The 57671-nt window shown below is 69.4% G+C and carries 36 protein-coding genes, 1 tRNA gene and 3 rRNA genes (1 of these 40 cut by a window edge); 32 read left to right on the top strand and 8 right to left on the bottom strand.

Translation table 11 applies throughout. From position 1 onward, the window contains the following. The first annotated feature begins 503 nt into the window (after nucleotides 1-503). The 7 genes from RCR19_RS10675 to RCR19_RS10645 all read left to right on the top strand — a co-directional run bounded on the left by RCR19_RS10675 (nucleotide 504) and on the right by RCR19_RS10645 (nucleotide 10688). A complete protein-coding gene (locus RCR19_RS10675; protein WP_331264926.1) occupies nucleotides 504-2444 on the top strand; it encodes an acyl-CoA dehydrogenase family protein in 1941 nt (646 codons plus the stop codon). 323 nt (nucleotides 2445-2767) lie between these two features. Next, nucleotides 2768-4024, top strand: a complete 1257-nt coding sequence (gene dxr, locus RCR19_RS10670) for a 1-deoxy-D-xylulose-5-phosphate reductoisomerase (protein WP_059129090.1) — start codon at nucleotides 2768-2770, stop codon at nucleotides 4022-4024. Continuing rightward, nucleotides 4021-5325 carry a site-2 protease family protein gene (locus RCR19_RS10665; RefSeq protein ID WP_331264925.1) on the top strand — a complete coding sequence of 435 codons (1305 nt, stop codon included), beginning with the start codon at nucleotides 4021-4023 and terminating at the stop codon, nucleotides 5323-5325. Before dxr ends, RCR19_RS10665 begins: the two co-directional genes overlap by 4 nt. A 167-nt stretch (nucleotides 5326-5492) precedes the next feature. Beyond that, complete coding sequence (gene ispG, locus RCR19_RS10660) at nucleotides 5493-6650, top strand: flavodoxin-dependent (E)-4-hydroxy-3-methylbut-2-enyl-diphosphate synthase (protein WP_331264924.1); 1158 nt, start codon at nucleotides 5493-5495, stop codon at nucleotides 6648-6650. Between the two features lie 712 nt (nucleotides 6651-7362). Continuing rightward, the gene (locus RCR19_RS10655) at nucleotides 7363-8211 is read left to right on the top strand and encodes a GNAT family N-acetyltransferase (protein ID WP_220292098.1); all 849 of its coding nucleotides are present in this window, start codon (nucleotides 7363-7365) and stop codon (nucleotides 8209-8211) included. Between the two features lie 133 nt (nucleotides 8212-8344). Beyond that, entirely contained in the window at nucleotides 8345-8917 is a 573-nt protein-coding gene (locus tag RCR19_RS10650; protein WP_059133434.1) for a GNAT family N-acetyltransferase, read from the top strand. Between the two features lie 70 nt (nucleotides 8918-8987). Beyond that, complete coding sequence (locus RCR19_RS10645; RefSeq protein WP_220292096.1) at nucleotides 8988-10688, top strand: proline--tRNA ligase; 1701 nt, start codon at nucleotides 8988-8990, stop codon at nucleotides 10686-10688. Between the two features lie 144 nt (nucleotides 10689-10832). Here the strand turns inward: RCR19_RS10645 and RCR19_RS10640 are convergent, their stop codons facing one another. From RCR19_RS10640 to RCR19_RS10630, 3 genes are all read right to left on the bottom strand, one after another. Next, on the bottom strand, nucleotides 10833-11735 hold the full coding sequence (locus RCR19_RS10640) for an aminoglycoside phosphotransferase family protein (protein WP_331264923.1): 903 nt from the start codon (nucleotides 11733-11735) through the stop codon (nucleotides 10833-10835). Between the two features lie 56 nt (nucleotides 11736-11791). Next, the gene (locus RCR19_RS10635) at nucleotides 11792-12229 is read right to left on the bottom strand and encodes a ferritin-like domain-containing protein (protein WP_331269403.1); all 438 of its coding nucleotides are present in this window, start codon (nucleotides 12227-12229) and stop codon (nucleotides 11792-11794) included. Nucleotides 12230-12339: 110 nt separating this feature from the next. After that, nucleotides 12340-12882 carry a hypothetical protein gene (locus RCR19_RS10630; protein WP_331264922.1) on the bottom strand — a complete coding sequence of 181 codons (543 nt, stop codon included), beginning with the start codon at nucleotides 12880-12882 and terminating at the stop codon, nucleotides 12340-12342. A 214-nt stretch (nucleotides 12883-13096) separates the two neighbouring features. Between RCR19_RS10630 and rimP the strand changes: the two genes are divergently transcribed. From rimP to RCR19_RS10585, 9 genes are all read left to right on the top strand, one after another. Continuing rightward, complete coding sequence (rimP, locus tag RCR19_RS10625; protein WP_059133437.1) at nucleotides 13097-13606, top strand: ribosome maturation factor RimP; 510 nt, start codon at nucleotides 13097-13099, stop codon at nucleotides 13604-13606. Nucleotides 13607-13608: 2 nt separating this feature from the next. After that, nucleotides 13609-14604 carry a transcription termination factor NusA gene (nusA, locus tag RCR19_RS10620; protein WP_059133438.1) on the top strand — a complete coding sequence of 332 codons (996 nt, stop codon included), beginning with the start codon at nucleotides 13609-13611 and terminating at the stop codon, nucleotides 14602-14604. A gap of 127 nt (nucleotides 14605-14731) precedes the next feature. Next, the gene (locus tag RCR19_RS10615) at nucleotides 14732-15013 is read left to right on the top strand and encodes a YlxR family protein (RefSeq protein WP_079051001.1); all 282 of its coding nucleotides are present in this window, start codon (nucleotides 14732-14734) and stop codon (nucleotides 15011-15013) included. Between the two features lie 167 nt (nucleotides 15014-15180). After that, nucleotides 15181-18291, top strand: coding sequence for a translation initiation factor IF-2 (gene infB, locus RCR19_RS10610; protein ID WP_331264921.1), 3111 nt, complete (start codon nucleotides 15181-15183; stop codon nucleotides 18289-18291). Nucleotides 18292-18556: 265 nt separating this feature from the next. Continuing rightward, a complete protein-coding gene (locus RCR19_RS10605) occupies nucleotides 18557-18850 on the top strand; it encodes a DUF503 domain-containing protein (protein ID WP_059133441.1) in 294 nt (97 codons plus the stop codon). Between the two features lie 38 nt (nucleotides 18851-18888). Beyond that, on the top strand, nucleotides 18889-19341 hold the full coding sequence (gene rbfA, locus RCR19_RS10600; RefSeq protein WP_331264920.1) for a 30S ribosome-binding factor RbfA: 453 nt from the start codon (nucleotides 18889-18891) through the stop codon (nucleotides 19339-19341). Beyond that, a complete protein-coding gene (gene truB, locus RCR19_RS10595) occupies nucleotides 19338-20243 on the top strand; it encodes a tRNA pseudouridine(55) synthase TruB (RefSeq protein ID WP_059133443.1) in 906 nt (301 codons plus the stop codon). Before rbfA ends, truB begins: the two co-directional genes overlap by 4 nt. Before the next feature lie 291 nt (nucleotides 20244-20534). Then, a complete protein-coding gene (locus RCR19_RS10590; protein WP_331264919.1) occupies nucleotides 20535-24224 on the top strand; it encodes a trypsin-like peptidase domain-containing protein in 3690 nt (1229 codons plus the stop codon). Between the two features lie 136 nt (nucleotides 24225-24360). Continuing rightward, on the top strand, nucleotides 24361-25314 hold the full coding sequence (locus tag RCR19_RS10585; RefSeq protein WP_331264918.1) for a bifunctional riboflavin kinase/FAD synthetase: 954 nt from the start codon (nucleotides 24361-24363) through the stop codon (nucleotides 25312-25314). A gap of 138 nt (nucleotides 25315-25452) precedes the next feature. Here the strand turns inward: RCR19_RS10585 and RCR19_RS10580 are convergent, their stop codons facing one another. Together RCR19_RS10580 and RCR19_RS10575 are read right to left on the bottom strand one after the other, a co-directional pair. Beyond that, nucleotides 25453-28362 carry an SCO5717 family growth-regulating ATPase gene (locus RCR19_RS10580; RefSeq protein ID WP_331264917.1) on the bottom strand — a complete coding sequence of 970 codons (2910 nt, stop codon included), beginning with the start codon at nucleotides 28360-28362 and terminating at the stop codon, nucleotides 25453-25455. 1031 nt (nucleotides 28363-29393) lie between these two features. After that, nucleotides 29394-29690: a DUF397 domain-containing protein gene (locus RCR19_RS10575; protein ID WP_331264916.1), complete on the bottom strand. Its 297-nt coding sequence runs from the start codon at nucleotides 29688-29690 to the stop codon at nucleotides 29394-29396. A 289-nt stretch (nucleotides 29691-29979) separates the two neighbouring features. Between RCR19_RS10575 and rpsO the strand changes: the two genes are divergently transcribed. The 5 genes from rpsO to RCR19_RS10550 all read left to right on the top strand — a co-directional run bounded on the left by rpsO (nucleotide 29980) and on the right by RCR19_RS10550 (nucleotide 35463). Further along, on the top strand, nucleotides 29980-30267 hold the full coding sequence (gene rpsO, locus RCR19_RS10570) for a 30S ribosomal protein S15 (RefSeq protein ID WP_059126890.1): 288 nt from the start codon (nucleotides 29980-29982) through the stop codon (nucleotides 30265-30267). A gap of 324 nt (nucleotides 30268-30591) precedes the next feature. Then, a complete protein-coding gene (locus RCR19_RS10565; RefSeq protein ID WP_331264915.1) occupies nucleotides 30592-32817 on the top strand; it encodes a polyribonucleotide nucleotidyltransferase in 2226 nt (741 codons plus the stop codon). Continuing rightward, entirely contained in the window at nucleotides 32814-34193 is a 1380-nt protein-coding gene (locus tag RCR19_RS10560; RefSeq protein ID WP_331264914.1) for a pitrilysin family protein, read from the top strand. Before RCR19_RS10565 ends, RCR19_RS10560 begins: the two co-directional genes overlap by 4 nt. A 52-nt stretch (nucleotides 34194-34245) precedes the next feature. Then, on the top strand, nucleotides 34246-34998 hold the full coding sequence (dapB, locus tag RCR19_RS10555) for a 4-hydroxy-tetrahydrodipicolinate reductase (RefSeq protein ID WP_331264913.1): 753 nt from the start codon (nucleotides 34246-34248) through the stop codon (nucleotides 34996-34998). 12 nt (nucleotides 34999-35010) lie between these two features. Then, nucleotides 35011-35463, top strand: coding sequence for a hypothetical protein (locus RCR19_RS10550; protein WP_331264912.1), 453 nt, complete (start codon nucleotides 35011-35013; stop codon nucleotides 35461-35463). A gap of 113 nt (nucleotides 35464-35576) precedes the next feature. Here the strand turns inward: RCR19_RS10550 and RCR19_RS10545 are convergent, their stop codons facing one another. Then, on the bottom strand, nucleotides 35577-36131 hold the full coding sequence (locus RCR19_RS10545) for a hypothetical protein (RefSeq protein WP_331264911.1): 555 nt from the start codon (nucleotides 36129-36131) through the stop codon (nucleotides 35577-35579). Between the two features lie 115 nt (nucleotides 36132-36246). Next, on the bottom strand, nucleotides 36247-36483 hold the full coding sequence (locus RCR19_RS10540; protein ID WP_331264910.1) for a hypothetical protein: 237 nt from the start codon (nucleotides 36481-36483) through the stop codon (nucleotides 36247-36249). A 243-nt stretch (nucleotides 36484-36726) separates the two neighbouring features. Here RCR19_RS10540 and thyX point away from each other — a divergent pair, with 243 nt between their 5' ends. From thyX to RCR19_RS10500, 8 genes are all read left to right on the top strand, one after another. Next, nucleotides 36727-37467 (top strand): FAD-dependent thymidylate synthase, encoded by a 741-nt coding sequence (gene thyX / locus RCR19_RS10535; RefSeq protein ID WP_331264909.1) that lies wholly within the window; start codon nucleotides 36727-36729, stop codon nucleotides 37465-37467. A 210-nt stretch (nucleotides 37468-37677) separates the two neighbouring features. Beyond that, nucleotides 37678-38577, top strand: coding sequence for a 4-hydroxy-tetrahydrodipicolinate synthase (dapA, locus tag RCR19_RS10530; protein WP_059126158.1), 900 nt, complete (start codon nucleotides 37678-37680; stop codon nucleotides 38575-38577). Nucleotides 38578-38704: 127 nt separating this feature from the next. After that, on the top strand, nucleotides 38705-40390 hold the full coding sequence (locus RCR19_RS10525; protein WP_331264908.1) for a ribonuclease J: 1686 nt from the start codon (nucleotides 38705-38707) through the stop codon (nucleotides 40388-40390). Between the two features lie 498 nt (nucleotides 40391-40888). Continuing rightward, a 16S ribosomal RNA gene (locus RCR19_RS10520) occupies nucleotides 40889-42412 on the top strand. Nucleotides 42413-42718: 306 nt separating this feature from the next. After that, nucleotides 42719-45821, top strand: a 23S ribosomal RNA gene (locus tag RCR19_RS10515). A gap of 87 nt (nucleotides 45822-45908) precedes the next feature. After that, nucleotides 45909-46025 (top strand): 5S ribosomal RNA (gene rrf, locus RCR19_RS10510). The 16S, 23S and 5S rRNA genes sit together here, the layout of an rRNA operon. Before the next feature lie 112 nt (nucleotides 46026-46137). Continuing rightward, a complete protein-coding gene (locus RCR19_RS10505) occupies nucleotides 46138-46800 on the top strand; it encodes a DegT/DnrJ/EryC1/StrS family aminotransferase (protein WP_331269402.1) in 663 nt (220 codons plus the stop codon). 85 nt (nucleotides 46801-46885) lie between these two features. Then, a tRNA-Thr gene (locus tag RCR19_RS10500) sits at nucleotides 46886-46961 on the top strand. Between the two features lie 52 nt (nucleotides 46962-47013). Here the strand turns inward: RCR19_RS10500 and RCR19_RS10495 are convergent. After that, nucleotides 47014-49761: a SpoIIE family protein phosphatase gene (locus tag RCR19_RS10495; protein ID WP_331264907.1), complete on the bottom strand. Its 2748-nt coding sequence runs from the start codon at nucleotides 49759-49761 to the stop codon at nucleotides 47014-47016. A gap of 375 nt (nucleotides 49762-50136) precedes the next feature. On the opposite strand from RCR19_RS10495, the gene RCR19_RS10490 reads away from it, so the two are divergent. From RCR19_RS10490 to RCR19_RS10480, 3 genes are all read left to right on the top strand, one after another. Beyond that, nucleotides 50137-55608 carry a HAMP domain-containing protein gene (locus RCR19_RS10490; protein ID WP_331264906.1) on the top strand — a complete coding sequence of 1824 codons (5472 nt, stop codon included), beginning with the start codon at nucleotides 50137-50139 and terminating at the stop codon, nucleotides 55606-55608. Nucleotides 55609-55885: 277 nt separating this feature from the next. Then, nucleotides 55886-56569 carry a response regulator gene (locus tag RCR19_RS10485; protein ID WP_331264905.1) on the top strand — a complete coding sequence of 228 codons (684 nt, stop codon included), beginning with the start codon at nucleotides 55886-55888 and terminating at the stop codon, nucleotides 56567-56569. Between the two features lie 170 nt (nucleotides 56570-56739). Next, nucleotides 56740-57671 carry the start of a DNA translocase FtsK gene (locus RCR19_RS10480; protein WP_331264904.1) on the top strand. The gene runs 1762 nt beyond the window's last position, so 932 of the gene's 2694 nt are visible here — the first part of the coding sequence; the start codon lies at nucleotides 56740-56742; its stop codon lies beyond the right edge, outside the window.

The raw sequence follows: 57671 nt of genomic DNA, 5'->3' as shown, positions 1-57671 counted from the left end.
CGCAGATACGGAACGGAGATGTGGGGGTTGCCTGACAGTAGCTCCACAGGGGGGTGGTGTCCATAGGTTGTCGAAGCGCTTCGACTAGGAACTTCCGGAGGCGGCGAGCGTCGCCCGGGCGCCCGGTGACCACCGAACGGACGTATGCGAGCGGCTTCTTGGCGGCCGTCGGCAGGTTGCCGTCGAGATGCTCGGAAAGCACTGCCTGGACCCCGGCCCGCGGGCGGCCGGCCACGCCAGGGTCAGGGCCGAAGCGGAGGCCGTCGTGGCGGAGGGGCCGACTTGACATCAAGGTGCGGTCGACGGAGATCGGTTGACGCGCGATCCCGGGTAGGCGGTTGCACGAAGACTGGTGACCTCGCCCCGAATCGGGTACGAACGATCCAGTAGCACCGATCAGTAACGTACGCCCGCAGGGTCGCCGTACGGCACTCTTGGCCGCTGTACGGCAGCTTGATCGGCGTATGTCCACAATGATCCCTATTCGCGGCGAGGTGAGCCTCATGTCCGCACCAACAGCCCCCACTCCCAAGCCCACTGTCACCGAGCGTGAGGCGCGTCAGGTCGCCGAGGCCGCGCGCGAGCAGGACTGGCGCAAGCCCAGCTTCGCCAAGGAGCTGTTTCTCGGCCGTTTCCGGCTCGACCTCATCCACCCCCATCCGCTGCCCGCCGACGAGCACGTACAGCGCGGCGAGGAGTTCCTCGCCAAGCTGCGCGACTTCTGCGAGACGCAGATCGACTCCGCGCGCATCGAGCGCGAGGCCCGGATCCCGGACGAGACGATCAACGGGCTGAAGGAACTCGGCGCCTTCGGCATGAAGATCGACACCAAGTACGGCGGCCTCGGCCTCACCCAGGTGTACTACAACAAGGCGCTCTCTCTGGCCGGCTCCGCGAATCCCGCGGTCGGCGCGCTGCTGTCCGCGCATCAGTCGATCGGCGTACCGCAGCCCCTGAAAATCTTCGGCACGCAGGAGCAGAAGGACACGTTCCTGCCCCGCTGCGCCCGCACCGACATCTCCGCGTTCCTCCTCACCGAGCCGGACGTGGGCTCCGACCCCGCCCGCCTCGCCACCACGGCCGTCCCGGACGGGGACGACTACGTGATCGACGGCGTGAAACTGTGGACCACCAACGGCGTGGTGGCCGACCTGCTCGTCGTCATGGCACGCGTCCCCAAGTCCGACGGTCACGGCGGCGGCATCACGGCGTTCGTAGTCGAGGCCGCGTCGGAGGGCATCACGGTCGAGAACCGCAACGCCTTCATGGGTCTGCGAGGCCTCGAGAACGGTGTCACCCGCTTCCACCGGGTCCGTGTCCCGGCGGCCAACCGCATCGGCCCCGAGGGTGCGGGTCTGAAGATCGCGCTGACCACGCTGAACACCGGCCGGCTCTCACTGCCCGCGATGTGCGTGGGCGCGGGCAAGTGGTGTCTGAAGATCGCCCGAGAGTGGGCGGGAGCCCGCGAGCAGTGGGGCAAGCCGGTCGCACTGCACGAGGCGGTCGGTTCGAAGATCTCCTTCATCGCGGCGACGACCTTCGCCATCGAGGCGGTCGTGGACCTCTCCTCGCAGATGGCCGACGAGGACCGCAACGACATCCGCATCGAGGCCGCTCTCGCCAAGCTCTACGGTTCGGAGATGGCCTGGCTGATGGCCGACGAACTGGTCCAGATCCGCGGTGGCCGCGGCTTCGAGACCGCCGAGTCCCTCAAGGCCCGGGGCGAGCGGGCGGTGCCCGCCGAACAACTGCTGCGGGACCTGCGCATCAACCGCATCTTCGAGGGCTCCACGGAAATCATGCACCTGCTGATCGCCCGCGAGGCCGTGGACGCCCATCTGTCGGTGGCGGGAGACCTGATCGACCCCGACAAGTCCCTGGCCGACAAGGCGAAGGCGGGCGCGAACGCCGGCGTCTTCTACGCCAGGTGGCTGCCCAAACTGGTCGCCGGACAGGGGCAGGTCCCGGGCGCGTACGGGGAGTTCCGGCAGGAGGTCGACCTCTCCCCGCATCTGCGCTACGTCGAACGCAGCGCCCGCAAGCTCGCCCGCTCCACCTTCTACGCGATGTCCCGCTGGCAGGGACGCATGGAGACCAAGCAGGGCTTCCTGGGCCGGATCGTGGACATCGGCGCCGAACTGTTCGCGATGAGCGCGGCCTGTGTGCGCGCCGAGCATCTGCGCAGGTCCGGGCAGCACGGGCGGGAGGCGTACCAGCTCGCCGACGCCTTCTGCCGGCAGTCCCGGATCCGCGTCGAAGAGTTGTTCGGCCGGCTGTGGAGCAACACGGACGACCTCGACCGCAAGGTGGTCAAGGGAGTCCTGACCGGTACCTACGAATGGCTTGAGGACGGGATCGTCGACCCGTCCGGGGACGGCCCGTGGATCGCGGACACGGCTCCGGGCGCCAGCAGCCGGGAGAACGTGCACCGCCCGATCCGCTGACGGCCGGCCACCGCGTGCCCGGCGGTCACCGACGCGAGGGCCCCGGCGCCGGAGTACGGCGCGGCGAGGTCCCGGAGTCCGGCGGGCGCGGCGGCCGGCAGGCCGACCGCGCCCGCCGGACGGGGCCGATCCGCGCCGGCGGCGCCCTCTCGGCGTCCGCGGAGCCGTCCCCCGCCCAGGCGGATCGGATCCCCGGGCATGACGGCATCTCCGTGATGACCGGGGGCGGCATCGGCACGTCAGGACCGGTCTGCCGGGGGACCTTCGGTGAGGAGTGGGGCACCCTGTCCCCCCGGGCACCGTGCTACGGCCACAATGGAGGAATGAGCGACAGTCCAGCCCCTCTTGCCGACCCCCATCTCGTCTTCGATCCCGTGGACGGAGTGCGGGACGTCGTGATCCTCGGCTCCACCGGCTCGATCGGCACCCAGGCCGTCGACCTCGTGCTGCGCAACCCCGACCGGTTCAAGGTCACCGGGCTCTCCGCCAACGGCGGCCGGGTCGGACTGCTCGCCGAGCAGGCCCGCCGCCTGCGGGTGCGTACGGTCGCGGTGGCGCGCGAGGACGTCGTGCCGGCGCTGCGCGAGGCGCTCTCGGCGCAGTACGGGTCAGGAGAGCCCCTCCCCGAGATCCTCGCCGGACCCGACGCGGCCACCGCGCTCGCCGCCTCGGACTGCCACACCGTGCTGAACGGCATCACCGGTTCCATCGGCCTCGCGCCCACCCTCGCCGCCCTGGAGGCGGGCCGCACACTCGCGCTCGCCAACAAGGAGTCGCTCATCGTCGGCGGCCCGCTGGTGAAGGCCCTGGCCAAGCCCGGCCAGATCATCCCGGTGGACTCCGAGCACGCCGCCCTCTTCCAGGCCCTCGCCTCCGGAACCCGCGCCGACGTGCGCAGACTCGTCGTCACCGCCTCCGGGGGTCCCTTCCGCGGCCGGACGAGGGACCAGCTGGCCGACGTCACGCCCGAGGACGCGCTCGCCCACCCCACCTGGGCGATGGGCCCGGTCATCACGATCAATTCCGCGACCCTGGTGAACAAGGGCCTCGAGGTGATCGAGGCCCATCTGCTGTACGACATTCCCTTCGATCGCATTGAGGTCGTCGTGCACCCGCAGTCGTATGTCCACTCGATGGTGGAGTTCACGGATGGGTCGACTGTGGCGCAGGCGACGCCCCCGGACATGAGGGGGCCGATCGCCATCGGTATCGGCTGGCCCGAACGGGTGCCCGATGCGGCGCCCGCTTTCGACTGGAGCAAGGCCTCGACCTGGGAGTTCTTCCCGCTGGACAACGAGGCGTTCCCCTCGGTGGGACTCGCCCGGCATGTGGGACAGCTCGCGGGCACGGCCCCGGCGGTGTTCAATGCCGCCAATGAGGAGTGTGTCGACGCGTTCCTGAACGGCGCCCTGCCGTATCTCGGGATCATGGAGACGGTCATCCGGGTGGTGGAGGAGCATGGCACCCCTCGCTCGGGAACTTCCCTGACCGTCGCGGACGTCCTCGAAGCGGAGGCCTGGGCGCGTGCCCGGGCCAGGGAACTGACGGCCCAGACGGCAAGCGCGGAGGCTCGTGCATGACGACCTTGATGATGATCCTCGGCATAGTCGTCTTCGCAGTCGGACTTCTGGTCTCGATCGCCTGGCACGAGCTGGGGCATCTGTCGACGGCCAAGCTCTTCGGCATCCGGGTGCCGCAGTACATGGTCGGGTTCGGCCCGACCGTCTGGTCGCGCAAGAAGGGCGAGACCGAGTACGGCATCAAGGCGGTCCCGCTCGGCGGCTACATCCGCATGATCGGGATGTTCCCGCCGGGGCCGGACGGCCGGATCGAGGCCCGTTCCACCTCGCCGTGGCGGGGGATGATCGAGGACGCACGGGCGCAGTCCTTCGAGGAGCTGCAGCCCGGTGACGAGGACCGCCTCTTCTACACGCGCAAGCCGTGGAAGCGCGTCATCGTCATGTTCGCGGGCCCCTTCATGAACCTGATCCTCGCCGTGGCGGTCTTCCTCGGCGTGATGATGACGTTCGGCGTCCAGACCCAGACCACCACGGTCTCCAAGGTCTCCGACTGCGTCATCCAGCAGAGCGAGAACCGCACCAAGTGCGCGAAGGGCGACCCGGCCGCGCCCGCACAGGCCGCGGGGCTCCGGGCGGGCGACAAGATCGTCTCGTTCGGCGGCAAGCCGGTGAAGGACTGGTCCGTCCTCCAGTCCGACATCCGTGCCAACCCGGGCAAGGACGTCACGATCACCGTCGAGCGCAACGGACGGACCGTCGACCTCCAGGCTCACCTGATCAAGAACCAGGTCAGCAAGACGGACGGCAACGGCGGCTATGTCGAGGGCAAGTACGTGTACGCCGGCTTCCTCGGCTTCACCCCCGCCAGCGGCATCGTCCAGCAGTCCTTCGGCCAGTCCGTGCAGCGCATGGGCGACATGATGGAGAACGGCGTCGAGTCGCTGCTGTCGCTGCCGGGCAAGATTCCCGCCCTGTGGGACGCGGCCTTCGGCAACGCCCCGCGTGAGCCGGACTCCCCGATGGGCGTGGTCGGCGCGGCCCGTGTCGGCGGCGAGGTGTTCACCCTGGACATCCCGCCGTCCCAGCAGATCGCCATGATGCTGCTGCTGGTTGCGGGCTTCAATCTGTCCCTGTTCCTGTTCAACATGCTGCCGCTGCTCCCGCTCGACGGCGGGCACATCGCGGGCGCCCTGTGGGAGTCGCTGCGGCGTGCCATGGCCAAGGTGCTGCGCCGCCCCGACCCGGGTCCGTTCGACGTGGCGAAGCTGATGCCGGTGGCCTATGTGGTGGCCGGGATCTTCGTCTGCTTCACCCTGCTGGTGCTGATCGCGGACGTGGTTAACCCGGTGAAAATCTCCTAGTCACGCGGAGTTGGCGGCGGCCGGGGAGGCTTTTTCCCGGCCGCCGCCCATTGGGTGGGTCTACGGACCGTGATGTGCTGGGGTCCGTGCCCGTGCCGTAGGCTCAAAGTCTGGAGCCCGTCGTTCCGGGGCTGGACCTTGATCCATAACTTGGGGTTGCACAGCAGATGACTGCGATTTCACTCGGCATGCCGTCCGTTCCGCTCAAGCTCGCCGAGCGTCGGAAGAGCCGGCAGATCCAGGTCGGATCCGTGGCGGTCGGCGGAGACGCTCCGGTGTCGGTGCAGTCGATGACGACGACGCGTACGTCGGACATCGGTGCGACGTTGCAGCAGATCGCGGAGTTGACGGCGTCGGGTTGCCAGATCGTGCGGGTGGCGTGTCCGACGCAGGATGATGCGGATGCGCTGGCGACGATTGCGCGGAAGTCGCAGATCCCGGTGATCGCGGACATTCACTTCCAGCCGAAGTATGTGTTCGCCGCGATCGAGGCGGGTTGTGCGGCGGTGCGGGTGAATCCGGGCAATATCAAGCAGTTCGACGACAAGGTGCGGGAGATCGCGAAGGCGGCCAAGGATCATGGGACGCCGATTCGGATCGGGGTGAACGCGGGGTCGTTGGACCGGCGGTTGCTGCAGAAGTACGGCAGGGCGACTCCGGAGGCGCTGGTGGAGTCGGCGCTGTGGGAGGCGTCGTTGTTCGAGGAGCATGATTTCCGGGACATCAAGATCTCGGTGAAGCACAACGATCCGGTTGTGATGATCGAGGCGTATCGGCAGCTTGCGGCGCAGTGTGAGTATCCGTTGCATCTGGGTGTGACGGAGGCGGGTCCGGCGTTCCAGGGCACGGTGAAGTCGGCGGTGGCGTTCGGTGCGCTGTTGTCGCAGGGCATCGGTGACACGATTCGTGTGTCGTTGTCGGCTCCTCCGGTGGAGGAGGTGAAGGTGGGCGCGCAGATTCTGGAGTCGTTGGGTCTTCGGGAGCGTGGTCTGGAGATCGTGTCGTGTCCGTCGTGCGGTCGTGCGCAGGTGGATGTGTACAAGTTGGCCGAGGAGGTCACGGCGGGGCTGGAGGGCATGGAGGTTCCGCTGCGGGTCGCGGTGATGGGCTGTGTGGTCAATGGTCCGGGTGAGGCGCGTGAGGCGGATCTGGGTGTCGCGTCCGGCAATGGCAAGGGGCAGATCTTTGTGAAGGGTGAGGTCATCAAGACGGTGCCCGAGTCGAAGATCGTGGAGACCCTGATCGAGGAGGCCATGAAGCTCGCCGAGCAGATGGAGAAGGACGGCGTCGCATCCGGCGAGCCGTCGGTCGCCGTGGCCGGCTGACCCCCTCCTGCGTCCACATCTCGTCCACGCCCCGTCACAGAGGTCTGTGACGGGGCGTACGTGTTCCCTTCGGGACCTTCGTCGTCGAGGGACCGGCGAGGGGGATCCCCACGGCTCCGCCTTCAGGGTGCGGACCGATCCGCGGCGCCCGGACGCCCCTCCCCGCGGGCACCGGCAGGGCGAGCGAACACGTCGTCACGGACGGCGACTTCACCACCTGCAGCGACAACAAGGGTGTCCTGCCCACGTGTTGCGCCTCGACCCGGGCCGGGTGCCCGGGCCTCCTTCCTCGGCGTCGGCCGGCGCGAGCGGTCACCCGCGTACAACCGGGAGGCGTTCGGGCGGAAGGAGGGCTCTGCGCGGGTCAAAGGCCGCACGGTCCCCGTCGGTGACGATGTGGTCACTTGGCGTGAGATGAAGGCCGGTTGTGCCGGAAAACGCCGGAGGGATCCGCTTCATCGACCTCGGGGACCGGCCGCTCATCCGGTACCCGAGGCTCGAGGCGGCGACGGCCCGGTCCGCGGCCTCGGTTCCTGCCTTCCGCCGGCGACCGGGAATCGACGAGATCCGCGTCGGATGCGGCCACCCCGCGGGCCGCTGTCGTCCCGGTGGTCCTTGCGTGCCGCCCACGGGCCGGGACACCGGGCGGCGCGTGGTCAGCGCGCCAGGTACAGTGCGGAGATCAGCAGACCCCAGGGTGAGGCTCCCGCACGTGTTGACGCAGACCACCACCAGGGTGCTCGAACCGAGTGACCTGGACGCCGCGCTCGCCGTTCTCGACCGCGAGCCGGTCACGAACGCCTTCGTGTCGTCCCGCGTCCAGGTCGCGGGCCTCGACCCCTGGCGCCTCGGCGGCGAGATGTGGGGCTGGTACGAGGACGGCATGCTGACGTCGCTGTGCTACGCGGGCGCCAACCTCGTACCGATCTGCGCCGGCCCCCGCGCGGTACGGGCCTTCGCCGACCGCGCCCGGCGAGCCGGCCGCCGCTGCTCGTCCATCGTCGGCCCCGCGGAACCCACCGCACAGTTGTGGCGGCTGCTCGAGCCGGGCTGGGGCCCGGCCCGCGAGATCCGCGCCCACCAACCCCTCATGGTCACCGACCGCATGCCCGCCGACATCGCTCCGGACCCCTACGTCCGCCGCATCCGCAAGGACGAGATGGAGACGATCATGCCGGCCTGTGTGGCGATGTTCACCGAGGAGGTCGGCGTCTCACCGCTGGCCGGCGACGGCGGACTGCTCTACCAGGCCCGGGTCGCCGAACTCGTCGGATCGGGCCGCTCGTTCGCCCGACTCGACGACAGCGGCAACGTCGTCTTCAAGGCGGAGATCGGTGCGGCCACCCCGCAGGCCTGCCAGATCCAGGGCGTCTGGGTGGCGCCCGAGTACCGTGGCCAGGGTCTCGCGGCCCCCGGCATGGCGGCGGTCCTGCGGTACGCGCTGGCGGATGTGGCGCCGATGGTGAGCCTGTACGTCAACGACTTCAACACCGCGGCGCGGCGGACCTACCTCAGAGTGGGCTTCCAGGAGGTCGGCGCGTTCATGAGCGTGCTGTTCTGAGGAACCGCGGCGCGGGCCCGGGAGGGCGGGGCGCCGCGGCCCGGTGGCACGGGTTGCCACGGCCGGTCCCCGGGGCGACGGCGACCCTCGTCCCCGGCACCGTCCCGTGAAGCGCCCCGGTAGGCTCCCCGACATGCTGCGCTTTCCCGGTCGCGGTCACCGCGAGCCCGACGAGGTCGTGATCGGCCCCCTGGACCTGTCCGCCCGCGTCGACGAGGCGCTCGCCGTGCAGGCCCTCGCATTCGGGCTCGGGGCCGACGAGATCGCCGTGCGCCGCCAGATCGTGCTGCGGCACATGGTCTATCCGGGAGCCCGAGCGTTCGGAGCCACCCTCACCGACGGGCGCCTCGTCGGATTCGTCTACGGCATGCCCAACGACCGTACGCACTGGTGGTCCACGGTCGTCGAACCGTATCTGCGGGCCCAGGGCCACGACGCATGGCTCGACGACTCCTTCGTGATCACCGAACTGCACGTCCATCCGCGCTACCAGAACCGCGGCATCGGACGAGCCTTGATCACCACCATCACCGCGGGCGCGACGCAGCCGCGCTCCATCCTCTCCGCGATCGACATCGACAGCCCGGCCCGCGGCCTGTACCGCTCCCTGGGCTACGAGGACCTCGCGCGGCGGGTGGCCTTCCCCAGCGCCCCCAAGCCGTACGCCGTGATGGGCGCACCGCTGCCGCTGCGTGCGCGCCGATGAATTTCCGCCCGCACCGGCTGCCCGGCTAACCTCCTAGCCATCACCCTTACGCAGCAGGAGTCGAGAGATCATGGCGAACGCACCGGTCCAGCGCATGTCCCAGTTGTTGGCGAAGACGCTGCGCGACGACCCGGCGGACGCCGAGGTCCTCAGCCACAAGCTGCTCGTCCGCGCGGGCTACGTCCGCCGTACCGCTGCCGGGATCTGGAGCTGGCTGCCGCTCGGCAAGAAGGTCCTCGCCAACGTGGAACGGATCGTCCGCGAGGAGATGGACGCGATCGGCGCCCAGGAGGTGCTGCTCCCCGCCCTGCTGCCCCGGGAGCCCTACGACGCGACCGGCCGCTGGGACGAGTACGGCGCGGAGCTGTTCCGGCTCAATGACCGCAAGGGCGGTGACTACCTCCTCGGCCCGACCCACGAGGAGATCTTCACGCTGCTCGTGAAGGACCAGGCGTCCTCGTACAAGGACCTGCCGGTGATCCTCTACCAGATCCAGAGCAAGTTCCGGGACGAGGCCCGGCCCCGAGCGGGCATCCTGCGCGGCCGGGAGTTCCTGATGAAGGACTCCTACTCCTTCGACCTCGAGGACGAGGGCCTCGCCCAGTCGTACGCCCTGCACCGCCAGGCCTACCAGCGGATCTTCGAGCGGCTCGGTCTGGACTACCGGATCTGCGCCGCAACCGCCGGCGCGATGGGCGGTTCCAAGTCCGAGGAGTTCCTGGCCCCGGCCGAGGCGGGCGAGGACACCTTCGCCGACTGCCCCAACTGCGACTTCGCCGCGAACACCGAGGCGATCTCCTACCCGCTGACGCCGGAGGACCCCTCCGGGACGCCTGCGCTCGAGGAGATCCCCACCCCGGACACCCCGACCATCGAGACGCTCGCCGCCTCCCTCGGGGTCCCGGCCTCCGCCACCCTGAAGAACCTCCTCGTCAAGGTCGACGGCGAGATCGTCGCCGTCGGCGTGCCCGGCGACCGCGAGGTCGACATGGACAAGGTCGAGGCGCATTTCGCCCCGGCCGTGGTCGAGCTGGTCACCGCCGAGGACTTCGTGGGGCGTCCCGACCTGGTGCGCGGCTATGTCGGCCCGCAGGGCCTGGAGAAGGTCACGTACATCGCCGACCCGCGGGTGGCCCCCGGCACCTCCTGGATCACCGGTGCCAACAAGGACGGCATGCACGCCAAGAACGTGGTCGCGGGCCGCGACTTCGAGGTCGAGGCGTACGTCGACGTCGTGGTGGTGCAGGAGGGCGACCCCTGCCCGCGCTGCGGCACCGGCCTCAAGCTGGACCGCGCCATCGAGATCGGCCACATCTTCCAGCTGGGCCGCAAGTACGCCGACGCCCTCAAGCTCGACGTCCTCGGCCAGAACGGCAAGCCGGTCCGGGTGACCATGGGCTCCTACGGCGTCGGTGTCTCCCGCGCGGTGGCCGCGCTCGCCGAGCAGACCGCCGACGAGCAGGGCCTGTGCTGGCCCAAGGAGGTCGCCCCGGCCGATGTGCACGTGGTGGCGGCCGGCAAGGCCCTGCAGACCGAGCTGGCCCTCGACGTCTCCCAGCAGCTGGCCGCGGCCGGCGTGCGCGTGCTCGTCGACGACCGGGCCGGTGTCTCCCCGGGCGTGAAGTTCACCGACGCCGAGCTGATCGGAGTGCCGCAGATCCTGGTGGCGGGCCGCCGCTCCGCCGAGGGCGTCCTGGAGCTGAAGGACCGCAGGACGGGCGAGCGCGAGGAGCTGACGGTGGACGAGGCGATCGCCCGCCTCACGGCCTGACCGGCCGAGGTCCGTCGACGGGCCGCCCGCGGGGCGGCCCGTCACAGGTCGCGCCGTCCCGTCCGCGGGGCCGGCGGCACAGCGCGGTGGAGGCCGCCGGTCATCGGCCGGCGGCCTCCGGCCGTCCGCCCCGCCCGACGCCCGTCACAGCCAGCCCGCGAACTCCAGCAGCAGTTCCGCGTCCTGCGGCCGGCCGACCCGCCGGGCCCGCACCCCGGACTCGACCGCCCTGAACAGCGTCCAGCCGCGCAGCCGCTCCTGGTCGAGGTCGAGCGACTCCGCGAGCCGCTTCACCCGGCGCCGCGTGATCGACGCGCCGGAGGGTGAGGCGATGAGGTCCTCCACCCGGTCGCGCACCAGCCGCGCCAGATCGAAGGCGCACTCACCGACCACCGGGTCCGGGCCCACGGCCAGCCACGGCATCCGCTCTCCGGCGAGCACCTTGCTCTGCCGGAAGGTGCCGTGCAGCAGCCGCTCCTCGGGCGGGTCGGCGAGCAGTTCCTCACGGGCCGCCAGCGCCGCGTCCACCAGGGGCGCCACGTCGGGGTCGGTCCCGGCGCCCGCCCGCATCGCCTCGGCCTGCCGTCCCGTCCGCCCGGCCACCGTCTCGAAGGAGTGACCGGAGGAGGGCTCCACCCACAGCCGCCGCAGCGTACCGGCGGCCTCCAGCAGGGCCTTCGCCTCGGGCAGTGAGCGCACGGACATCTCGGGGTGCAGCCGCTCCAGCAGCAGCACGCCGTGCCCGGGGTCGGCGTCCAGGAGCCGCACCGCGCCGAACCCGTCCCACCGGGCCAGCGCGGCGCACTCGCTCTCGGGACGTGCCCGCGGCGGCGCCAGCTTCAGCACCGCGGGTGTCCCATCGGCCTGCCGCACCAGTACGACCAGGCCGCTGCGGCCGCCCGGCGCCTGTACCCGCTCCACGGTCAACTCGCGTAGATCGACGGCCTGTCGGGCGAGTCCGGGAAGCTTGTCGAGCCACTCGGCGCCTCCGTCCCGCTGCGTCTCGCCGAGCGCCCGAAGAAGGCGCTGCGGCGGTTCGAAAGCCATGCGCGAGTTGTTCCCTTCCAGGTCGGCTTCGCACGCGTGCGGTGTGCGCGTACTCCTCACGTCCGCGGTGTCGTCGGCGACGGGGACGAAGTGGTCGCGGCCCGCTCGGCGAGACCAGGGAAGGCTACGCTCTCGCCGCTCCAGCGCACCGCACGCACCGCCGCCTCGCGCAGCGCTCCGGCGGCGGAGCCGCGCCTCGAGCCGGTCGCCGCCCGGACGAGGTCGGAGTACACCCCGGCCAGCCGCTCCTCCAGTTCGGCGGCGAGCCGCACGGCGGCGGCGGAGTCCGTGACCGGGAAGGGCAGCGCGTACCCGGCCGCGGCGGGGTCCGGTGTGCCGCCCAGGTCCCGTACGGCCCGGGCCAGTTCGTCGCGTCGGGCGCGATGGGCGTCGTAGGCCGTCCGCGCATCCTCGCGCCTGGCCTGCTCGATCCGCCCTCCGACGACGCCGTAGCCGTAGACCGCGGCGTGCTCGGCGCGCAGTGCGGCCTGCAGCGCCGTGAGTTCGGCGGTCCCGGGGCCCTGGGTGCCTGCGCTGGCGGCCGGGGTGCCGGGGGCGGTGCCCGGAGTGCCCGTGGTCGCGGCCGGGGTGCCGGTGGTCGTGCTCACTTCGCGCCTTCCGTCAGCAGGTACGCGTGCGCGGCGCCGGCCGCCGCCACCGAGGCCATCAGCCGTGCGAGCTCGCCGGGGACGTCCAGCAACGCCCTGGCCCGCCGGTCGGCCAGGGTGCGCTCGGCGGAGGCCAGCTCCTTGAGCGCCGACTTGGGGTCACCGGGCACGGGGGAGGCACTGGGGGCGGTGGGCGCCGAGGACGATGAGGAGGCCGATGCCGAGGACGACACCGACGGGGACGGCGAGGCGACGGCACCGTCGCGGAACGCCTGTGCGTGCCGGACGACCTCCGCCCGCAGCGGCCGCAGTCGCGCCGCGAGCGCCGGATGGGCCCCGAGCACGGCCGCGTACCGGTCGGCCAGGGCCTCACTGTCACCGGCGGCACGTGCGCGGGCCCGGTCGGCGGCCGAGAGGCTGCCGCCCGCGGTGGTGGAGTCGGGGGTGCCGGAACAGCCCGCGAGCAGCGCGGCGCCCGCTGCCGAGGCGAGCAGGCTCCGTCTGCGCAGGGCGGTGCGCGGGTGCGGGGGGAACGGCACGGCAGACGTCCTCGATGGCCGGAGACGAAGGGGTGGGCGACTCGCCCGTGATCACCGTACCGGTGCCCCGCCCCGGCGCTCGCCACCGGCTCGGCCGATCGCGCCCGGGCCGGAGGTCGGCCCAGGTGGACGGCAACACCGTCCGGGACCGGATACCCTTTGACCTGACACGCGACCATCCCACAACAGCACACGCGGCCGAGGAGTCACCCGGATGAGCACGACCCAGAGCGAGAGGCTGCGAGAACTGCTCGAACCGCTCGTCAACTCCCAGGGGCTCGATCTCGAAGAGATCGCCGTGGACTCCGTCGGGCGAAAGCGTGTACTGCGTGTCGTCGTCGACTCCGACACCGGTGCCGATCTGGACCGGGTCGCCGATGTGAGCCGTGCGCTCTCGGCGAAGCTCGACGAGACGGACGCCATGGGCGAGGGCACCTACGACCTCGAGGTCGGAACGCCGGGCGCGGAGCGCCTGCTGAAGGAACACCGGCACTACGTACGCGCCGTCGACCGGATGGTGAAGTTCCAGCTGGCCGAGGGCGGCGAGCTGATCGCCAGAATCCTGAAGGTCGACGACGAGGGCCTCGACCTCGAGGTGCCGGGTGTGAAGGGCCGCAAGGCCACGAGCCGCAGACTCGCGTTCCCGGAGATCACCAGGGCGCGCGTCCAGGTCGAGTTCGCCCGCAAGGACAAGAAGGACATGACGGAAGAGGAGGAGGCGTAGCCGTGGACATCGACATGAGTGCCCTGAGGGGCTTGGTTCGGGAGAAGGAGATCTCCTTCGACCTGCTGGTCGAGGCGATCGAGGCGGCCCTCCTCATCGCCTACCACCGCACCGAGGGAAGCCGCCGCCACGCGCGCGTGGAGCTCAACCGGGAGACCGGCCATGTGACCGTGTGGGCGAAGGAGGACCCCGAGGACCTGGAGGAGGGGCAGGAGGCGCGCGAGTTCGACGACACCCCGTCGGACTTCGGCCGCATCGCCGCCACCACCGCCAAGCAGGTCATTCTGCAGCGCCTGCGCGACGCCGAGGACGATGCGACGCTCGGCGAGTACGCGGGCCGTGAGGGCGACATCGTCACCGGGGTGGTCCAGCAGGGCCGCGACCCGAAGAACGTGCTCGTCGACATCGGCAAGCTGGAGGCCATCCTGCCGGTGCAGGAGCAGGCGCCCGGCGAGACGTACGAGCACGGCAAGCGGATCCGGTCCTACGTCGTCCGGGTGGCGAAGGGTGTGCGCGGTCCGTCCGTGACCCTCTCCAGGACCCACCCCAATCTGGTGAAAAAGCTGTTCGCGCTGGAGGTTCCGGAGATCGCCGACGGTTCCGTCGAGATCGCCGCGATCGCCCGTGAGGCCGGCCACCGTACGAAGATCGCCGTGCGGTCCACCCGATCGGGCCTGAACGCCAAGGGCGCCTGTATCGGACCGATGGGCGGCCGGGTGCGCAACGTCATGGGCGAGCTGAACGGCGAGAAGATCGACATCGTCGACTGGTCGGACGACCCGGCCGAGATGGTGGCGAACGCCCTCTCGCCGGCCCGTGTCTCCAAGGTCGAGGTGGTCGACCTCGCGGCCCGTTCGGCACGTGTGACGGTCCCCGACTACCAGCTGTCGCTGGCGATCGGCAAGGAAGGGCAGAATGCCCGGCTTGCGGCCCGGCTCACCGGCTGGCGGATCGACATCCGCCCCGACACCGAGCAGCCGGCCGAGCGGCACGACTGAGGCATCTGACCTCGGCAGGGGACACGTCCAGGCCGTGGGTCGCCGAGATCACGACAGTTTTATGCGCGGCAAGTGTTCGATTCTTGCCCCAAAGGGGTGAGGTCGCCGCGGGGAGGTAGACTTAACGGTGTCTGGCCGGACGCATGCCCGCGCATGCCCTGAGCGCACCTGTGTGGGGTGCCGGGAGCGAGCGGCCAAGATCGAACTGTTGCGGACCGTGGTGGTCGAGGGTGATTGCGTCCCCGATCCTCGCGGTACGCTGCCCGGCCGGGGTGCGTATGTGCACCCCGTGTCGGCCTGTCTCGACCTGGCGGTCCGCCGTCGGGCGTTCCCACGGGCGCTGCGCGTCCCGGGCCCGCTCGACACAAAGGCGTTGCGCCAATACGTGGAGCAGGCAGAAAGTTGCTGAGCAGGCAGACAGCACCGAAAGACATGCCGTACGGAAGCCTCCGTGCGGCCTGGTACCTCGCGAGTCGAAAGCAGGTCGAGATTGCGATGAGCACTCGATGAGTACGCGATGAGTACGCCCATGAACTAGCGACGGTCCGGCCGCAACCCGGACCTCAAAGGAGCGAAGTGGCTAAGGTCCGGGTCTACGAACTCGCCAAGGAGTTCGGTGTGGAGAGCAAGGTCGTCATGGCCAAGCTCCAGGAACTCGGTGAATTCGTCCGTTCGGCGTCTTCCACGATCGAAGCGCCCGTAGTACGCAAGCTGACCGACGCCCTGCAGCAGGGCAACGGCGGCGGTAAATCCGCCGCCCCGCGCAAGGCCGCACCGGCGAGGCCGGCCGCGCCCTCCCCGGCGCAGGCCGCACGTCCGGCTGCCCCGCGTCCGGCGGCGCCCAAGCCCCCGGCCGCCGAGCGGCCCGCGGCCCCTGCCCCGGGTCCGCGCCCGACGCCGGCTCCGAGGCCCGCGCCGCGCCCCGCCCCGGCGGCTCCGGCCGCCCCGGCTTCCCCGGCGGCTCCGGCCCCCGGTGCGCCCGAGTTCACGGCGCCTCCGGCGGCTCCGGCGGCTCCGGCCGCCTCGACCCCGCGTCAGGGTGCCCGTCCCGGCCCCGGCGGCCCGAAGCCCGGCGCCCGTCCGGCCGCGCCCGGCCAGGGCCAGGGTCAGGGAGACCGGCCTGCTCGTTCCGGTGGCCCGCGTCCGGGTGCTCCCGGCGCGCGTCCCGGTGGGCGTCAGGCCGGCCCCCGTCCCGGTAACAACCCCTTCACCTCCGGTGGCTCCACCGGCATGGCGCGCCCGCAGGCGCCCAGGCCGGGCGGTGCTCCGCGTCCCGGCGGTCCCGGCGCCCCCGGTGCTCCGCGTCCGCAGGGTGCGGGCCAGGGCGGTCCCCGTCCGCAGGGTGCGGGCGGTGGTCCTCGTCCCCAGGCTCCGGGCGGTTCCCGTCCGACGCCGGGCGGCATGCCCCGCCCGCAGGGTGGCGGTCCGCGTCCCGGCGGCGGCCCCGCCGGCCCGCGTCCGAACCCCGGCATGATGCCGCAGCGTCCCGCTGCCGGTCCGCGTCCCGGTCCCGGCGGCCGTGGCCCGGCCGGTGCCGGTCGTCCCGGTGGCGGTCGTCCCGGCGGTCCCGGTGGCGGCGGCGGCTTCGCCGGTCGTCCCGGCGGCGGTGGCGGCGGTGGCGGTCGTCCCGGTGGCGGCGGCGGTTTCGCCGGTCGTCCCGGTGGCGGCGGTCCCGGTGGTGGCGGTGGCGGCTTCGGCGGTGGCGGCGGTGGCCGTCCCGGCTTCGGTGGTCGTCCCGGTGGTCCCGGTGGCCGTGGTGGCACGCAGGGTGCGTTCGGCCGTCCCGGCGGTCCGGCGCGTCGTGGGCGCAAGTCGAAGCGGCAGCGCCGTCAGGAGTACGAGGCCATGCAGGCCCCGTCGGTCGGCGGTGTGATGCTGCCTCGCGGCAACGGCGAGTCCATTCGCCTGTCGCGCGGTGCGTCGCTCACCGACTTCGCGGAGAAGATCAACGCCAACCCGGCGTCCCTCGTCGCGGTCATGATGAACCTCGGCGAGATGGTCACGGCCACGCAGTCCGTCTCCGACGAGACGCTGCACCTCCTCGCCGGCGAGATGAACTACACGGTTCAGATCGTCAGCCCCGAGGAGGAGGACCGCGAGCTGCTCGAGTCCTTCGACCTGGAGTTCGGCGAGGACGAGGGCGACGAGGAGGACCTGGTGGTCCGCCCGCCGGTCGTCACCGTCATGGGTCACGTCGACCACGGTAAGACCCGCCTGCTCGACGCCATCCGCAAGACGAACGTCATCGCGGGCGAGGCCGGTGGCATCACCCAGCACATCGGTGCCTACCAGGTCGCGACCGAGGTCAACGGCGAGGACCGGGCCATCACCTTCATCGACACCCCGGGTCACGAGGCGTTCACCGCCATGCGTGCCCGTGGTGCGAAGTCGACCGACATCGCGATCCTCGTGGTCGCGGCCAACGACGGTGTGATGCCGCAGACGGTCGAGGCCCTGAACCACGCCAAGGCGGCCGAGGTGCCGATCGTGGTCGCGGTCAACAAGATCGACGTCGAGGGCGCGGACCCGACCAAGGTGCGCGGTCAGCTGACCGAGTACGGCCTCGTGGCCGAGGAGTACGGCGGCGACACGATGTTCGTCGACATCTCCGCCAAGCAGGGTCTGCACATCGACAGCCTCCTGGAGGCGGTCGTGCTGACCGCCGACGCGGCGCTGGACCTTCGGGCCAACCCGAACCAGGACGCGCAGGGCATCTCGATCGAGTCCCGTCTCGACCGCGGCCGCGGTGCCGTGGCGACGGTCCTCGTCCAGCGAGGCACGCTGCGGGTCGGCGACACGATGGTGGTCGGCGACGCGTACGGCCGTGTCCGGGCGATGCTCGACGACAACGGCAACAACGTGGCCGAGGCCGGCCCGTCGACGCCGGTGCAGGTCCTGGGTCTGACCAACGTCCCGGGTGCCGGCGACAACTTCATCGTGGTCGAGGAGGACCGTACGGCCCGCCAGATCGCGGAGAAGCGTGCCGCCCGCGAGCGGAACGCGGCGTTCGCCAAGCGCACGCGCCGTGTGTCGCTCGAGGACCTGGACAAGGTGCTCAAGGCCGGCGAGGTCCAGCAGCTGAACCTGATCATCAAGGGTGACGCTTCCGGTTCCGTCGAGGCACTCGAGTCCTCCCTGCTCCAGCTGGACGTCGGCGAAGAGGTCGACATCCGCGTCCTGCACCGCGGTGTCGGTGCGGTCACGGAGTCGGACATCGACCTGGCGATGGGCTCCGACGCCATCGTGATCGGCTTCAACGTCCGTGCGGCAGGCCGCGCGGCGCAGATGGCCGAGCGCGAGGGTGTGGACGTTCGGTACTACTCGGTCATCTACCAGGCGATCGAGGAGATCGAGGCGGCCCTGAAGGGCATGCTGAAGCCGGAGTTCGAGGAGGTCGAGCTCGGTACGGCGGAGATCCGCGAGGTCTTCAAGTCGTCCAAGCTGGGCAACATCGCGGGTGTTCTCATCCGCTCCGGCGAGGTCAAGCGGAACACCAAGGCCCGCCTCGTCCGCGACGGCAAGGTGGTCGCGGAGAACCTCACCATCGAGGGTCTGCGTCGCTTCAAGGACGACGTCACCGAGATCCGCGAAGGCTTCGAGGGTGGTATCAACCTCGGAAACTTCAACGACATCAAGGTCGACGACACCATCGCGACGTACGAGATGCGGGAGAAGCCGCGGGTGTAACAGCCTCCGGTTCGCGCCGGCCGACGGGACGTGTTCCCGTCGGCCGGCGCGCCGTGTGGGGGGCCTGTGGCTCCCCGCGCAACCGCCCGGACCCGGGGCGGTCCGTCATGGAGCGAGGACGGACCGCGTCGCGCCCGGGCGGGCCGGACGCCGTCCGGCGAAAACTCCGTCGAGCCGCTCCGGTGTTCGTTGTACGGTTTTCATGTCCCTGCCCATACCGATGGTGGGGCCATCGATCCCGTACCGGCGGGTCATCCGGACGCACATGTACGTGGGGACTCTGTCCTTCGACCTCCTCCTCGGCGACGTACGGTCGCTGAAGGAGAAGCGCTCCGTCGTCCGTCCGATCGTCGCCGAGCTCCAGCGGAAGTTCGTGGTGAGCGCGGCCGAGGTGGACCACATGAACCTTCATCGGCGGGCACTCATCGGGCTCGCGGTGGTCTCCGGGGATGCAGGGCATCTGACCGACGTGCTGGACCGGTGCGAGCGGCTGGTCGCCGGGCGCCCCGAGGTGGAGCTGCTGTCCGTGAGGCGGCGTATCCACGGCGACGACGACTGAACCGAGAACAAAGACAGGAAAGAACGGGAGACGGACCAGTGGCCGACAACGCGCGGGCGAAGAGGCTGGCGGACCTCATCCGAGAGGTGGTGGCCCAGAAGCTGCAGCGCGGGATCAAGGACCCGCGGCTCGGCACGCACATCACCATCACGGACACCCGGGTCACGGGCGATCTGCGGGAGGCGACCGTCTTCTACACGGTGTACGGGGACGAGGAGGAGCGGCAGGCGGCTGCCGCCGGTCTGGAGAGCGCCAAGGGCATCCTGCGTTCCGAGGTCGGACGGGCCGCGGGCGTGAAGTTCACGCCGACCCTCAGCTTCGTCGCGGACGCCCTCCCGGACACCGCGAAGAACATCGAGGACCTGCTCGACAAGGCGCGCGCCTCCGACGCCAAGGTGCGCGAGACGGCGACGGGTGCCGCGTACGCCGGTGAAGCCGACCCGTACCGGAAGCCCGGCGCCGACGACGAGACGGACGACACCGCCGAATGACCCAGCAGCACAACACGCCCGACGGCCTTGTCATCGTCGACAAGCCGTCGGGCTTCACTTCGCACGACGTCGTGGCCAAGATGCGCGGTATCGCCAGGACACGGCGTGTCGGGCACGCCGGAACCCTCGACCCGATGGCGACCGGGGTGCTCGTCCTCGGTGTGGAGAAGGCCACCAAGCTCCTCGGCCACCTCGCTCTCACCGAGAAGGAGTACCTGGGGACGGTGCGCCTCGGCCAGAACACGGTCACGGACGACGCCGAGGGGGAGATCACCTCCTCCGCCGACGCCTCCGCGATCACCCGCGACGCCGTCGACGCCGGGATCGCCAAGCTCACCGGCGACATCATGCAGGTGCCGTCCAAGGTCAGCGCCATCAAGATCGACGGAGTGCGCTCCTACAAGCGGGCGCGTGAGGGCGAGGACTTCGACATCCCGGCGCGGCCGGTCACCGTCTCCTCCTTCTCGCTGTACGACGTCCGGGAGGCGGTCGCCGAGGACGGCACCCCGGTGCTCGACCTTGTGGTCTCCGTCGTCTGCTCGTCCGGCACCTACATCCGGGCCCTCGCCCGCGATCTGGGCGCCGACCTCGGCGTCGGCGGCCATCTCACGGCACTGCGGCGCACCCGCGTCGGTCCCTACAAGCTGGACGCCGCCCGCACCCTGGAACAGCTCCAGCAGGAGCTGACCGTGATGCCGATCGCCGAGGCGGCCGCGGCCGCGTTCCCGCGCTGGGACGTGGACGCCCATCGCACCCGGCTGCTCAGGAACGGCGTGCGCCTGGAGATGCCCGACGAGTACGCGGGCGCCGGTCCCGTGGCCGTCTTCGACCCCGAGGGTGTGTTCGTCGCGCTGGTGGAGCAGTCCAAGGGCAAGGCGAAGAGCCTGGCCGTCTTCGGCTGAACTCCGCCCGTGGAGCGGCGAACACGGGGTTCGAGCCGCCGCTCCACGGTCCCCCCTCGGTTCCCCCTCACAGAGGTGTATCCATCCCTCCGCGGTCATTCACCCCATCGAGCAGGCGCTCGGAGTGAACCGAGGGTGCGGAAGGGGGCGCGTTCGCCGCTCGATCTGTTGCGCTGATCATCGTCGGCCTACCGTCGGATCCAGGTACGGCGGGGAGGTTCGGGGATGGCGGGACGTGGCTCTCGAACGGTGGACTGCGGAAGGGACGAGCCGGGCGCGGGGCCGGGGCTCGTGCGCCTGTATGACCGGGCGGGGCGTCCGCGCGGCACCGGGTTCGCCATCGACCACGACGGCACGGTGGTCACCGGTCACGAGGCCGTCGACGGCCTCGACGACGGGCTGCTGCTCCAGGGGCCGGACGAACGCGTCTGCGCGGTGGGCGCCGAGGCGGTGACCCCGTTGCCCCACGCCGGACTCGCCCTCGTCCGCACCGAGGGGCTCGGTCTCGCTCCGCTTCCCGTCACGGCGCGGGACCGCATCGAGGCCGGTACGTACGTCCGGATCGCCGCGGGCGGCTGGCGCGAGGCACGCGTCCTCGGCACGACGGCCGTCACCTACCGCGCGCAGGACCGGCCCCATCACCTCGATGCCGCGCTGGAGTTGGCGATCGGCACCGCCGGTACCGAGGCACTGCGCACGGCCGGCGGCGCCGCCGGTGGCCCGGTGCTCGACGCCAGGACCGGCGCCGTGCTGGCCGTGCTCGGCACCGCACTGCACACGGAACACCGCACGACCGGGTTCGCGGTACCCCTGCGAGGGCTCGGACAGCAGCTGGAGCGAGTGCTGTCCCGCAACACGGAGACCGTGGCCGCCTACGGGCCGGACCTGAACCTGGCGGGCGTCCTCGTCGTCACCGGAGCGGCGACCCCGGCGACGACGGGTCCGTACGATGCGCACAGCGTTCCCGAGCCCGTCCGGCGCGGCGCCGTGCTCGGGGAGTTCGCGGCCTTCGAGAAGGGCCCGGCGGCCGTCCTCGGACTGGTCGGGCCATCGGGCAGCGGTCGTACGTCGGAACTCGCCTCGCTCGCCGCACGGCGCACACGCGGGCCCGTACCGGCTCCCGTGCTGTGGCTGCGCGGGGTGGACCTCGAAGGCCCGGACACCTCCCTGGCCGACGCGGTGAGACGGGCGCTCGAGCAGGCGTGCCGGATCGTGGGGGCATCCGGGACCCACGCCCCAGCGGGCCCCCGGTGCGATGTCAGCCCCGAGAGCCTGGCCCGGGTCGCACGGAACGCCGGACGCCCGCTGCTGCTGCTCCTGGACGACCCCGAGTGGATGCCGCTCGCCCTCGCCCCTCGGCTCCCCGGGTGGACGGCGGCCACGGCCGCCTGGCTCCGCGAGACGGGATCACGCCTCGTGGTGGCCTGCCGCCAGGAGTACTGGGAGTCGGCGGGCGCGGAGTTCCCGGGAGAGATGCTGCACCGCACGCGCGCCCCGGCGCCCGAGCCGCCCGAGAACCTCCCGGCCCTCCTCCCCGCCCGCACATCGGCACGAACAGGGGAGGGCTCGATCGTCGCGCCACGGTCCCCGGCCTCTCTGCCGCCCTGCGTCCGGCTCGGCACCCTCACCCCCGAGGAGGCCCTCCAGGCCCGCGCACGCCACGGCATCCCCGACGGTCTGCTCGACGACGACGCCGCCCGGCACCCCCTCACGCTGCGCCTTTTCGCGGAGGTGCGTGCGGCCCTTCCCGCCGCCGTCGACGGCCCCACCGACGGCACCGCACGCCGAGCCCGCATCAGCCGCGACGATGTCCTCTGCGCCCATCTGGACCTGATGTGCCTGCGCATCGCACGCCGGCTCGCCGCCTGGAACGGGCTGCGCGGCACTGCCGTTCGCCGTCTCGCGACCAAGGTCTCGGGACAGGTCCACGAGGCCGCCCGGCACTGCCTCGGCCCCGCACAGGGCGCACTGGACCATGCGACCTTCCAGGCCGTCTTTCCCGGTGGGCCCGCGCCGGCGCCATGGCTCGGCCGTATCGAGGGCTGGCACTCCGCCGTCCTCGCCGAGGGGTTGTTCGTGCCCGTGCCCGGCGGATACCGCTTCGCCCACGAGGATCTCGCCGACCGGCTCCAGGGCATGCACCTCGACCTGGACACCGCCCTGCACACCCTGGTGCACGCCCGGGCGCGGGGTGCGGTGGAGCGTCCGGTGTCGTCCCTGGCGGCGTCGGCGGCCGTCCGCCGCCGCCGCGGTCGTGCCGTGCTGCGGACCGTCCCCTCCCGCACCCTGCCGGTTCCACGCCATCGCATCGGCCCGGTCGTCCAGGCACTGCTCCTGCTGCCCCGCCAAAAGGGACGTGCCGAGCTCGCCCTGCGGCTCGAGGAACTGGTGCACGCTCTGGACACCCTGCCGCCGTCCCCCCAGGACCCGCCGCACGACGCCGTCTGGTGGGCCACCCACCTGCTCACCGAAACCCTGCTGCGGCTGGCCGACGCGACGCCGTATCTGCACGCGCTGCGCCTGCTCGCGGAGCACGTGGTACACCGCCGGGCCCGGGGTCTCGGTGTGCCGGACGAGCTCGGCCCGTGGTTCTGGGAGGCGCTCCCGGTGTCCGGTGCGGAACGGCTCGACCTGCTCAGAAGGCTGGTCGCGGCGGACGAGGCGCCCCGCACGGCCGGAGGGATCGGCTCGGAACGCACCGCGGGTCCTGTCCCCGCTTCACCGGGCGTCCCCCGCTACCTGGACGCCGTGGCACGGCTCCTCGTCGCCGACGCCCCCGCCGTGCAACGCGAGCTCACCCGCTGGTTCGACGACGAGCGTCCACTGCCCGCCACTCCGCATGCGACCGTGGCCACCGCCGCACAGGCACTGCTGCACACGCACCGGCACTGGGCTCTGGACGATCTGACCGAGGCGCTCCTGGACAGCGCACACCGGCGCGGCGAAGAACTGCTCGCCGTGCTCGCCGAGGAGGAGCCGTCCGCGGTGTGCAGGGCCGTGGACCGCTGGGCGCACGACGAACGGCCCGCTCGACGGACGGCGGCCGTGGCCCACGGGCTGCGCGCCGCCCCGCACGTCCGCACCGAGCCGGATCGCGAACTGCTGCGCCATGCGGCCCTCGCCATGGTCGCCCGCCCCGCCGACTGCACCGCGCACGGCGGCGCCCTCGCCCTCCTCGTCCACGACCCGCTGACCCGTGACCGGTATCTCCCGCAGGCCCTGACACGGTTCGCCGCCGGTGATCCGCAGCTGCCCGCCGGTGCCCTGGTCCCCGCGCTCGCCACCCATCCGGAACCGGTGCTCGCCGCGTTCCGCCCGCGGCTGCGCCAGTGCGGACCCGACGTGGACGACACCCTGCGCACGCTCGTCGACTCGACGACGCCCGCCCTGGCCGGGCAGGTCGCCCGTCTCCTGCGCGACCTCATGGCACTCCTCCCGGAGCCGGACGTCACTTCCCACGACGCCGGCCCGCCGACGGGCCTCGGGGAGCACATCGCCGCCCATGCGGTCAGGCACCTGGAGCACGGCCGCGCCCACCGCCCCGTGCTGCTGCCGCTGGTCACCGGACTGCTCGACGGCGGACCGGCGCAGCTGCGCGCGGCGCTCGCCGCCGCGCTGGCCGCACCCGGCCGCGCGGAGTCCCGTCCCCTGCGGTGGGAACTGCTGGATCTGCTGCTCGCCCGGGAGCGGGACCCCATGGTCCTTGAGCGCCTGCTGCGTGCCGCGGCCGACGGTCTGCACCGGGGCGGTGAGGAGCACGCCCGTCATGTGATCCACCGGGTCGGCCTGCTTCTGGCCCGCACCGGCGACGGCGCCGCACACTTCGATCGTGAACTGTTCGACCTCGCCCGGCACGTACCCGGATTCGCCCGGCTCGTGGCCCGCTGGCTCACCGAGGCGCCGGGGGAATGGGCCGTCCTGGTCGGCCCGAGCACCCGTCGGATGATCGAGAACCTGGGCGGTCTACGGGTCCCGGCCTGACCCGGCCGACCCGCGGTGCCCGACGTGCCGCCCGTCACAGCACCCATGCCGATGCCTGCCCGGACCATCCGGCATGGCACCCTTAGACCTGCGTACGAGGCAGACACGGACATGGGTTCGACGAGGAGCGGTCACAGTGCAGCGCTGGCGTGGCTTGGAGGACATCCCCCAGGACTGGGGGCGCAGCGTCGTCACCATCGGGTCCTACGACGGAGTCCACCGCGGACACCAGCTGATCATCCGGCATGCCGTGGATCGTGCCCGTGAGCTGGGCGTTCCCTCGGTGGTCGTGACCTTCGACCCGCACCCGAGCGAGGTCGTGCGCCCCGGCAGCCACCCCCCGCTGCTCGCCCCGCACCACCGTCGCGCCGAGCTGATGGCGAAGCTGGGTGTCGACGCGGTCCTCATCCTGCCCTTCACCACCGAGTTCTCACGGCTCTCGCCCGCCGACTTCGTGGTCAAGGTCCTGGTGGACAAGTTGCATGCCAAGGCCGTCGTCGAGGGCCCGAACTTCCGCTTCGGCCACAAGGCCGCCGGAAACGTGCAGTTCCTGGCCGAGCAGGGCAAGACCTACGACTTCGACGTCGAGGTCGTCGACCTCTATGTGAGCGGAGACGCGGGCGGCGGCGAGCCCTTCTCCTCCACGCTGACCCGGCGGCTGATCGCCGACGGTGACGTCGAGGGGGCGCGCGAGATCCTCGGCCGTCCGCACCGGGTCGAGGGCGTGGTGGTGCGCGGCGCCCAGCGGGGCCGTGAGCTCGGCTTCCCGACCGCCAACGTGGAGACGCTTCCGCACACCGCGATCCCGGCCGACGGTGTCTACGCAGGCTGGCTGCACGTCCAGGGCGAGGCCATGCCGGCGGCGATCTCCGTCGGTACGAACCCCCAGTTCGACGGCACTGAGCGGACCGTCGAGGCCTACGCCATCGACCGGGTGGGCCTCGACCTGTACGGGCTGCACGTCGCCGTCGACTTCCTGGCGTTCGTCCGTGGCCAGGCCCGGTTCGAGTCGCTGGACGCGCTGCTGGAGCAGATGGCGGAGGACGTGAAGCGCTGTCGCGACCTGATCGCGGCGGACGACACCGACTGAGCCCCGCGCCCGCCGGGTCGGGTTCCCCGACCGTCCCTCGTGCGGAAGAGCACATACAAGAACGGGGCGGCCCGCGCCTGATGGCGCGGGCCGCCCCGTTCTTGTCGCCGTGGTGTCCCCGTCGGCGGGGCCGTCCGGCTACTGCTCGGGCGGCGCGGGCGGCGTCTGCCCCGGTTGCGGCGGATAGGGCTGCTGGGTCGACGGGTAGGGCTGGTGGGCGGGAGGATGCGGCTGCCCCGGCTGTGGTGCTGCCGGGTGCGATCCGCTCGGCTGCTGCGGCGGACCCTGCTGGGCGCCGGGCTGCGGGTACGGGGGCTGTGCGTATCCGTGGGGTGCCTGGGGCGGCATCGGGGCCTGGCCGGGCGCGGACTGCCCGGGGGCCTGCTGGCCCGGGATGTACGGCCGGCCCTGGATCTGCTGCCCGGGCATGGGCTGCCCCGGGACCTGCTGAGCCGGGATCTGGCCGGGGAACTGGCCGGGCATCGGCGGCGCGGCGACCGGGGGCGGGTTGCCGTCCGACGTCCACAGGCCGTGCGACTGCTGGTGGCGTGCGATGTCCTCGGCGACCATCGCGGCGAGCGTGAAGTACGCCTCCCGCACCTTCGGCCGCATCATGTCGAGGTCGACCTCGGCACCCGCCGCCAGGTGCTCGTCGAACGGCACGACGACCACGCCGCGGCACCGCGTCTCGAAGTGCGACACGATGTCCTCCACCTTGATCATCTTTCCGGTCTCGCGGACTCCGGAGATGACGGTGATGGACCGCGCGACCAGGTCCGCGTATCCGTGGGCCGACAGCCAGTCCAGCGTGGTGCTCGCGCTGCTCGCGCCGTCGACCGAGGGCGTCGAGATGATGATGAGCTGGTCGGCGAGATCGAGGACCCCGCGCATCGCGCTGTACAGCAGACCCGTTCCGGAGTCGGTGAGGATGATCGGGTACTGCCTGCCGAGCACGTCGATCGCGCGCCGGTAGTCCTCGTCGTTGAACGTCGTGGAGACGGCGGGGTCGACGTCGTTGGCGATGATCTCCAGACCGGAGGGCGCCTGCGAGGTGAACCGCCGGATGTCCATGTAGGAGTTCAGGTACGGGATCGCCTGGACCAGGTCGCGGATGGTGGCCCCCGTCTCGCGGCGCACCCGGCGCCCGAGGGTGCCCGCGTCCGGGTTGGCGTCGATCGCCAGGATCTTGTCCTGCCGCTCGGTGGCGAGTGTGGAGCCCAGGGCCGTGGTCGTGGTGGTCTTGCCGACACCGCCCTTGAGGCTGATGACGGCGATCCGGTAGCACGACAGGACCGGCGTGCGGATCAGTTCGAGCTTGCGCTGCCGCTCGGCCTCCTCTTTCTTGCCGCCGAGCTTGAACCGGCCACCGCCGCCCGCCGGACGGCTGCTCTTCGCCTTCTGCCTCTTGTTGTTGAGCAGCCGGTCGGAGGACAGCTCCACCGCGGCGGTGTAACCGAGCGGTGCCACGCCGGGGTTGGTCGGCTGCCGCTGGTCGTGCTGGACGGGCTGCGGCCAGGCGGCACCGACGCGCGGGTCCACCGGGGGCTGCGGCTGCGCGGGCGGCTGCGGGAAGCCGTAACCGTCGGGCTGCGCGCCCGAGTTCGGGGCGGGCTGCGGGGGGAAGCCATAGCCGGGCTGAGGGGCCGGCTGGTTCGGCACGGGGGCGTTCGGGTACGGGGCCGCGGCCGGGGGCTGTGCCTGGGGGACCTGGGCGTCGGGCGCCTGGGCCTGTGGGGCCCGGGGGTTCGACTGTGGGAAGCCGTAGCCGCTCTGCGGCGGCACGGGGACGCCCGGCTGCGGGAAGCCGTAGCCGGCCTGCGGGTGCGGGGCGTCGGCGGCCGGGGGAGCGGGGACGCCGGGCTGCGGGAAGCCGTAGCCGGCCGGCTGGGGAACGGGCGCGCCGGGCTGGGACTGCTGCCAGGCGGCGGGTGCGGGCTGCGGTGGCTGCGGCTGGGCCGGCTGCTGCTGAGGCGGGACGGCCGGCTGTGCCGGTGCCTGGCCCTGTGCGGCGGGGGCGGGGGGTGCCACCTGGGGCGTGGGGGGCCGCTGGGCCGCGGGGCCGGGCGCGGCCGGCTGGTAGGCGGGCGGCAGGGGCGGGAGCGCGTTCTGCGGTACCGGTGGCGGAGTCCAGCCCTGCGGCGGCTGCACGTCCCCGGAGGTGTCCGGCTGTGCGCCCTGCGCCGTCCCGTCCTCGGCGGGGGTGGCCGGTGCGGTCGCGGCCTCGTCGGGGGCGCTCTGGCCCTCGGCGTCGGCGGAGGCGGTGTCGCCGGTGGTGACCGCGGTGTCGGGGGTTCGGGAAGCGGTCTCCGGCGCAGGTTCCGTCGGCGGTGCTTCAGGGGAGGCGGAACCGCCGGACGGCTCAGCCGTGTTCCCGCCCGTCTCGTCCCGGTCGGATCCGGAGTCGCCCCCGTCCCCGGCGGCGGAAGCCTGCTGAGCGTCGGCACCGGTGTCGGCGGGGTCGGCGGTCTCCGCGTCGTCGTCCGAGGCCCGGACGCCGGTGCGCGGCGAAGGAGCCGACAGTTCGAAGTCTCCGGCGTCGCGCGCGCCTTCGCCGCCCCGTGACGTGTCCTCCGGGCCGGCCGCGGCGTTCCCGGCCGCCTGGTTCGCGGCGGCCGCCTGCTCGAACTCGTGCTGGAGCGCGGCCGCGGAGAAGCGCATCGTGGCGGCGTTCCGCGCGTCCCCGGCCGAGGGCGGGGCGGCCGGCACCTCGGCCGGTGGCGTCCACACGGGGAAACCCTCGTCAGACCCGGCGTTCGGCGGCTCGGCCGGGGTCACGGCCGGAGTCGTGGGCGCGGGCCCCGCGGGTGCGCCCCCGTCGGTTGGGGGAGCGGGTGGCGCGGGCGGAACGGGAGCGGCGGGAACCGAAGGCTCCGCGGCCTGCTGCGACGACGTGTCCGCCGACCCGCCCGACGCGTTCTGCGTGTACCAGGCGGGCGCCGCGTAGTCGATGGTGAACTCGCCCGTCATGTCGAGGGCGGACTCGGCGTCGGACTGGTCATCGTCGGGTGAAGCCCAGCCCCCGCGGATCCCGTTCCGATCGCTGCTCACAGTTCCTCCTGGTGTGGTCGAGCACCCTCATGCCGTGCTGGGGCGACCGCTCTTGTTGTACAAAGTCGTCCGACGCCGTCCGATTCCGCCCGGCACGTCCCCCGGGCGCCGACGGCTCTCACAGGTTCCGGTGCGGCGCCCACTCCCAGCCTAATCACCACGAGCGTTCCCGGGGCAGGCCTGCCCGTGGCTCGACGCCCGGCCGAGTTGTCACACCCTGCTCGTACCTGACGCACGGACAGATGGAGACCGTTCACAAAGCGAACGCCAAGGACGGTCATTCCGGTCCAGAACGGGGAGCGAACCGGTCACAACCACCGCATGGCGGAACGCTGTTGTTCACGACCTGCCGGGGAGGGCCGTCACACGGTCCATCCTCCGTGGTGTACCCAACAATCCGGTCTCGGAGTCCGTCGGCCGGGTGACTTCGGCCGGGTCTCCGCTCCCGTTACGGGGACGGGACCTCCGTGGACGCCGTACTGCACATGGAGGTCGATGTCACGCCGATACGGGGCTCGCGCTCCACGGCAGGTGCCGGTCCCGGCGCGATCGCCGGTGGTACCACCACGACCCTCCTCTGCCGGGTGCACAACTCCCGGGCGGTGCCGAACCGTTCGGAGCCGGACCGGCCGCGGCGGACCGGACCTGCCCGACGGCGCCACGGCTGACGGGGCGGACGCCGTCCTGCATATGCGCGTCACGTTCTGCCGCACGGCCGGATCGCCGCCTCCTCCGCCACCCGTTCGGGGCCCGCGGTTCGCGTGCCGAGCGGATGCCGCCGTGCCGCTGCCGCGGCAATCGTCGAACAGCGGGGTCCCGGGCCCGTCCTCACCCCGCCGCACAGTCCCGGGCGTGGTGTCCCCTCTTCCCGGTGTCGCTTTCTGGAGATCGTTTCCGGGGGCACCTCTTGGTGATCGCCGAGAACGCGAGCCTCCGGCCGGCGGGCCGTGTCACCGGGCGACCGCCGGAGCAGGGCCCGCGGCCGGTCCCCGGCCGGGGACCCGGAGGACGCGGATCGCGCCGCGCCGGGCTCACTCGGAGGCGACGCCCTCGGTCCGCGGCCCCTCTTCAAGATCGAACTCCCCGTCCCGGGCCCCCAGCACAAAGGCCCGCCACTCCGCCTCCGTGTACCGCAGTACCGTGCCGGGGTCGAGCGAGGACCGCATGGCCACCGCCCCGCCGGGGAGGTATGCGATCTCGACCCGCTCCTCGTGCGCCTCCGTGCCCGGTGCGCTCTGCCACTCGACGTCCGAGATGTCGAGGGCGTACAGCTCGTCCCGCTCCCGGTCCTTGCGCGCCTTGACGTCCTCGTCCGCTTCTTCCGTCATGGCGAAGCGACCCCTTCCCGACGTGCGTATGATCCAGGGCTCACCCTAGTGGCCGCCCACCGGCACGCGGGCTGTTCACGGGACCGCGGTCAAGGGCGTCGTCATCGGCTGGTACGCTGTGTGACGGCCGTTCGTGTACGCGCCCCCGGACCCTGCCCAGGACCCTCGCGGGTCTCCAGGGAACCGGAGGACGCGCTCAGCGGATCCCCGCCGCCCGAGTCACAGAAGCTCCCCTGAGAAGCAGACCAGGGGCACTCGGCGGCACTCATGAAGACTACGAGGAGTACGCGTGTCGCTCGACGCCGCAACGAAGAAGCAGATTGCCGCCGAATTCGGTACCAAGGAGGGTGACACCGGCTCCCCCGAGGTCCAGGTCGCGCTGCTGTCCCGCCGCATCTCCGACCTGACCGAGCACCTCAAGACCCACAAGCACGACCACCACTCCCGCCGTGGTCTGCTGATCCTGGTCGGTCAGCGTCGCCGCCTGCTGCAGTACCTGGCCAAGAAGGACATCCAGCGCTTCCGTGTGCTGGTCGACCGCCTCGGCATCCGCCGCGGTGCGGCGGGCGCCCGGTAAGACGCCGTGAAGGGAGCGGTTCCCGTACGAAGGGGGCCGCTCCCTTTGCTGTACATGCGGACTGTCATCCACGCTTTGTAGTGTGGTAGCACAACGCCAGATGTACGAAGCAGTGCGAGGAACGCCCGGACGGACCGGGCGCCGCCCCGCACACCGAACGAGGGGAAGCGCACCTCGCCGCCGCCGGTCCTCGGTAGTGGCCCCCGGGGGAAGAGAATCCCGGGTGCTTCGATCGAAGACCGGCCCGCACCAGAAGGAGCGCTTCTCCGCCACCGTCCCCCTGCCACACGGGCAGCCAGGGACGAAGACGAGGAGAAAACGCTAGTGGAGAACGAGACCCACTACGCCGAGGCCGTCATCGACAACGGCTCCTTCGGCACCCGTACGATCCGCTTCGAGACGGGCCGCCTGGCCAAGCAGGCCGCCGGCTCCGCCGTCGCGTACCTGGACGACGACACCATGGTGCTGTCGGCCACCACCGCGTCCAAGAACCCCAAGGACCAGCTCGACTTCTTCCCCCTGACGGTGGACGTCGAGGAGCGGATGTACGCGGCCGGGAAGATCCCCGGTTCCTTCTTCCGCCGTGAGGGCCGTCCGTCCGAGGACGCCATCCTCACCTGCCGGCTGATCGACCGCCCGTTGCGTCCTTCCTTCAAGAAGGGCCTGCGCAACGAGATCCAGGTCGTCGCCACGATCATGGCGCTCAACCCCGACCACCTGTACGACGTCGTGGCGATCAACGCCGCGTCCGCCTCCACGCAGCTGGCCGGTCTGCCCTTCTCCGGTCCGATCGGCGGCGTCCGCGTCGCGCTGATCAACGGCCAGTGGGTCGCCTTCCCGACGCACACCGAGCTCGAGGACGCCGTCTTCGACATGGTGGTGGCCGGCCGCGCCCTGGAGGACGGCGACGTCGCGATCATGATGGTCGAGGCCGAGGCCACCGACAAGACCATCCAGCTGGTCAAGGGCGGTGCCGAGGCGCCGACCGAGGAGGTCGTCGCCGCCGGTCTGGAGGCCGCGAAGCCCTTCATCAAGGTGCTGTGCAAGGCGCAGTCGGACCTCGCCGCCAAGGCCGCCAAGCCGACCGCCGAGTTCCCGATCTTCCTCGACTACGAGAACGACGTCCTCGAGGCGCTGACCGCCGCCGTCCGCCCCGAGCTGGCCCAGGCGCTCACCATCGCCGGCAAGCAGGAGCGCGAGTCCGAGCTGGACCGCGTCAAGCAGCTCGCCGCCGAGAAGCTCCTGCCGGAGTTCGAGGGCCGCGAGAAGGAGATCTCCGCCGCGTACCGTTCGCTGACCAAGTCCCTGGTCCGCGAGCGCGTCATCAAGGAGAAGAAGCGCATCGACGGCCGTGGTGTGACGGACATCCGCACGCTCGCCGCCGAGGTCGAGGCCATCCCGCGGGTGCACGGTTCGGCCCTGTTCGAGCGTGGCGAGACCCAGATCCTGGGCGTCACCACCCTCAACATGCTGCGCATGGAGCAGCAGCTGGACACCCTCTCGCCGGTGACCCGCAAGCGCTACATGCACAACTACAACTTCCCGCCGTACTCCACCGGTGAGACCGGTCGCGTGGGCTCTCCGAAGCGCCGCGAGATCGGCCACGGCGCCCTCGCCGAGCGCGCCCTGGTCCCGGTGCTGCCCGCGCGTGAGGATTTCCCCTACGCGATCCGCCAGGTGTCCGAGGCCCTCGGTTCCAACGGCTCGACGTCCATGGGCTCGGTCTGTGCCTCGACCATGTCGCTGCTGAACGCCGGTGTGCCGCTGAAGGCCCCGGTCGCCGGTATCGCCATGGGTCTGATCTCCCAGGAGATCGACGGCGAGACGCACTACGTGACGCTGACCGACATCCTCGGTGCCGAGGACGCCTTCGGTGACATGGACTTCAAGGTCGCCGGCACCAAGGAGTTCGTGACCGCTCTCCAGCTCGACACCAAGCTGGACGGCATCCCGGCCTCCGTCCTGGCCGCGGCCCTCAAGCAGGCCCGCGACGCCCGTCTCCACATCCTCGACGTGATGATGGAGGCCATCGACCGGCCCGACGAGATGTCCCCGAACGCCCCGCGGATCATCACCGTCAAGATCCCGGTCGACAAGATCGGTGAGGTCATCGGCCCCAAGGGCAAGATGATCAACCAGATCCAGGAGGACACCGGCGCCGAGATCACGATCGAGGACGACGGCACGATCTACATCGGTGCCGCCGACGGCCCCTCCGCCGAGGCCGCCCGCGCCACGATCAACGGCATCGCCAACCCGACCATGCCGGAGGTCGGCGAGCGCTACCTGGGCACGGTCGTGAAGACGACCACCTTCGGTGCGTTCGTCTCGCTGCTCCCGGGCAAGGACGGCCTGCTCCACATCTCGCAGATCCGCAAGCTCGCGGGTGGCAAGCGTGTGGAGAACGTCGAGGACGTCCTCGGCGTGGGCCACAAGGTCCAGGTCGAGATCGCCGAGATCGACTCCCGCGGCAAGCTCTCCCTCATCCCGGTGATCGAGGGCGAGGGCGAAGGCGAGGCCGACGAGGCGAAGGACGACACGGACAAGTGACGTCCCGTGGCTTCAAGGTGACGGCCCGCTCCTCCTCGGAGGCGCGGGCCGTTGCCCGTACCCAAACTCTGATCAAGGGTGTGAACGGCATCGGTACCGTCCGCAAGACCACTCTCCCGGGTGGCCTGCGTGTCGTCACCGAGACGCTGCCCTCGGTGCGCTCCGCCACCTTCGGCATCTGGGCGCACGTCGGCTCGCGCGACGAGACGCCGTCCCTGAACGGCGCCACGCACTACCTGGAACACCTGCTCTTCAAGGGCACGCAGCGCAGGAGTGCCCTCGACATCTCCTCGGCGATCGACGCGGTCGGCGGTGAGATGAACGCGTTCACGGCGAAGGAGTACACGTGCTACTACGCACGCGTGCTCGACACCGACCTGCCGCTCGCCATCGACGTCGTGTGCGACATGCTCACCGGCTCGCGGATCCTCGAAGAGGACGTCAACATCGAGCGGGGCGCGATCCTCGAGGAGATCGCGATGACCGAGGACGACCCCGGCGACTGTGTGCACGACCTGTTCGCACACACGATGTTCGGCGACAACGCGCTCGGCCGACCCGTCCTCGGCACGGTGGACACCGTCAACGCCCTGACCGCCGACCGCATCCGCCGCTTCTACAAGAAGCACTACGACCCCACGCACCTCGTCGTCGCGTGCGCGGGCAACATCGACCACAACAAGGTCGTCCGTCAGGTGCGTGCCGCCTTCGAGAAGGCCGGTGCCCTCTCGGGCACGGACTCAGTGCCCCTCGCACCGCGCGACGGCCGCCGCGCCATCCGTACGACCGGCCGCGTCGAGCTGCTCGGCCGCAAGACCGAACAGGCGCACGTGGTCCTCGGCATGCCCGGACTGGCCCGTACCGACGACCGCCGCTGGGCCCTCGGCGTGCTGAACACCGCTCTGGGCGGCGGCATGTCCTCGCGCCTGTTCCAGGAGGTCAGGGAGAAGCGCGGTCTCGCCTACAGCGTCTACTCGTACACCTCGGGCTTCGCCGACTGCGGCCTGTTCGGCGTATACGCCGGCTGCCGGCCGAGCCAGGTGCACGATGTGCTCAAGATCTGCCGCGACGAGCTGGACCAGGTGGCCGAGCAGGGCCTGTCCGACGACGAGATCGAGCGCGCCATCGGCCAGCTGCGGGGTTCCACGGTTCTGGGGCTCGAGGACACGGGCGCGCTGATGAACCGTATCGGCAAGAGCGAGCTGTGCTGGGGCGACCAGATGTCGGTGGACGACATGCTGGCCCGGATAGCCGCGGTCACCCCGGACGACGTCCGGGCGGTGGCCCGGGAGATCCTGGGGCAGCGGCCCTCGCTGTCGGTCATCGGTCCGCTCAAGGACAAGCAGGCGTCGCGTCTGCACGAAGCGGTCGCGTAGCTTCTCGACGCATCCGACCGTCCTCGACAAGTTCGACCAAGGAATCAGGAACATGAGCAAGCTGCGCGTGGCGGTCCTCGGTGCCAAGGGCCGGATCGGTTCGGAGGCGGTACGGGCCGTCGAAGCCGCCGAGGACATGGAACTCGTCGCCGCCCTCGGCAGCGGTGACAAGCTGGAGACCCTCGTCGTCGCCGGCGCCCAGGTCGCGGTGGAGCTGACCACCCCGGCCTCGGTGATGGGCAACCTCGACTTCTGCGTACGGCACGGCATCCACGGAGTGGTCGGCACCACCGGCTGGACCGAGGATCGCCTCGCGCAGCTCAAGGGCTGGCTCGCCCAGTCGCCGGAGACGGGGGTCCTCATCGCCCCGAACTTCTCCATCGGCGCGGTGCTGACCATGAAGTTCGCCGAGGTGGCCGCCCCGTACTTCGAGTCCGTCGAGGTGGTCGAGCTGCACCACCCGAACAAGGTGGACGCCCCGAGCGGCACCGCCACGCGCACCGCCCAGCTCATCGCCGCCGCGCGAGAGAAGGCGGGCAGCGTCCCGCAGCCCGACGCCACGGTGACGGCTCTGGACGGCGCGCGTGGAGCAGACGTCGGGGGTGTCCCGGTGCACGCGGTCCGGCTGCGCGGACTGCTCGCCCATCAGGAGGTGCTGCTCGGCGGCGAGGGCGAGACCCTCACCATCCGCCATGACTCGCTGCACCACAGCAGCTTCATGCCGGGCATCCTGCTCGGCGTCCGCCGCGTCGTGACCGCCCCGGGCCTGACCTTCGGCCTGGAGCACTTCCTCGACCTGAAGTAGAAGCAGCCGTCCATGCGCGCGAAGATCACCTATACCGTCACGGCCGCCGTCCTGGTCGTCTACTTCGTCCTGGTCGGCAGCCGCGGGCTGCTCCTGATCCAGAACGGCACCCCGGTCACCGTCGCCTTCGGCGTGGCGGTGCTGATCCTGCCTGTCATCGGGGTCTGGTTCCTGTGGAAGAACACGCAGTTCGTTCGCAAGGCCAACCGGCTCGCGGCCCAGCTGGACGCCGAGGGAGGCCTGCCGGTCGACGAGCTGAGGCGCACGCCGAGCGGGCGCATCGACCGGGACTCGGCCGACGAGGTCTTCGCCAGGCGCAAGGCGGAGACGGAGGCGGCCCCGGACGACTGGCGAAGCTGGTTCCGGCTGGCGGTCGCCTATCACGACGCCCGTGACACCCCCCGCGCCCGCAAGGCGATGCAGCGGGCGATCTCCCTGCACGAGGGCAGAACCGTCGGGGCCTGACCGCAGGAGGTCCCGGACGCCCTCAGGGCGCCCTCGCGGCGCCGAAGACGTCCGACCCGTACGACGAAGGGGCCGGTTCGCACATCGCGAACCGGCCCCTTCGTCGTCGTGTGTCAGCCCTCGCGGTACTCGCCGGCCCAGGCCTCCACCGTGTCCGCCGCGCGGTCGAACGCCTGCGAACGCGCCAGGAAGTCCGCGCCGTGCGTGGTCATCAGCGGCAGGTCCTCGGACGTGCGGCCCCTGGACGAGAGGACCAGCGCCTGTCCCTGCACGGTGCGCGGCAGTCCGAGCCAGCGCACCGGCTGCTGCACCGTCCGTACGGAGACGATCTGCCCCCAGGCGACGGTGCGCGTGCTGAAGAAGGCCACCCGGCGCAGTCCTCGGGCGCTCACCCATACACCGACCCGCAACAGCCGCAGGGCCGCGGCGACGAGGAGCACTCCGATCACGAGCGCCGTACCGGCGCTCGACGGCGTGCCGGTGAGCCCGATGATGACGCCCGCGAAGAGCACGTATGAAGCGAGCAGCAGCAGAAGGGCGGCCGCGCCCACCCGCCACGGGCCGGGACGGTAGGGGCGGCGCCAGCGGTCACGGTCGTCGTAGGGCAGCGGAAGATCGTCCGCCGCTTGATCGTAGGTACGGTCGGCCGTCAGAAAGGGCAGGGGCACGGCTGATCCTCGCTCGGTCCATGGGGCTGTGCCCGGTGAGGCTATCGAGCCCTCTCCCCTCCCACCACCCTCGGGGTTCCGAGGTGCCTCCGCGCCGGCCGGGCGAGGGGGGGGGTCAGCGGCCGTCGGACGCCTCGGAGTGCTGCGTGGGCGCGGGCGACTGCTGCTGCAGGGAGGGCATCCCTATCACCAGGGCGCCCACCAGTCCCGCGACGATGGTGAGACCCATCAGCCAGCGCCCGGCCATCTGCCCGCGCGTGGCGCGCTCGCGGGGCGGGGGAGCGATGTTGCTCCGGAAGGAGTCGGCTTCGGCGAGGAAGGCGAAGGGTACGGACTCGCGCCGACGGAACATGGGGGCGCTTCTCCTTTTCGGGCTCGAAGAGGTCCTGGGGCCGGTGTGGGTGAACTCAGGGCGACGCGAACGGATCGTCGTCACCAACACAGACGCGCGAATGGCGTGAATGGTGCCCTGTTTCGCTGATTTCGCCGAAGTTCGGGGGCGAATGTCGCGGACCGGTACCGAAGGTCCCGTTGTCAGTGCCGGGTCGTAGAGTGGGCGCCGCCCGAGCCCGTGATGGGAAGGACCCTCCACACCGTGACCGACATCCCAGCCGACGACCTCAAGCCCAGCTTCCGCAGCGACGTCACCGTCGAGCTGGTGAAGCACAGCGCGGCCGACTCCGACGTGCTGTGGGCCGCCCGTGTCTCCACCGCCGGCGAGCAGTCCCTCGACGAGCTGAAGAAGGATCCGGAGCGTTCCAAGGGACTGATCAACTACCTGATGCGGGACCGGCACGGCAGCCCCTTCGAGCACAACTCGATGACCTTCTTCATCAGTGCTCCGATCTTCGTCTTCCGCGAGTTCATGCGACACCGCGTGGGCTGGTCGTACAACGAGGAGAGCGGGCGCTACCGCGAGCTCCAGCCGGTGTTCTACGTCCCGGCCGAGTCCCGCAAGCTGGTCCAGGAGGGCCGCCCCGGGAAGTACCGGTTCGTGGAGGGCACCGTCGGCCAGCAGGAGCTGGTCGGCCGTGTCATGGAGGAGACGTACGTGCACGCGTACGAGGCGTATCAGGAGATGCTGGCCGCGGGTGTCGCGCGCGAGGTCGCCCGCTCGGTCCTGCCGGTCGGACTTTTCTCCTCGATGTACGCGACGTGCAACGCGCGCTCGCTCATGCACTTCCTCGGCCTGCGCACCCAGCACGAACTCGCCAAGGTGCCGTCCTTCCCGCAGCGGGAGATCGAGATGGTCGGCGAGAAGATGGAGGAGGCGTGGGCCGGGCTCATGCCGCTCACGCACGCCGCGTTCAACGCCAACGGGCGCATGGCGCCGTAACACGCACCTTTTTCCCGGTCGGGCACAGATGTGCGGTCGGCCGAGCGAAGTGTCCGTATTGCGGCATTTCGAGAAGTTCATCTAGCCTGATCAAACGGACCCGGCACTGCTTGAACCCCCGAGCAGGCAGTGCCGGGCTCCATCTTTGTCAGGACTTTTCCCGACCCCCTAGGGCAGACCGCGCCCGAGGCAGCGAGTAGCGTGTTACCCATGGCTCCGACCTCCACTCCGCAGATCCCCTTCGGGCGGATCCTCACCGCCATGGTCACGCCCTTCACGGCGGATGGCGCACTCGACCTCGACGGCGCACAGCGGCTCGCCACCCACCTGGTGGACGCAGGCAACGACGGCCTGATCATCAACGGCACCACCGGTGAGTCGCCCACCACGAGCGACGCGGAGAAATCGGATCTCGTACGGGCCGTGCTGGAGGCGGTCGGCGACCGCGCCCACGTCGTCGCCGGCGTCGGCACGAACGACACCCACCACAGCATCGAGCTGGCCCGCGCGGCACAGGCAGCCGGCGCGCACGGTCTCCTGACCGTCACGCCGTACTACAACAAGCCCCCGCAGGACGGCCTGTACCGGCACTTCAAGGCCATCGCCGACGCGACCGACCTGCCGGTCATGCTCTACGACATCCCGGGCCGCAGCGGTGTCCCGATCAACACCGAGACCCTCGTCCGGCTGGCCGAGCACCCGCGGATCGTGGCCAACAAGGACGCCAAGGGCGATCTCGGCCGCGCCAGCTGGGCTATCGCCCAGTCCGGCCTCGCCTGGTACTCGGGCGACGACATGCTCAATCTGCCCCTGCTGTCCGTGGGCGCGGTGGGCTTCGTCTCGGTGGTCGGCCACGTCGTCACGCCGGAGCTGCGTGCCATGGTCGAGGCCTACGTGGGCGGCGACGTCCAGAAGGCGCTGGAGATCCACCAGAAGCTGCTGCCCGTCTTCACCGGCATGTTCCGCACCCAGGGCGTGATGACGACCAAGGCCGCGCTCGCCCTCCGCGGCCTGCCCGCCGGCCCGCTGCGGCTGCCCATGGTCGAGCTTTCCTCCGAGGAGACCGCCCAGCTCAAGATCGATCTTGCCGCCGGCGGGGTAGAGCTCTGACAAAGACTTCACAACTGAATAGGCAGGACACAGGTGCCTGCATCCCACATCGACAACTGCTTTTGCACGAACGTCATGCGCGCCGCGTGCCCCACAGGTACGTGGCGCGTGTGGTCAGGAGAGTCTTTTGAGTCATCCGCATCCTGAACTCGGCCCACCCCCGCCGCTGCCCGAAGGCGGCCTGCGGGTCACCCCGCTCGGCGGACTCGGTGAGATCGGCCGAAACATGACGGTCTTCGAGTACGGCGGCCGTCTGCTGATCGTCGACTGCGGAGTGCTCTTCCCGGAGGAGGAGCAGCCCGGAATCGACCTGATCCTGCCGGACTTCTCGTCCATCAGGGACCGCCTCGACCAGGTCGAGGGCATCGTCCTCACGCACGGCCACGAAGACCACATCGGCGGTGTCCCGTTCCTGCTCCGCGAGAAGCCGGACATCCCGCTGATCGGCTCCAAGCTGACGCTCGCCCTCATCGAGGCCAAGCTCCAGGAGCACCGCATCCGTCCCTACACGCTCGAGGTCGCCGAGGGCCGGCGCGAGCGGGTCGGTCCCTTCGACTGCGAGTTCGTCGCGGTCAACCACTCCATCCCGGACGCGCTGGCGGTCGCCATCCGCACGCCCGCCGGAATGGTGGTCCACACCGGCGACTTCAAGATGGATCAGTTGCCGCTGGACAACCGTCTGACCGATCTCCACGCGTTCGCGCGGCTGAGTGAGGAAGGCATCGACCTCCTGCTCGCCGACTCCACCAACGCGGAGGTCCCGGGGTTCACCCCGCACGAGCGCGACATCTCCAACGTCCTGCGCCAGGTCTTCGCGGGTGCCCGTAAGCGGATCATCGTGGCGAGCTTCGCCAGCCACGTCCATCGCATCCAGCAGATCCTGGACGCGGCAAACGAGTACGGCCGCCGGGTCGCCTTCGTCGGCCGCTCCATGGTCCGCAACATGGGCATCGCGCGGGACCTGGGCTATCTGAAGGTCCCGCCGGGCCTGGTCGTCGACGTGAAGACCCTGGACGACCTCCCGGACGAACAGGTCGTGCTGGTCTGTACGGGCTCGCAGGGCGAGCCGATGGCGGCGCTGTCGCGGATGGCCAACCGGGACCATCAGATCCGCATCGTCGACGGCGACACGGTGATCCTCGCGTCGTCGCTGATCCCCGGGAACGAGAACGCGGTCTACCGCGTGATCAACGGCCTGACCCGCTGGGGCGCCAACGTCGTGCACAAGGGCAATGCCAAGGTGCACGTCTCGGGCCACGCGTCCGCGGGGGAGCTGCTGTACTTCTACAACATCTGCCGCCCCAAGAACCTGATGCCGGTCCACGGCGAATGGCGCCATCTGCGGGCGAACGCCGAACTGGGCGCGCTGACGGGTGTGCCGCACGACCGGATCGTCATCGCCGAGGACGGCATCGCCGTCGACCTGATCGAGGGCAAGGCGAGAATCTCCGGCAAGGTCCAGGCCGGATACGTCTACGTCGACGGTCTCTCGGTCGGCGACGTCGGCGAGCCGGCGCTGAAGGACCGGAAGATCCTCGGCGACGAGGGCATCATCTCGGTCTTCGTGGTCGTGGACTCCTCGACGGGCAAGATCACCGGCGGTCCCTATGTCCAGGCGCGCGGCTCGGGCATCGAGGACTCGGCCTTCGACGTGATCATCCCGAAGATCACCGAGACACTGGAGCGGTCGGCCCAGGACGGCATCGTCGAGCCGCACCAGCTGCAGCAACTGGTGCGAAGGACCCTGGGCAAGTGGGTCTCGGACACCTATCGGCGCAGGCCGATGATCCTTCCTGTGGTCGTTGAGGTCTGACGTCCCGTCAAGACCTCACGCATGTGCGACTGGAGCGGGGCGCCTCGATTTGCATCGAGGCGCCCCGCTCCAGTAGGTTTGCGGCTCCGCCTGCAGGGGAACCCGACGCAACCGAGCGTCCGGGACGTCCCCGGTGGGGTGGAAATCCCGACTCAGAACTTCTGATAAAGTCGGATCCGCCGGAGAGGGAAACGCGAGAGCGGAAACCTGGAAAGCACCGAGGAAATCGGATCGCGAAATGGTCTGATAGAGTCGGAAACACCGAAGGGAAGCGCCCGGAGGAAAGCCCGAGAGGGTGAGTACGAAGGAAGCGTCCGTTCCTTGAGAACTCAACAGCGTGCCAAAAGTCAACGCCAGATATGTTGATACCCCGTCTCCGGTCGGTTTGATCGGGGCGAGGTTCCTTTGAAATAACACAGCGAGGACGCTGTGGACCGGGGGGATTATTCCTCTTCCTGGTTCCGCTCTCGTGGTGTTCGACCGGATATCCGGTAAACATTCACGGAGAGTTTGATCCTGGCTCAGGACGAACGCTGGCGGCGTGCTTAACACATGCAAGTCGAACGATGAAGCCCTTCGGGGTGGATTAGTGGCGAACGGGTGAGTAACACGTGGGCAATCTGCCCTGCACTCTGGGACAAGCCCTGGAAACGGGGTCTAATACCGGATACGAGCCTCCCGGGCATCTGGGAGGTTGGAAAGCTCCGGCGGTGCAGGATGAGCCCGCGGCCTATCAGCTTGTTGGTGAGGTAACGGCTCACCAAGGCGACGACGGGTAGCCGGCCTGAGAGGGCGACCGGCCACACTGGGACTGAGACACGGCCCAGACTCCTACGGGAGGCAGCAGTGGGGAATATTGCACAATGGGCGAAAGCCTGATGCAGCGACGCCGCGTGAGGGATGACGGCCTTCGGGTTGTAAACCTCTTTCAGCAGGGAAGAAGCGAAAGTGACGGTACCTGCAGAAGAAGCGCCGGCTAACTACGTGCCAGCAGCCGCGGTAATACGTAGGGCGCAAGCGTTGTCCGGAATTATTGGGCGTAAAGAGCTCGTAGGCGGCTTGTCGCGTCGATTGTGAAAGCCCGGGGCTTAACTCCGGGTCTGCAGTCGATACGGGCAGGCTAGAGTGTGGTAGGGGAGATCGGAATTCCTGGTGTAGCGGTGAAATGCGCAGATATCAGGAGGAACACCGGTGGCGAAGGCGGATCTCTGGGCCATTACTGACGCTGAGGAGCGAAAGCGTGGGGAGCGAACAGGATTAGATACCCTGGTAGTCCACGCCGTAAACGGTGGGCACTAGGTGTTGGCGACATTCCACGTCGTCGGTGCCGCAGCTAACGCATTAAGTGCCCCGCCTGGGGAGTACGGCCGCAAGGCTAAAACTCAAAGGAATTGACGGGGGCCCGCACAAGCGGCGGAGCATGTGGCTTAATTCGACGCAACGCGAAGAACCTTACCAAGGCTTGACATACACCGGAAACATCCAGAGATGGGTGCCCCCTTGTGGTCGGTGTACAGGTGGTGCATGGCTGTCGTCAGCTCGTGTCGTGAGATGTTGGGTTAAGTCCCGCAACGAGCGCAACCCTTGTCCCGTGTTGCCAGCAGGCCCTTGTGGTGCTGGGGACTCACGGGAGACCGCCGGGGTCAACTCGGAGGAAGGTGGGGACGACGTCAAGTCATCATGCCCCTTATGTCTTGGGCTGCACACGTGCTACAATGGCCGGTACAATGAGCTGCGATACCGTGAGGTGGAGCGAATCTCAAAAAGCCGGTCTCAGTTCGGATTGGGGTCTGCAACTCGACCCCATGAAGTCGGAGTCGCTAGTAATCGCAGATCAGCATTGCTGCGGTGAATACGTTCCCGGGCCTTGTACACACCGCCCGTCACGTCACGAAAGTCGGTAACACCCGAAGCCGGTGGCCCAACCCCTCGGGGAGGGAGCTGTCGAAGGTGGGACTGGCGATTGGGACGAAGTCGTAACAAGGTAGCCGTACCGGAAGGTGCGGCTGGATCACCTCCTTTCTAAGGAGCACTTCTCATCAACTTCGGTTGGTCAGAGGCCAGTACATCGGCGAACGTCCGGTGCTGGTTGCTCATGGGTGGAACGTTGACTATTCGGCACTCTTGGATGGATGAGGACGTTAGTACTGCTTCGGCGTGGAAAGCGGATCTTGTCGGCGAGGGTGTCGGGCGCGCTGTTGGGTGTCTGAGGGTGCGGCCGTTTGGTCGTCCTTCGGCGCCGACCCCAGTGAACTCGCTGGTTTTTCCAGTGGGGTGATGGGTGGTTGGTCGTTGTTTGAGAACTGCACAGTGGACGCGAGCATCTGTGGCCAAGTTTTTAAGGGCGCACGGTGGATGCCTTGGCACCAGGAACCGATGAAGGACGTGGGAGGCCGCGATAGTCCCCGGGGAGTCGTCAACCAGGCTTTGATCCGGGGGTTTCCGAATGGGGAAACCCGGCAGTCGTCATGGGCTGTCACCCGCTGCTGAACTCATAGGCAGTGTGGAGGGAACGAGGGGAAGTGAAACATCTCAGTACCCTCAGGAAGAGAAAACAACCGTGATTCCGGGAGTAGTGGCGAGCGAAACCGGATGAGGCCAAACCGTATACGTGTGAGACCCGGCAGGGGTTGCGTGTGCGGGGTTGTGGGTTCTTTCTTCTGCGGTCTGCCGGCCGTGGGACGAGTCAGAAACCGTTGATGTAGACGAAGGACATGCGAAAGGTCCGGCGTAGAGGGTAAGACCCCCGTAGTCGAAACGTCAGCGGCTCGTTTGGAAGATACCCAAGTAGCACGGGGCCCGAGAAATCCCGTGTGAATCTGGCGGGACCACCCGCTAAGCCTAAATATTCCCTGGTGACCGATAGCGGATAGTACCGTGAGGGAATGGTGAAAAGTACCCCGGGAGGGGAGTGAAATAGTACCTGAAACCGTGTGCCTACAAGCCGTGGGAGCACTTTGGTGTGACTGCGTGCCTTTTGAAGAATGAGCCTGCGAGTTTGCGGTGTGTTGCGAGGTTAACCCGTGTGGGGTAGCCGTAGCGAAAGCGAGTCCGAATAGGGCGTTGGAGTAGCACGCTCAAGACCCGAAGCGGAGTGATCTAGCCATGGGCAGGTTGAAGCGGAGGTAAGACTTCGTGGAGGACCGAACCCACCAGGGTTGAAAACCTGGGGGATGACCTGTGGTTAGGGGTGAAAGGCCAATCAAACTCCGTGATAGCTGGTTCTCCCCGAAATGCATTTAGGTGCAGCGTCGTGTGTTTCTTGCCGGAGGTAGAGCACTGGATAGGCGATGGGCCCTACCGGGTTACTGACCTTAGCCAAACTCCGAATGCCGGTAAGTGAGAGCGCGGCAGTGAGACTGTGGGGGATAAGCTCCATGGTCGAGAGGGAAACAGCCCAGAGCATCGACTAAGGCCCCTAAGCGTACGCTAAGTGGGAAAGGATGTGGAGTCGCACAGACAACCAGGAGGTTGGCTTAGAAGCAGCCACCCTTGAAAGAGTGCGTAATAGCTCACTGGTCTAGTGATTCCGCGCCGACAATGTAGCGGGGCTCAAGCGTACCGCCGAAGTCGTGTCATTGCAGCATATAGCCCTAACGGGTGTTGTGATGGGTAGGGGAGCGTCGTCTGCCGGGTGAAGCAGCACCGGAAGGTAGTTGTGGACGGTTGACGAGTGAGAATGCAGGCATGAGTAGCGATTCACACGTGGGAAACGTGTGCGCCGATTGACTAAGGGTTCCTGGGTCAAGCTGATCTGCCCAGGGTAAGTCGGGACCTAAGGCGAGGCCGACAGGCGTAGTCGATGGATAACCGGTTGATATTCCGGTACCCGCTGTGAAGCGTCAAACATCGAACCTTCTGATGCTAAGGCCGTGAAGCCGTCCTGGATCCTTCGGGTGAAGGGGAGTGGTGGAGCCGCCGGTCCAAGGTGGTAGTAGGTGAGTGATGGGGTGACGCAGGAAGGTAGTCCATCCCGGGCGGTGGTTGTCCCGGGGTAAGGGTGTAGGCCGTGTGATAGGTAAATCCGTTGCACTTGTGGCTGAGACCTGATGCCGAGCCGATTGTGGTGAAGTGGATGATCCTATGCTGTCGAGAAAAGCCTCTAGCGAGTTTCATGGCGGCCCGTACCCTAAACCGACTCAGGTGGTCTGGTAGAGAATACCGAGGCGTTCGGGTGAACTATGGTTAAGGAACTCGGCAAAATGCCCCCGTAACTTCGGGAGAAGGGGGGCCACATCTGGTGAGAGCACGTGCTGCTCGAGCTGGGGGTGGCCGCAGAGACCAGCGAGAAGCGACTGTTTACTAAAAACACAGGTCCGTGCGAAGCCGTAAGGCGATGTATACGGACTGACGCCTGCCCGGTGCTGGAACGTTAAGGGGACCGGTTAGCTCACTTTCGGGTGGGCGAAGCTGAGAACTTAAGCGCCAGTAAACGGCGGTGGTAACTATAACCATCCTAAGGTAGCGAAATTCCTTGTCGGGTAAGTTCCGACCTGCACGAATGGCGTAACGACTTCTCGACTGTCTCAACCATAGGCCCGGTGAAATTGCACTACGAGTAAAGATGCTCGTTTCGCGCAGCAGGACGGAAAGACCCCGGGACCTTTACTACAGTTTGATATTGGTGTTCGGTTCGGCTTGTGTAGGATAGCTGGGAGACTGTGAAGCTTGGACGCCAGTTCAGGTGGAGTCGTCGTTGAAATACCAGTCTGGTCGTGCTGGATGTCTAACCCGGGTCCGTGATCCGGATCGGGGACAGTGTCTGATGGGTAGTTTAACTGGGGCGGTTGCCTCCTAAAGGGTAACGGAGGCGCCCAAAGGTTCCCTCAGCCTGGTTGGCAATCAGGTGTTGAGTGTAAGTGCACAAGGGAGCTTGACTGTGAGACCGACGGGTCGAGCAGGGACGAAAGTCGGGACTAGTGATCCGGCGGTGGCTTGTGGAAGCGCCGTCGCTCAACGGATAAAAGGTACCCCGGGGATAACAGGCTGATCTTCCCCAAGAGTCCATATCGACGGGATGGTTTGGCACCTCGATGTCGGCTCGTCGCATCCTGGGGCTGGAGTCGGTCCCAAGGGTTGGGCTGTTCGCCCATTAAAGCGGTACGCGAGCTGGGTTTAGAACGTCGTGAGACAGTTCGGTCCCTATCCGCTGTGCGCGTAGGAGTCTTGAGAAGGGCTGTCCCTAGTACGAGAGGACCGGGACGGACGAACCTCTGGTGTGCCAGTTGTTCTGCCAAGGGCATGGCTGGTTGGCTACGTTCGGGAGGGATAACCGCTGAAAGCATCTAAGCGGGAAGCCTGCTTCGAGATGAGGACTCCCACCCACTTGATGGGGTAAGGCTCCCAGTAGACGACTGGGTTGATAGGCCGGATCTGGAAGCACGGTAACGTGTGGAGGTGACCGGTACTAATAGGCCGAGGGCTTGTCCATAGAGGCTCGCGTCCACTGTGTTGGTTCTGAAACCACGAACAGCCCCGCCCATTGTTGTGGGTGGTGTGGCGTTCTGTTTCATAGTGTTTCGGTGGTCATAGCGTGAGGGAAACGCCCGGTTACATTCCGAACCCGGAAGCTAAGCCTTTCAGCGCCGATGGTACTGCAGGGGGGACCCTGTGGGAGAGTAGGACACCGCCGAACAATTCTTCAGAGCTGGTCCCCGAACTTCGGTTCGGGGACCAGCTTTTTTGTGTTGGGCGTCATTTTTCGTTCACTTTGCCGCACCAGCATCCGGAGCATGGGTACCGCAGGAATGCTCAGGGCCGCGGGAGTTGGACACGGTGACGAGGTCATCGTGCCGTCCTTCGGGAACATCGAGGTCGCCGAGGCCGTGACCCTGGCCGGCGCGACGCCGGTCTTCGCCGACATAGACCCGGCGACGTACTGCCTTGCTCCCACGGCCGTTGAGGCCGTGGTCGGCGCGCAGACCGCCGCGATCGTCGTCGTCCACCGCTTCGGGCATCCGGCCGACGTCGCCGGCCTGCACGAGCTCGGACAGCGGCACGGGCTCCTGGTGTTGGAGCAGGGTGAGTCGGAGACTCCCTATGCCGAGGTCGCGCAGCGTCGTGAGCGGGCCGCCTACCTCGACCGGCGGCTGCGGCGCGTACGTGCGCCCGAGAGCGGCGGCGGTCACACCTACCAGCAGTACGTGGTGCGGGTTCCGGGTAATGGACGGCCGGACCGGGACGCTTTTGCCCAGGCCCTTCGGGCCAGGGGCGTCGAGTGCCGGGTGCCGGTGAAGACGCCGGTCCACCGGATGCCGGGGTTCCGTCGCGACGTGTGCCTGCCCGAGACCGAACTCGCCTCGGACGAGACGCTTTCGCTGCCGGTGGAGGCCTCGTTGACGAAGCGTGAGATGAATCGGATCGTGTCCGCGTGCAATGCCCTTGGAGGGCTGCTCCAGCCGGCCTTCTGAGCTGCTGCTGATGGTTGGGAGCACACTCCGGTTCGGGGTATGATCTATCCCGTTGCCGCGGGGGGATACCTCGAGAAGGCAACCGGCCCCTATAGCTCAGTCGGCAGAGCGTCTCCATGGTAAGGAGAAGGTCAACGGTTCGATTCCGTTTGGGGGCTCCACCAGAAGGCCTCGCCCAACAGGGCGAGGCCTTCTTCGTTTTCCGGGGTCTGCTCAGTCCTTCGGAAGGCCCGGGACGCGCATCGCGAGAATCGCCATGTCGTCCGACGGGGCGTCGGACGCGAAGCGTTCCACCGCGCGCATGATGCGAGCCGCCACCGCACCCGCCGTGAGGCCCGTGCAGGTGGTCAGAACGTCCGCGAGGCCGTCGTCACCCAACATGCGGGTGCCCTCGCGACGTTCGGTGACGCCGTCCGTCACACAGAGCAGGACGTCGCCCGGGTCGAGCGTGACGGTCTGCTCGTACAGGTCCAGGTCTTCCATGACGCCGAGGAGCGGCTGGGGCTCAGCCGCCGGTTCCACCGAGCCGTCCTGGCGCAGGCGCAGCGGTAGGGGATGACCGGCGCACACCACCTTCAGCAACGCGCTGCCGTCCTCCTGCGGCCACAACTCGCCGTAGAGGAGCGTCAGGAAGCGGCTGCGGGCGCCCTCGTCGAGGATCGCGGAGTTCAGGCGTTCCAGTACCGCGGGACCCCCGAAGCCCTCCCTGGCGAGCAGACGGAGGGCGTGGCGGGCCAGGCCCGTGACGGCCGCCGCCTCCGGTCCGGTACCGCAGACGTCGCCGATGGCGAAGCCGTAGGCGCCGTCGCGGATCGGGAACAGGTCGTAGAAGTCGCCGCCGACCTCGTTGCCCTCGCCGGCCGCGCGGTAGATGACCTCCACCTCGACGCCGTCGACATGCGGGAGCTCGGGCGGGAGCAGGCTGCGCTGGAGGGACTGGCTGATGGCCGTGCGCTCCGAGTACAGCCGGGCGTTGTCCAGCGCGAGGGCGGCCCGTCGGCTCAAGTCCTCGGCCAGTTCCAGGATTTCCTGCCGGAAGTGTTCGTCCGTCGGCTTGCCCAGGGTCAGCATGCCGATGACACGGTTGCGCGCCACGAGGGGGAGTACGACCGTCTCGCCGCCGACCGCCGAAGCGGTTGCCAGCGTCGTGCCGATGCCGGAGCTGAGGGCCGGGGCTTCGCCGAGTCCCAGGCTCCGCATCGAGGTGCGCAGCGCGGCCTGGTGGGCGGCCTCCCCGGGGGCCGTCCAGATCCTGGCGCCCGGCGTGGGGATGGGCTCCGGCGGCGCGATCTTCGACAGCAGTGCCTTGACGCCGTCGATGCGTTCCTCGTCCTCGTGCAGGACGTAGGAAAGATAGGGCTCCGAGGCCTGGTCGGCGATCGTGTACACCGCACACCAGGTGGCGAGGGTCGGGATGGTCATCTGTGCCATGAGCGCCAGCGTCTGGTCGCGGTCCAGGGTGCCGGCGAGGAGGTCCGAGGCCTCGACCAGGAAGCTGAGTGAGCCGCGACGCAGGCGCTCGAGCTCACCGAGCCGGGCCGACTCCACGGCGAGGGCGATCCGGTCGGCCGCGAACTGAAGCCGCAGGGCCTCTTCGTTGGAGTAGCGCGTGGCGGCCTCGGCCGCCACGCCGAGGGAGCCGGTGAGCCTGCCCTCCACCTTCAGCGGGACCGTCACCACCGAGCGCATGCCCGTGCCGGACAGCAGGGGCACGGCGCCGGGGACGGCCGTCAGATCGTCGTGGACGGCCGGCATGCGGGCCGAGCCGTAGCGGCCGGGGCCCGCCTCGACCGGGACGCGGGCGAAGCGCTGACGGGCGGACGGCAGGCCCGTGGAGGCGCGTACCTCGAGCTCCGTCTCGTCGTCGGTGGCGAGGAGGAGGAAGGCCGCGTCGCCGTCGAGCATGTCGCGGGCGCGTTCCACCGTGCGCTGCAGCAGGCCGTCGAGGTCGTCCGGGGCCGGGGAGCCGATGAAGACCTCGAACGGATCCGTGGTCTGGCCGTCCTGGCCGGTGGAGGCGTCGGGCGCCGGTCCGCGCAGGGGGGTCTGCAGAACCGCGCGCTCATGGTCGCGGACGAGCAGGCAGACCGTGGAGGGGTCGCCCGCGGTGTCCCGTACGCGCAGATGGGAGGCGTAGACGGGGGTCACACGGCCGTCGGCGCCGCGGATGCCGTAGCTGCCCTCCCAGCGCGAGAGCCGGAGGGCCTCGGCGACGCCGGTGCCGGTGCCGGGCGTGTGCGGCCAGGCGGCGAGGTCGGTGAGCGGCTTTCCGGTGACCTGCTCGGCGGCGTAACCGAAGAGCTCCTCCGCGTCCTCGTTCCAGGCCGTGATGGAGCCGCCGCGGTCGATCTGGACGACGGCGACGCGGACCCGGGCGTCGGCGAGCGGGAGAAGGTCGGCGGGCAGGGTGGGTCCTGCCGCGCGGGTGCCCACCGGCCGCTCGGGGAGGTCGAGTTGGAACCAGACCTGCTTGTGCGTCGGGGTGTACTCCACGCCCCAGCGTCCGGCCAGGGCGGCGCAGAGCTGGAGGCCGCGGCCGCCCTCCCGGTCGGGGTGGCCCATGTTGACGGCGGCCGACTGGAGCGGGACCTCGCGCTCCGGATAGCGGTCGGCGACCTCGATGCGTACTCCGTCGTCGCTGCGCAGACACAGGACGTCCGCGGCGGTGCCCGCGTGCACGACGGCGTTGGTGACCAACTCGCTGGTCAGGACGACGGCGTCGTCCACGATGTCGGCGAAGCCCCAGCCCTGCAGGGTGTCGCGTACGAAGGAGCGGGCGGTCGCGACCGACCGTCCGACGGGTTCGAAGGTGGCGGCCGCGCGCGCGGTGATCACAGAGCTCCTCGTCCGGTTCTCGACGTGCGGGGCTACCGGGCCGACCCGCTCCTGCCGAGGCAGTTGCTCGTTCCCCGCGTGCCGGGGATCCTGGGGTGGTCCCCCGGGATGCAGTCCGGTGGTCATGTGAGGCGCCCCTCCGATGCCTGCCCGCTCGTGCTCATACCGCCGCCCAGGCCGGTCGCACCGGAGCGGCTGGACAGCCGGATGCAAGGTTACTTACCTTCGCCGTCCATGCGGATGCCGGTTGGCTGTGTTTACGTCCGGAGGGTGTGCGGAGCGTGTGCGAAGCTGCCGAACTGTTATGGCCGGGTTCAGGCATGGTGAAACACTGGGCAAGCTTCTGGAGATGGTCCGAGCAGACAGAGTGTCTTCTGCCACGCCGGGCAGGAGCACGCGCGTGTGCCTGATACACAGGGCGGCACCAGGCACCGGTAACCGGTACGGCGAGCGGTACACCTGAGCACAGCAGTGATGGTCGACCCCTGCGGGAGGGACACAGTGGAGTCTGGCGAAGCGACGCGGAGCACGAAGACGCGCGCAAAAGGCGGACAGTCCCTGAGCAACCAGCGCAAAGAACGCAATGGAACCACCTCGGTGGACACGGCGGCCCTGAACAGGCTGCTGGCGGCTCTGGTGTCCATGAGGGACGGTAATTTCCGCAAACGGCTGACGGTCACCGGCGACGGGGTGATGGCCGAGATCGCGGCCGTCTTCAACGAGGTAGCCGACCGGAATCTGCATCTGACCGGTGAGCTGTCGCGGGTGCGGCGCATGGTCGGGCGTGAGGGCAAGCTCACGGAGCGGCTGGAGACGGGGGCCTGCGAAGGTTCCTGGGCGGCCGCCATCGACGCCTCGAACGCGCTCGTCGACGATCTCGCCCGCCCGGTCTCCGAGGTCAGCCGGGTGCTGTCCGCGGTCGCCGAGGGTGATCTGTCGCCGCGGATGGAGTTGCGGGCGCCGGGTCCGGAGGGGACCGGGCATCCGTTGCGCGGTGAGTTCCTGAAGGTCGGCCGTACGGTCAACAATCTGGTCGACCAGCTGTCGACGTTCACCGACGAGGTCACGCGGGTGGCCAGTGAGGTGGGTACCGAGGGCAAGCTGGGCGGGCAGGCCCGGGTGCGCGGTATGTCCGGTTCGTGGAAGGACCTCACGGATTCGGTCAATACGATGGCGTACCGGCTGACCGCCCAGGTACGGGACATCGCCCTGGTGACCACGGCGGTCGCCAAGGGTGATCTGTCCCGGAAGGTCACGGTTCACGTGGCCGGCGAGATGCTGGAGCTGAAGGAAACCGTCAACACGATGGTGGACCAGCTCTCCTCCTTCTCCTCCGAGGTGACCCGGGTGGCCCGCGAGGTGGGCACGGAGGGGGAGCTGGGCGGCCAGGCGCAGGTGCCCGGTGTGGCCGGCGTGTGGAAGGACCTCACCGATTCGGTGAACCTGATGGCCGGCAATCTCACCGCCCAGGTGCGCGGGATCGCCCAGGTCACCACCGCGGTCGCCAACGGCGACCTGTCGCAGAAGGTGACGGTGTCGGCGCGCGGCGAGGTCGCGCAGCTCGCCGAGACGATCAACCAGATGACCGAAACGCTGCGGACGTTCGCGGACGAGGTCACCCGTGTCGCCAACGAGGTCGGCGCCGAGGGCCAGCTCGGCGGGCAGGCGAACGTGCCGGGTGCGGCGGGAACGTGGAAGGACCTCACCGATTCGGTGAACACGGTCTTCCGGAACCTGACCACCCAGGTGCGGGACATCGCCGCCGTGACGACGGCGGTGGCCAGCGGTGACCTGTCGCAGAAGGTCACCGTCGACGTCGCAGGCGAGATGCTGGAGCTGAAGAACACCGTCAACGGGATGGTGGACCAGCTGTCGGCCTTCGGTTCCGAGGTCACGCGCGTGGCGCGGGAGATCGGCGACGAGGGTGAGCTGGGCGGCCAGGCCCAGGTCACGGGTGCCGCGGGCACCTGGAAGGACCTCACGGACTCCGTCAACACCGCGTTCCGCAACCTCACCGGCCAGGTCCGCAACATCGCGCAGGTGACGACGGCGGTGGCCAACGGCGATCTGTCGCAGAAGGTCACCGTGGACGTCTCCGGCGAGATGCTCCAGCTGAAGAACACCGTGAACACGATGGTGGACCAGCTGTCCGCCTTCGCCGACCAGGTCACACGCATGGCGCGGGACGTGGGCACCGAGGGCCGCCTGGGCGGCCAGGCCGTGGTGCCTGGCGTCAGCGGCACCTGGAAGGAACTCACCGACTCCGTCAACTTCATGGCCGGCAACCTCACCTCCCAGGTGAGGCAGATCGCCCAGGTGACGACGGCGGTGGCCCGTGGTGACCTGTCGCAGAAGATCGACGTGGACGCGCGCGGCGAGATCCTGGAGCTGAAGAACACCATCAACAACCTGGTGGACCAGCTCTCCGCCTTCGCCGAGCAGGTGACCCGGGTGGCCCGCGAGGTGGGCACCGAGGGCCGGCTGGGCGGTCAGGCGCAGGTGCCGGGTGTGGCAGGCGTGTGGCGCGACCTGACCGACTCCGTGAACGGCATGGCCGGCAACCTCACCACCCAGGTGCGCAACATCGCGCAGGTCGCGACGGCGGTGGCCCGTGGTGACCTGTCGCAGAAGATCGACGTGGACGCGCGCGGCGAGATCCTGGAGCTGAAGAACACCCTCAACACGATGGTGGACCAGCTGTCCAACTTCGCCGAGCAGGTGACGCGGGTGGCCCGCGAGGTGGGCACCGAGGGCATCCTCGGCGGTCAGGCGGAGGTCCAGGGTGTCTCCGGCACCTGGAAGGACCTCACCCAGTCCGTGAACTTCATGGCGAACAACCTCACCATCCAGGTGCGCAACATCGCCGAGGTCACGACCGCGGTCGCCAAGGGCGACCTGTCCAAGAAGATCACCGTCGACGCCAAGGGCGAGATCCTCGAGCTCGTCACCACCGTCAACACGATGGTGGACCAGCTGTCGTCCTTCGCCGAGCAGGTGACGCGGGTGGCCCGCGAGGTGGGCACCGAGGGCATCCTCGGCGGCCAGGCCCACGTCCCCGGTGTCACGGGCATCTGGAAGGACCTCAACGACAACGTCAACCTGATGGCCAACAACCTGACCACTCAGGTGCGCAACATCTCCCAGGTCGCCGCGGCCGTCGCCAACGGCGACCTGACACGGACGGTGACGATCGAGGCGCGTGGTGAGGTCGCCCAGCTCGCCGACACCTTCAACACGATGGTGAAGACGCTCAGTTCGTTCGCCGACCAGGTCACCAAGGTGGCCCGTGAGGTGGGCACGGACGGCATCCTCGGCGGCCAGGCGCACGTCCCCGGTGTGGCCGGCACCTGGAAGGACCTCACCGAGTCCGTGAACCAGATGGCGTCCAACCTCACCGGTCAGGTGCGGAACATCGCCATGGTCACCACGGCCATCGCCAAGGGCGACCTGACCAAGAAGATCGACATCGATGCGCGCGGCGAGATCCTCGAGCTGAAGACCACCATCAACACCATGGTCGACCAGCTCTCCTCCTTCGCCGAGGAGGTCACCAGGGTCGCCCGCGAGGTGGGTACGGAAGGGCAGCTCGGCGGACAGGCGCGCGTCCGGGACGTCGACGGCACCTGGCGCGACCTCACCGAGTCGGTGAACGAGATGGCCGGGAACCTGACCCGGCAGGTGCGTGCCATCGCGCGCGTGGCGACCGCGGTGACCCGCGGTGACCTCAACCTGAAGATCGACGTGGACGCCTCCGGCGAGATCCAGGAGCTTCAGGACTACATCAACAAGATGATCGCCAACCTGCGCGACACCACGATCGCGAACAAGGAGCAGGACTGGCTGAAGGGCAACCTTGCGCGGATCTCCGCACTGATGCAGGGCCGCCGCGACCTGGAGGACGTGGCGTCGCTGATCATGAGCGAGCTGACGCCGGTGGTGTCCGCCCAGCACGGCGCGTTCTTCCTCGCGATGCCGCTGGTCGACGGCAAGGACCTGGCCGCCGAGGCGGACGAGGCGTACGAGCTGCGCATGCAGGGGTCCTACGGCTACTCCATGGGCTCCATGCCGACGTCGTTCCGGCCGGGCGAGGCGCTCATCGGGACCGCGGCCAAGGAGAAGCGCACGATCCTCGTGGAGAACGCGCCGAGCGGCTATCTGAAGATCTCCTCCGGGCTCGGTGAGGCACCGCCCGCGCAGGTGATCGTCCTTCCGGTGCTCTTCGAGGGCAAGGTGCTCGGTGTGATCGAGCTGGCCTCCTTCACCCCGTTCACGCAGATTCAGAAGGACTTCCTGAACCAGATCGCCGAGATGATCGCGACGAGCGTCAACACCATCTCCGTCAACACCAAGACGGAGGTGCTGCTGAAGCAGTCGCAGGAGCTGACCGAGCAACTGCGGGAGCGTTCGGCCGAGTTGGAGAACCGGCAGAAGGCCCTGCAGTCGTCCAACGCCGAACTGGAGGAGAAGGCGGAGCTGCTGGCCCAGCAGAACCGCGACATCGAGGTCAAGAACACCGAGATCGAGGAGGCGCGGCAGGTCCTCGAGGAGCGCGCCGAGCAGCTCGCGGTCTCCATGCGCTACAAGAGCGAGTTCCTGGCCAACATGTCGCACGAGCTGCGTACGCCGCTCAACTCCCTGCTGATCCTGGCCAAGTTGCTCGCCGACAACGCCGAGGGCAACCTCTCGCCCAAGCAGGTCGAGTTCGCCGAGACCATTCACGGCGCAGGGTCCGACCTGCTCCAGCTCATCAACGACATCCTCGACCTGTCGAAGGTCGAGGCGGGCAAGATGGACGTCTCCCCGACGCGTATCGCGCTCGTCCAACTCGTCGACTACGTGGAGGCGACCTTCCGGCCGCTGACCGCGGAGAAGGGACTGGACTTCTCCGTCCGGGTCTCGCCCGAACTGCCCGCCACGCTGCACACCGACGAACAGCGCCTCCTTCAGGTGCTGCGCAACCTGCTCTCCAACGCGGTGAAGTTCACCGACACCGGCGCCGTGGAGCTGGTGATCCGCCCTGCGGGCAACGACGTCCCGGTGGCCATCCGGGAGCAGCTCCTGGAGGCGGGTTCGCTGCGGGACGCGGACGCGGATGTGATCGCGTTCTCCGTGGCCGACACCGGCATCGGGATCGCGGCCAGCAAGATGCGGGTGATCTTCGAGGCGTTCAAGCAGGCGGACGGCACCACCAGCCGCAAGTACGGCGGTACGGGCCTCGGGCTGTCCATCTCCCGGGAGATCGCACGGCTGCTCGGCGGGGAGATCCACGCGCAGAGCGAACCCGGACGCGGCTCCACGTTCACTCTGTACCTGCCGCTTCACCCGAGCGAACTGCCCCCGCACGGCTACGCGCAGCTCGCGCCCGCCCTGGCGGCGGACGAACTGCTGGCCTCGGAGGCGGAGCCGGGTGCGCCGGACATCGAGACCCCGGCCGAGGTGAAGTCGTACCGGGAGACCCAGAACGGCCCCGCGGCGCTCTTCCGGCGCCGGCGCAGGGCGGTCTCCGCGGCCCCGCAGCGTTCGGCCGCCGGGCAGGGACAGGAGCAATGGGCGGGGGACCAGCAGGAGGGTGTCGTGCCACGGCAGAGCGTGCGGTTCGACAGCGAGAAGGTGCTGATCGTCGACGACGACATCCGCAACGTCTTCGCCCTCACCAGCGTTCTGGAGCAGCACGGTCTGTCGGTGCTGTACGCCGAGAACGGCCGGGAGGGCATCGAGGTCCTGGAGCAGCACGACGATGTAGCCGTCGTCCTGATGGACATCATGATGCCCGAGATGGACGGCTACGCCACGACGACGGCGATCCGGCGGATGCCGCAGTTCGCGGGCCTTCCGATCGTCGCACTGACGGCGAAGGCGATGAAGGGCGACCGCGAGAAGGCCATCGAGTCGGGCGCCTCGGACTATGTGACCAAGCCGGTCGACCCCGATCACCTGCTGGCCGTGATGGAACAGTGGATGCGTGACCAGTGAAGGCGATCCTCAAAGTTCACACGGAGCCGCTGACTGAGTGTGGCCGACGCCGTGTAGAAGTGCGGTGTACGGGGAACCTTCTGGTCTCCTGCCGCGTTTCTGCTACGTGCACAGTGACATCGCGGTGACAGGGTGTGGCGACGGGCGGGGTGCGGCTACGATGACCGGCACAAGGACGGGCGGCGCAAGGGAGTCGTCCCCTGGGGTGGTGCCGGGTGGCGTCACCTCGAGTCCTGAGGACAGGGGAGGCCCCAAGCCGGGGCGAGGAGGGCGGGCCATGGTGCAGAAGGCCAAGATCCTCCTGGTCGATGACCGGCCGGAGAATCTGCTGGCGCTGGAGGCCATTCTCTCCGCGCTCGATCAGACGCTGGTCAGGGCATCGTCCGGGGAGGAAGCGCTCAAGGCACTGCTGACGGACGACTTCGCGGTCATTCTGCTGGACGTCCAGATGCCGGGTATGGACGGTTTTGAGACCGCAGCGCACATCAAGCGCCGGGAGCGCACCAGGGATATCCCGATCATCTTCCTGACGGCCATCAACCACGGCCCGCACCACACGTTCCGCGGGTATGCGGCGGGAGCGGTGGACTACATCTCCAAGCCGTTCGATCCGTGGGTGTTGCGGGCCAAGGTCTCGGTGTTCGTCGAGCTCTACATGAAGAACTGCCAACTGCGCGAGCAGGCGGCCCTGCTGCGCCTCCAGTTGGAGGGCGGCGGCAAGTCCGCGGTCGGCGAGAGCAAGGAGCCGGCCGGACTTCTCGCCGAGCTCTCCGCACGACTCGCGGCGGTCGAGGAGCAGGCCGAGGCGCTGTCCAAGCAGCTCGACGACGACTCGGCGGACGCGGCGGCGGTGGCGACCGCAGCCCATCTCGAACGCAAACTCACCGGCCTTCGCAGGGCGCTGGACGCCCTCGAGCCGGGGACGGGCAGCGGCGCGCCGTCGGTGCCGTCCCAGAGCTGACAAGCCGGTCCGCTCCGCGGGTCGGGGCTTTCTTCCGCGGAGCGGCCGGATGACCGTGTCCGACGGCTGTTTGAGCCCGCGTCAGTTTCACGCCTCGCTCGTAGCGACACGAACGGGTGAAGCAGTGGGCACGCGTGTCCCCTGTCGCCTCCACCGGTAACCTCACACTCATGGCCCCACGTCCCGCAGCCAAGAAGTCGCCCGCCAAGAAGGCGGCCGCTCCGAGGAAGGCTCCGGCGAAGCAGGCCCCCGCGAAGAAGGCCGTCGCGAAGAAGGCGCCCGCCCGCAAGGCACCGGCCAAGAAGCCGGCCCCGGCGCCCGCGCCGAACCCGACCGCGGGGGTCTACCGACTCGTACGCGCTCTCTGGCTGGGGCTCGCACATGCCGTGGGAGCCTCGTTCCGCGGCATAGGGCGGGGCGCGAAGGGGCTCGACCCGGCGCACCGCAAGGACGGCCTTGCGCTGCTGCTGTTCGCCCTGTCGATGGTCGTCGCCGCGGGTACATGGGCCAGCCTGCGCGGTCCCGTCGGCGACCTCGTGGAGATCCTGGTGACCGGCGCCTTCGGCCGCCTCGACCTGCTCGTGCCGCTGCTGCTCGGCGGTATGGCCGTGCGGCTGATCCTGCATCCGGAGCGTCCCGAGGCCAACGGCCGTATCGTCATCGGCCTGTCCGCCCTCGTCATCGGTGTGCTCGGCCAGGTGCACATCGCGTGCGGTGCGCCCGCGCGCAGCGACGGCATGCAGGCGATAAGGGACGCCGGCGGGCTCATCGGCTGGGGCGCGGCCACTCCGCTGTCGTACGCCATGGGGGACGCACTCGCCGTACCGATCCTCGTCCTGCTCACGTTCTTCGGTCTGCTCGTCGTCACCGCCACACCGGTGACCGCCATCCCGCAGCGGCTGCGGCTGCTCGGTGTGAAGCTCGGGATCCTGCACGACCCGCAGGACGACGCTGCCGGGGACGACGACCAGCGCTACGACGAACAGTGGCGCGAGGCGCTGCCGCGCTCCCGGCGCAACGGATCCGCCGCCCCCGAGGCGTACGACCCGGACGGAGCCGAACAGGAGGCGCTCTCCCGCCGCCGCAACCGCCCTCGCCGCCC

Origin of the sequence: Streptomyces sp. WAC07094, from assembly GCF_036320405.1 — a bacterium.
In the GTDB taxonomy this organism is placed as follows: domain Bacteria; phylum Actinomycetota; class Actinomycetes; order Streptomycetales; family Streptomycetaceae; genus Streptomyces; species Streptomyces lannensis.
The sequence above is the reverse complement of the archived record's forward strand: the minus strand, read 5'-3'. Positions and strand labels throughout refer to the sequence as shown.

Excerpts from the sequence above, each read along its gene's own strand:
- RCR19_RS10675 (WP_331264926.1), top strand. The coding sequence starts at position 504 with ATGTCCGCACCAACAGCCCCCACTCCCAAGCCCACTGTCACCGAGCGT.
- dxr (WP_059129090.1), top strand. The coding sequence starts at position 2,768 with ATGAGCGACAGTCCAGCCCCTCTTGCCGACCCCCATCTCGTCTTCGAT.
- RCR19_RS10665 (WP_331264925.1), top strand. The coding sequence starts at position 4,021 with ATGACGACCTTGATGATGATCCTCGGCATAGTCGTCTTCGCAGTCGGA.
- ispG (WP_331264924.1), top strand. The coding sequence starts at position 5,493 with ATGACTGCGATTTCACTCGGCATGCCGTCCGTTCCGCTCAAGCTCGCC.
- RCR19_RS10650 (WP_059133434.1), top strand. The coding sequence starts at position 8,345 with ATGCTGCGCTTTCCCGGTCGCGGTCACCGCGAGCCCGACGAGGTCGTG.
- RCR19_RS10645 (WP_220292096.1), top strand. The coding sequence starts at position 8,988 with ATGGCGAACGCACCGGTCCAGCGCATGTCCCAGTTGTTGGCGAAGACG.
- RCR19_RS10640 (WP_331264923.1), bottom strand. The coding sequence starts at position 11,735 with ATGGCTTTCGAACCGCCGCAGCGCCTTCTTCGGGCGCTCGGCGAGACG.
- rimP (WP_059133437.1), top strand. The coding sequence starts at position 13,097 with ATGAGCACGACCCAGAGCGAGAGGCTGCGAGAACTGCTCGAACCGCTC.
- RCR19_RS10605 (WP_059133441.1), top strand. The coding sequence starts at position 18,557 with ATGTACGTGGGGACTCTGTCCTTCGACCTCCTCCTCGGCGACGTACGG.
- truB (WP_059133443.1), top strand. The coding sequence starts at position 19,338 with ATGACCCAGCAGCACAACACGCCCGACGGCCTTGTCATCGTCGACAAG.
- RCR19_RS10575 (WP_331264916.1), bottom strand. The coding sequence starts at position 29,690 with ATGACGGAAGAAGCGGACGAGGACGTCAAGGCGCGCAAGGACCGGGAG.
- dapB (WP_331264913.1), top strand. The coding sequence starts at position 34,246 with ATGAGCAAGCTGCGCGTGGCGGTCCTCGGTGCCAAGGGCCGGATCGGT.
- RCR19_RS10550 (WP_331264912.1), top strand. The coding sequence starts at position 35,011 with ATGCGCGCGAAGATCACCTATACCGTCACGGCCGCCGTCCTGGTCGTC.
- RCR19_RS10540 (WP_331264910.1), bottom strand. The coding sequence starts at position 36,483 with ATGTTCCGTCGGCGCGAGTCCGTACCCTTCGCCTTCCTCGCCGAAGCC.
- dapA (WP_059126158.1), top strand. The coding sequence starts at position 37,678 with ATGGCTCCGACCTCCACTCCGCAGATCCCCTTCGGGCGGATCCTCACC.
- RCR19_RS10505 (WP_331269402.1), top strand. The coding sequence starts at position 46,138 with ATGCTCAGGGCCGCGGGAGTTGGACACGGTGACGAGGTCATCGTGCCG.
- RCR19_RS10495 (WP_331264907.1), bottom strand. The coding sequence starts at position 49,761 with ATGACCACCGGACTGCATCCCGGGGGACCACCCCAGGATCCCCGGCAC.
- RCR19_RS10485 (WP_331264905.1), top strand. The coding sequence starts at position 55,886 with ATGGTGCAGAAGGCCAAGATCCTCCTGGTCGATGACCGGCCGGAGAAT.